The sequence below is a fragment of the Candidatus Hydrogenedentota bacterium genome, from assembly GCA_019695095.1.
In the GTDB taxonomy this organism is placed as follows: Bacteria; Hydrogenedentota; Hydrogenedentia; order Hydrogenedentales; family SLHB01; genus JAIBAQ01.
Genome location: JAIBAQ010000007.1, coordinates 1 through 57,671, shown reverse-complemented (window position 1 = coordinate 57,671; position 57,671 = coordinate 1). Strand labels below are relative to the sequence as shown.

Here is a 57,671-nt window from a genome sequence, read left to right as displayed (position 1 = left end):
TAAGCTGGGAGAGCGCGAATCCGTGCCCGATGTCGCCCGGAATCTCGACCGCTGGGTGGATGGAATCGTTGCGCGGACCTATAGACATGAAGCGGTTGAAGATCTGGCAAAATACGCTGGAGTTCCGGTCATCAACGCATTGACCGACAAGTTGCATCCGTGCCAGGTGATTGCGGATGCACAGGCTTTGCGTGAGCATAAGGGAGACCTTGGCGAGTTGAAGCTGGCGTTCGTGGGCGACGGCAATAATGTTGCGGCATCCTGGCTCAATTTTGCGGCGCACATTCCCATCAACTTCACGCTGGTTTGCCCGCCCGGATACGAGGCAGACCCGGAAATTGTGGCCTTCGCAAAGGCACACGCCAAGGGCGAGATTTGCATCACGCACAGTATTGAGGATGGCGTGCGGGGAGCGGACGCGGTGTACACCGATGTGTGGGCCAGCATGGGTCAGGAGCGGGAGAGCGAGAAGAGGGCCAAGACGTTCGCCCCGTATCAAGTGAATGCCAAGCTCATGTCGCTCGCCAAACCTGGAGCGGTGTTCATGCACTGTCTTCCCGCCAAGCGCGGTCAGGAAGTGACTGACGAGGTGATGGACGGCCCGCAGTCCATCGTCTTTGACGAGGCGGAGAACAGGCTGCACGCGCAGAAGGCGATAATGGTCACACTGATGCAGAAGGGCGAGGATGGCCTGAACCGCAAGCGGCGGGCGCGAATCGGGAAGTAATATGCGGGACTTCGGCTTGGGAGTCCCTCGAACCGGGGAACTTCTAAAGTCGATGTCTCCGAGTGGAATCATAACGGCGACGGGTTGTCACGGGCTTTAGCAGGCTTCGTGACGCGGCCAAGCGCGCTAAGTTGTGGTGGAGCCGCGAGCCGGCTTTGCCGGAGGAAGAGAGGGAATCATGGCAGCATCGGTTAAGAAGATCGTTCTCGCGTATTCGGGTGGATTGGACACTTCGGTGATTTTGAAGTGGCTCCAGGAAACCTACAAAGCCGACATCGTCGCATTTATTGCCGATATCGGCCAGGGTGAGGAAGTCGAGGAAGCACGCGCCAAAGCCCTTCGCACCGGCGCATGCGCCGCATATGCCCTGGATCTGCGCGAGGAGTTTGTACGCGATTTCGTCTTCCCGACGATGCAGGCGAATGCCTATTACGAAGGCAACTACATGCTCGGTACGAGCGTGGCGCGGCCGCTTATCGCAAAGGCGCAAATCGATGTGCTCCGCAAAGAAAAGGCCGACGCGGTTTCGCATGGAGCGACCGGCAAGGGCAACGATCAAGTCCGGTTCGAACTGACGTTCTACGCGCTCGAGCCCAACGTGACCATCATCGCCCCGTGGCGCGACTGGGATTTGAACAGCCGTACCGCGCTTATCGAGTACGCGAAGAAGCACGACATCCCGGTGCCGGTTACGGCAAAAAAGCCGTATTCATCGGACCGCAACTTGCTGCACATTTCGTTCGAAGGCGGCATTTTGGAGGATCCTTGGTCGGAGCCGCCCGATGACATGTTCATCTTGAGCGTTGACCCGGGCAAGGCTCCCGACAAGCCCACCTATGTCGAGGTAGAGTTCGAGGAAGGCCTGCCCGTTGCAGTGGACGGGAAGCGCCTGTCGCCGGCGGCACTCCTGGCGCGCCTCAATGCACTGGGCGGCGCGAACGGTGTTGGCCGCGTCGATATGGTCGAGAATCGTTTCGTGGGAATGAAGTCGCGCGGCGTGTACGAAACGCCGGGCGGTACCATTCTGTATGCGGCCCACCGCGCCGTGGAATCGATTACGATGGACCGCGAAGTGATGTTGTTGCGCGATCAGATGTCGCCGAAGTTCGCGCAGCTTGTCTACAACGGTTTCTGGTATTCGCCGGAAATGGCTGCATTGAACGCGTTCGTGAAGAAGTCGCAGGAGAATGTGACGGGAACGGCGCGCGTTAAGCTCTACAAGGGTAATTGCATCGTGGTCGGACGCAAGGCGGAAAAGACGCTCTACGATCCGAAGATTTCGACGTTTGAAGAGGACGAGGGTGCGTATCAGCAGAGCGATGCGGGCGCGTTTATTCGTTTGAACGCTTTGCGCCTTCGCGTGCGCAATCGCGCCGGTTTTGACCTGTAGGGCAGTGTCATGGCCAAACTCTGGGGCGGAAGATTCGAGGGAAAAACCGACGCATTGGTCGAGCAACTTGGCCAATCGGTGTCGTTCGATTCCCGGTTGGCGCCGTGGGACATTCGCGGCAGCATCGCTCACGCGCGCATGCTGGGCGATTGCGGCATCATCTCGAAGGCCGACGCCAAGAAGATCATCGCGGGACTGAAAGCCGTTGCCGAGGACATTGCCGAGGGCAAGTTTGTCTTCGACGCGGCTATGGAAGATGTCCACACGAATATTGAATCGGCGTTGGTGGCACGGATCGGAGATGCGGGCAAACGCCTGCACACGGCGCGCAGCCGAAACGATCAGATTGCCACGGACGTGCGGATGTGGGCACGCGATCAGGTGGATGCGATTCGAGGACAATTGCGCTGTCTACAGGCCGCTTTGGTCACGTTCGCGGAAGCGCACATCGACGTGATAGTGCCGGGGTGCACACACCTGCAGCACGCGCAGCCGGTCCTTCTGGCCCATCATTATCTCGCGTATTTCGAGATGTTCCAGCGCGACTGGGAACGCTTTGGAGAACTGCGCAAGAGGGTGAATGTCATGCCGCTGGGTTCGGCCGCTCTTGCAGGGGTTCCCTACCCCATCAACCGGCACCAGGTGGCCAAGGAACTTGGCTTCGACAACATTTCCGCGAATAGCATGGATGCAGTCTCTGACCGCGACTACTTGATCGAGTTTTGCTCGGCGTCGGCGCTGGTCATGATGCATCTGTCGCGTCTGTGCGAAGAGTTGATTCTGTGGTCTACCCCCGAATACGGTTTCATTGAAATTGGCGATGCGTTCACGACGGGGTCGAGCATCATGCCCCAGAAGAAGAACCCCGATGTCGCGGAGCTTGTGAGGGGCAAGACGGGCCGCGTGTACGGCGATTTGACGGCGCTTCTTACCCTGATGAAAGGGTTGCCGATGACGTATAATCGGGACCTGCAGGAAGACAAGGAGCCCGTGTTTGACGCTTCGGACACTGTGCAGCTTTGCCTTTCGGTCACTGCGGCTATGTTGCCGTCGATTCAGGTTAACCGTGACGCCATGTCTGAAGCCGTGCTTGAGGGCTTCATGGAGGCGACCGACCTTGCCGATTACCTTGTGGGCAAGGGAGTACCATTCCGCGAGGCCCACTCGACCATTGGGCGCATCGTTGTGTATAGTGTGCGAAATGGCAAGAGATTAGGTGATTTGACGATTGACGAGTATCGGCAATTCTCGCCTAGCTTCTCTGCCGATGTTCATCGCGCACTGAGCGCAGCGGCAATTGTTGCCAAGCGGAACCAGCCAGGTGGAACCGCACCGAAACAAGTGAAGGCGGCAATTTCGCGAGCACGCAAGGTCTTGTCTCATTAGTGTGAAAGTAATTTCGGTGTCTTTGTTCCAAAGAGGAACAGTTAGGCCAGTAATTACCTGACATCTGATCTCTATTAGCCGATTACGGGTATTTCAAGACTAGACTTCCGGGCATTCCTATGTGGTATGATGTAGGTATGCTGGGCGCGGGTTGCGTTATGGGTCATCCAAACCGAATATTAATTGTTGACGATGAAGCCGTCATTCGGGAGTTGCTATGCGACATCCTCAGTGACGACGGCTATTCTGTTGACAGCATGCCTGGCGGGCCTGCGGCCCTGGAGCTGCTTCGGGCGCAGGACGATTTCGCTCTGCTCTTCACCGACATCATGATGCCCGAGATGGACGGTATCCAACTCATCCGCGAAGCACGCAAAGTGCGGCCCTCCCTTATACCGATCGTGATGACCGGGTTTGCCACCGTGGAAACCGCGCGAGCCGCGGTGAAGGAAGGCGCGTACGACTACGTACTGAAGCCATTCAGCCTGAGTGAGGTGAAAATGGCCGTCTCCAACGCGCTGGAGCGGTACAGGCTGGCGGCCGAGAACACGCGTTTACGAGATCTGACCGATATTTTCGAAATCAGCGAAGCGATGGCGAGTATCCGTCAGGAAAAGCAGCTTCTTGAGTTCGTGCTGAACGCGGCGCTGAAGCAGGTTGGGGCAGAGCGAGGTTCATTGATGATTGCTTCTTGCGACGGCAAGAACCTCGAAATCGCCGCGAGTGTAGGACTGCCGCGTGAGGCCGTGAACGGTCTGGTGGAAATTGGCAAGGGCATATCGGGCAAGGTGGCCTCAAGCAGACAACCGATCCTGGTCGAGAATCTGGGCGATCATCCGGAATTGCTGTTGGAGAGCAGAAACCTGGGTGATCCGTCGTTTGTCTCGTTGCCGCTGGTGAGCAAATTTCCCCGCTACACCGATCTCGGGGAAGAGAAGCAGATACTCGCCGTATTGAATGTCTGCAATAAGCAGGATCAGGGCCGATTCAGCGACGCGGACCTGAAGACGCTGAGCATCGTAGCGAATCATGCCGCGGCCGCCATCGACAACGTGCGCACGTTGCGCGATTTAGAGCGCGCGCATTTGACGACCGTTGAGGAAATGGTGCGCATGATCGAAGCGCGCGACGAGTTCACAAAGGGACACGGTTCCAAGGTTCGTGACATATCGCTTATGCTGGCGCAGAATATGGGGATGAGCGAACAGGACCTGGATATCTTGCGTGTGGCGGGTCCGTTGCACGACATTGGCAAGCTTGGTGTGAGCGGGTCGGTTTTGGCGAAAAATGGCCGGCTCAACGAAGACGAGTGGGCATCTGTTCGTCAGCACACGGTTATTGGCCACGACCTGATTAAGCCCATCCAGTTCTTGAATACCGCGCATTTGCAGGTGGTTCGCAGCCACCACGAGCGTGTCGACGGATCCGGTTACCCCGACGGGTTGTCGGGCGAGGCAGTCCCCCCCTTGGCGCGGGTAGTGGCCGCGGCAGACGCCTACGTTGCGATGTCGAGTCCGCGCCCGTATCGCGAAGCCCTATCCAAGAATGAGATCGTCGGCGAGTTCCGCAAGAATGGCGGCAGCCAGTTCGACGGTCAAGTAGCCGACCTTGCCGTAAGACTGATCGAGAACGGCGAGATTCAGTAGCTCTCCCCGATCATCCAGGCGTCCGCAATTTCCTCAAAGCAAGTCTTCTCACTTGGGTCCATGCGAACATGTACGGATAAACTCCGGCCGGAGCGGACCCGTCAGTAGCTTCTGACAAGGGCCTCTGCTATCTGTCCGCGTTTCTCGGCGTTGCTATTTATTTGCCGTGATGCCATGACTTTGCCGATGTGAAAGTTCTCTCTGTAAAGACTACGTATGAAAGGCGTCATTGAATTCGAGAGGAGAACTTTCACGCCGCGTTTGTGCAGTTTGAGGGCGGTTTCCGCAAGCCGTTCCTGGTCTGCCGGTCCGAAGCCGTGCATGCTGTATCGGGTAAATGACGATGTCTTCGACACCGGATGGTAGGGTGGATCGAAATAGACAAAGTCGCCTTTTCGGGCGTAGTCGAGTACGGTTTCAAACGAACGGGCTTCGATGTGCGTATCCGTGAGGGCGCAAGACACGGCTCGCAGATTCTCTTCATCGCAGATGCAAGGATTCTTATAACGTCCATAGGGGACGTTGAATTCCCCCTTGCTGTTCTCGCGGAATAGGCCGTTGTATCCCGTCTTGTTCAGGTAGATGATTCGCGCCGCCTTCGCACACAACTCTTGCGGAGATTGGGAACGCACCTTGTAGTAATACTCTTCGCTGTGATTGCTCGCGTGCACCTTCAGAAGATCGATCACGCGCTCCACGTCTTGCCTCACGGCCAGATAGGCGTCTATAAGACGGCTATTCGTGTCGCTCAGAAATGCCTGCTTGCCTTCGAGGCGGTTCATACGCCGCAACTCAAAGAACAGAGCACCGCCTCCCACAAACGGCTCGTGATATTGCGTGAAAGGATTCGCGCGTTCTGCCTGCTTCAACAACGCATCGAGAAGCTGGCGTTTGCCGCCGGCCCATTTCAAGAATGGGCGAGGCATTGCTTGTGTACTTCTCATGAAGCTCATAGTCCGAAGTAGAGAGTCAGCCACGCGGCCAGATCGTCCATTTCCACAGCCATCCCGGTAGAGAGCAAGTAGGATTCCATGTTAATCGAGAAGCCTGCGCCGCTATATACGACGATCCCGCGAATCGGCCATGCGCGAATGTCCTCGAGCGTTGCGGGGATCTTCTCTTCGGCGCTGCCCGCTCCGCCTTGAAACTTACACTCAACACCCAGGCTTACTCGCGTGACGGGATGCTTGAGTACGACGTCGATTCGCCTGCGGGCGCCCCAGACACGCCTACCCACGGCGACTTCGGTGTCAACGATAAGACCCAACATGGCGCCTAGATCAGCGACTCTTCGCTGCAAATCCTTGCCAGAGGCAACGGCTTCCGAACGTCCTGGCATGTAAACCCCTTCCAATCGATTGACTGTGGCTGCACAGTGTCTCTGAGACGGATAGACGGAGTCAATGATCCGAATCGGCGCGTGCTGGTTGAATTTCGAGCAACACCGGATCGAGGGGGTTGAGCGTCGCGGGAAAGTCGACGGATTCATTTGTCAACAGGTCTCTCGCGGCAGCAATTTCTCCCGCGTCACGTATACAAACGGTCTTTGGCACTCGCGTGAGGTTGACGAGACTCGCCAGCAGCTTGCCTCCCGAAGCCGTTGTTCGAAGGTTCACGCCCCACACGATCTCGCCATGCGGACCCTCAAGGCGCAACGGACGGTTAACGTCCGCTTCGTCAAGGGCGACATCAATGACTTCGCGATACGCGCGCGCGGGCATGGGACGGCTATACCTGCGAAGCTGTGTGGCATCTTGCGCTTTCAGCACCTCGTTGCGAGGCCGCCCGTATTCATCGCATGCGAACGAGTCATCTGTGACGATTAACGTTCCGCCTGCATTGAGATACTCTTGAAAGGCTTCGTAGACCGGCTGCGGGACGTGCGATGCCGAAGGTACGAGCACGAGTTTGTAGTCCTTCAGTCTTCCCGCGACAGCTTGGGATTCGGTGACGAAATCGAATGTGGTATCCGTGAAGTACGCACCCTCGAAAGCGGCTTTGGCCTCTTCAACGTAGTTGCGAGAGGGCAGAAGCGACGCGTGCGAGAAGAAGATGGCGGCTTCCGCTTTTGCATGCTGGAGCGCGGCAACTTGCGGAGCCAGCCGGTTGAGGTCAAGCGCAATTTTGCCGAGTCCATGTACGCAGTCCACTCGCGTAAGGATGTTCTCGGCGAGATCGCCGGATTGCCCTCTGTCCCACACCCACGTTGTCGTTGCTCCTTGTCCGTGCAAGGCTTCGAGCCAATAGGCTGTGCGAATGTGGCACGCGGGGATGTAGTGTTTGTCACCGTCCACAATGATGTGATTCTCGGAATTAAAGATGGGATTGGCCGGCGCAACCGAATGCTGGAGCGTGTAATTCATCGCCATGATCAGCCAACGCTGCTGGTACTCACCGGTCTTTTCGGTTTCGAAGTCATTCCAGCAATCGTTCCCCGAAATAGTCCCGAGTTGCGGGAATGCTTCGTAGTCGATGCCTGCTTCAAACCGGCCGGGTTCCTCGAAGGCTTGCGACATGACTTTGGCGTGCACGGGAATGTTGGCATCGTACTTCCGGATCTCGTCCCGCAGGAACTCGTGAAATGCGACGAAACGGTCCTGGTTGAAACAACACCAATCGAAGAACAAAGCATAGTTCAATGCATCATCCGGCACGGGCACGTCGTCGAACGACGCGTAGGAAGTGCCGTACGCAGCATTCGCCGCATTCAGAGACGAATGCCGTTTCTGTAACCATTCGTGGAATGCCTGACGCGAATACGCGCAACGGCCTTTGTATTGAGGCTCATTGCTCAGACATATGCTGTGCAACGCCGGGTGACCGGAAATTATGGGCATGAGAACGCTGACGAATTGTCGCAGAATCTCGCGCGATTCGGGCGCATCGATGCAGTACTTCAGGAAGCCCATACCGCATTCGCGCAGTTCAGGATGTTCATCAAGCGCCCACTCGGGGAAATAATGCGGCGAAATCAGGACATTGACCATCACGTTGTGCGCGGCAGCATTGTCGAGGGCTTTGACGATATTCTCGCGAATGGCGTCCGCGTTTACGATGCCGCGAGCGGGAAGAACACTGTTGGGACCGATCTCGATCTGAATGATGTTCAGTCCATATTGCGTGAGGATCGGGGTGTCGCTGCGCACTTGCCCGAAATGGCCGACTCCGGTGAAGAAGATGGGCTGGTTTCCCTGATAGAAGTTTCCATCGCGAATTTCGACCGGCCCGGTTTGATAGCGAGGGAAAGGCTCAAGGATGGTCCTTTCTCGAAGGACGCGCGCAAGCGCGGCATTACTCGTTGAACACAGCGCGTCAATGTACCGGGCCGCTTTCAAGCCGCGAATCTGGTGCTCCAGGTTTTCCTCCGCGACGTCTTCCCTGACGTACTGGAGGAAGCTCTCAATGACACGAGCGTCCAATTCGAAGTAAGCAACACCCGAGTTGCCGAATTGCCTGGCTTCGTCGATCCGGAGTTTCAGTTTCTCCAGACGCTTCGCCACATGAGCGAGACGAGACTCCAATTCACGCTTATCCGAGACCAGCACCGAGCGCGCCGCGGCCAAGGATTTCTTGAAAGGTCCTGCGTTGCCCGCGCGATAGGCGTCTAGGTCAAGCGTTTGGATCGCGTGCTCTACGAGAGTCTTCCAGTGCCGTGCCTCCGGACCTGAAAGGTACGCCTGGTCAGACAGGGCACGGTCTAATTCAGACATGAATGCGGTCAGGTCGGTGGCAATGGCATCGCCGGCATTTGTCGTCAGGTACGCGCGCATGAGTTGGCCGTTGCCGGGTTCGTTGATTGCCCGCAGGGCAACCGTGATCACCTCACCAGGACGCGCCGATTCCGTAAGCAGAACGTCGCCTTTATCCCAGTCGAATGCCGGTTGAGCCACTCCGTTCACGTAGGGTTGAGCTTTGTTGTCGACACCGACGCGCAGGCGGACTGCGTGCCCCACAACAGGGATGCCGCTCACGCTTTCCGGGATGGTTACGCGCGTTCGAAACCAGGCGATGGAGTCGTGGGGCCACCATTTGAAGCCGGGCTCCACGCGTTGCCAGCTTGAATCGTCAAAGTCAGGCCGCTCCGCGCCGGGCGTGTCCCCCAACTGGAACCGCCATTTTTCGACGCGGGAATCCAGCAATGCCTGCAGCGATTCAAAGGTCGGCGAGGGCTCAACGGCAACAGCAGCCCCCACGGCAACCAGTACGATTGCCGTCAGCACAGATATGCGCATATGGAACTCCCTTGCGCTCAGTTCAGTCGAGCGCGTTGTGCGGGTAGCCACGTGTCGCGCAGATAGTCGCAGTTGACGACCTTTTCCACGAGGTCAATAGGGATGAAGAAGTACTGATTTGACGATTCGAATCCGATTCGCGAGTCTTCCGATTGCAGGGCATACAACCGCTCCGCCAATTTGCTCTCGTCCGCAATCAGCGCCTCCAATTCCGAAAGAAGCGGTTCAGCCTCTTGCTTTGTTTTTGCATTGGCGAGGGCATCGCGCGCGATGACAAACCGAGCCTGGTTGGCCGTGCTCCTGAAGTTGATGGCGGCCACTTCCGCGTACCGCATCTCTTCCCGCAACGCGCGCGACTGCGGGGATTGTCCGTTCAATGCTTCGGAAGAGACTCCCGACCGCAGAACCTTTAGCGCTTCTTCGAATCCGTCGGCCATCTTGTTGAATTGACCGATGAATACGTCGGGCGGGTACGAAGCACACCATTGACTGAGGTTATCGTAGGGAATTCCCACCATCGTGGCGGCATAGTGGGTAGGGGTTCCCCAAAGCGGGTTAGCCGGACCGTATTGCATGGGCGCGACATACAGCAGGGACGGATTGTACGGATACTCGCTGAAGGCCGTGCTGAACGAGCGCCAGGCTTGGACGACTTTCGGTGCGACCTCATCACCGAAAAGGCGGCGCGCAACGGTGTCCATCGCCTGCTCCGCGGTGGGAGGGGTCTGGCCTTCGGGGACTTTCTTTCCGAGTTCCGACACGACTTCCAGGTTCGGAGACGGATGCCCTCCGAGAGTCCATCCCAGCATGAGCCCGTCCACTTTGGCATCACGCAAGTTGGCGGCGTGACGCGCGACATTTTCGACGGCGGGAATATGGGGTATGGACGACAGTTCCCAAGTAACGTTGGCCTGGATCTTTGCTATGGCCTTCATGCCCCGGCCTCGCGCAAGGTCCCAGCTCTTTTGGGCGCGGGGTCCCGGGCCAACGGTCGAGATGCTGTATTCGCCCACGACGCCATTCACGCCACCGCGCGTGATTGGGATACTCCATTCGCTCACGCTCATCACGGACACCTTCTCGGGAAGCGCCTTGATGCCGGGTTCAATCCATTCGTCCTTCCATCCCCAGTCCCAGGCAATGAGTCGCGCGTCCGAGCCGGCGGCGTCGATTCCACGCTGAATCAGGGCGTTGACTTCGGCGAGCACTTCGCCGGGAGACCGTTGTGCGCATCGCGGACAGTTTTGTCCCGTGTGATGAGACCAGCAGTTCGTTAGGTTCTCCGAGGCAGTGATCGTGAAGAAGCCGCCCAAGCCTGGCGCGGCCTTGCAGACCGTCTCCACGGCGTCGGTGATGTACTTCTGAACGACGGGCGAGCTGGTGCAGAGGGCGGTGTATTCCCCTTCCCCCACCCCGCGTAGATCGGGATGCGTGTCGAAGAAGGGAGTCGGCATGGCGCGGGGTTCGTTGAGGTATAGGTAAATCTTGATCCCGTAGCGCCCAGCGCGATCCACGAGCCTCTTCAAGTGCTCAAGCCGGGTGGCTCGATCGGGGTCGGGCTCGGTTTCCCAGGGCGTGGGCGCAAGTGTAAAGAGCACTGCCTGCAGCCAGACGCCGTCGGCTCCCGAAGCCGCGAGCCGCGCCAGGTATCCATCGGGATAGGGGCCTTCTTCGTCGGAGGCGAGCAACGAATCGCCGTACAGGGCGAAGTACGAGAAACAGAATTTTGGAGAGAACCCACTTTCGGGTTTCGACGTGGCCAAGCCCGCTTCTACTGGCGCCGACAATTCGCGAACGAAGCTGAAGAGTGGAGTCTTGGTCTTGTCGACCCCATCGGGAAACGCGTTGCGAACAGACTTGGCAATCGTCTCTTCCCATTTCAATGCGGTCTCATTCGGTTGTTCGTACTTGAGAGGATCGCACTTGGGCTTGAGCATGCCGAGCTTCACGTACAGGAAGTCGTCTTCCCGCAGGGCGTAGGCAAGCTGCTTTTCGGACCATCCCAGCAATTGAAGCAGTTGATCATACGGGAGGAGATGCCAATTGCGCCTGATGACGGTGATGTAGGACCTCTGTTCGATGTCAGGAGTAATCTTGGGTTGGGGGCCAAGTCCCATGGCATCAGCCATTCGATTCAGGTCGGCTGGCGTAGCTCCTATGACCGTGGAGAGTCGCTCAACCGGCACCAGGGGCCAATTCTTCCATACGTAGGCGTGTACGCGGTCCGGAAAGTGTGCGTACTCCAGAGCCGCAGGATTCGAGCCTACCGGCAAATCCGGCGAAGCAAGCAGGAACATGAGCAATAGCATGGTTACTCCCCCCTCAGTTGTGTTCCTAATATAGGTGTATCACGAACTTACACATTCCGGTCCCGTATGCTGAGCATAGTCGAGACGCGCAGTGAGAAATGAACCCGTTCTCCGCAGGCAGCGTGTATTCGTGAGAAACCCTCATGGCGTACCCTTAGCGTCTAGCACGTGAGCATTTTTTCCCGTTGCTCGGTCGCGCCCTTGCGAAATACGGATTAAGCCTAGCGAAAAGAGACATCTCGATTAAAGGTCTGCATTTGCGGTTTGTATAGCCGCACAACGGGGCTCCGACCCTGGCAACTTACCGGTTGCACGAGTATCCATCGTGTGTTAGCCTTGATAAAGTCGTGTCACCACAATCCCATCGTCACGACACGGAGAGGCAAGAAATGGGATTCGCGATCGATAGGTATGGAAGCCAACCTTAACAGCGTCCATCAGCAGCCCGTTTTGCTTATAGTCGACGATATTCCAGGGAATATCGAACTGATGCGCCGTCTGCTTGCCCCAAAGGGGTACGAGGTGCGCGAGGCCACCGGGGGCAAAGTAGCACTCGAAATGGTGGGAATCGATCCACCCGATGTGATTCTCCTCGACCTCATTATGCCGGACATGAACGGGTTCGAAGTGTGCGAACGGCTCAAGCGGGATCTGGCAACGAGGCATATTCCCGTGATCATTGTTACGGGAATGGCCGAGCACGAAGCCAACATACGCGCCTTGGAAGCAGGAGCAGACGATTTCCTGACGCGGCCCATCGATCCGGTTCTGCTTGAGGCGCGCATCCGCAGTTCCGTGAAATCGAAAGCGCTCCAAGATCAAATCATGCGTTATCAGCGGCGTCTGGAAGACGACAATGTGGCGCTTGAGGAGCGTGTGCGCGAACGCACGACGCAACTTGAACGGACGCAACAGGTGACGGTGTTTTCGCTGGCGCGCCTGGCGGAATCGCGCGATCCGGAAACGGGCGAGCATCTTGATCGAATGCGGCGATACGTACGCGAGATCGCGATAGAATTGGGAAATCGCGCAAAGTACGAGAGCATTGTCGACAGTGGTTTCATTGAGACGCTCTATTATTCGAGTCCGCTTCACGATATCGGGAAAGTGGGGGTGCCAGACGCTATTTTGCTCAAACCTGGCAAGCTAACCCACGACGAGTTCGATATCATGAAGACGCATACGCTGATCGGGGGCGACACGCTCAAGGCGGCCGACACGGAAGCGGGCGGGAATTCGTTCCTGACGATGGGGCGCGATATCGCATATTTTCACCATGAGAAATGGGACGGCGGCGGATATCCGTTTGGACTCAAAGGGGAGGACATCCCACTGCCCGCACGGATTCTGGCACTGGGAGATGCGTATGACGCGCTGACGTCGCGAAGGCCCTACAAAGAACCTTTCACGCACGAGATGTCCAAAGACATCATCGTGAAGGCGTCGGGCACTCATTTCGATCCGGAGATCGTGGACGCATTTCTCGCGCGCGAGAACAAGTTCATCAACATCCATGGCGCGTTCGAGGACAGGGGACACCCCACTCACATCGAGCAGGTCATGAAGACCCTTGAGCGTCTTCATGCCATGGAAGGTCAGCGGGAAGTCTCATCGAACCACGCGAGTTAGTCCGCAATTTGCACCGGCGCGATTGAGCGCCGACGCAAATTGCTCATGTGCAAGACTTTGAAGTTATGCCATGAGGATTTCTCGCGAACGCAATCTGTTCTCGGAGAACCGCTTTGTTTTTCGTCGCAAGTCTCGCAAACGCAATGGTTACGAGAGAGGTTCAAGTGTGTTCGTGAGAAATCCGGGTTAGCCGCGCGGGGTTTGGCGCACCGCAACGCCTTGACTACATCCCAAGCAACCGCGCAATGGTCTCGTGAAGCGCCTGAATCGAATACGGTTTCTGAATGAAGGCGACGTTCTCTTGTTCATGAAACGGTTCCAGCTCTTCAAGTTCCATATATCCGCTTGAGAATGCGACGGGAAGATTGGGATTCAGTTTCGACAACGCTTCATAGGTTTCGCGCCCGCCCATATTGGGCATGGTCATATCGAGTAACACGGCTCGAATCTCACTGGCATGCTCGCGGTATACTTCGAGTGCCTCCACGCCGTCGGACGCCATAAACACCTGGAACCCTCGACGCTCCAACAGCGCCTGCGCCACTCTGCGAACCTCTTCCTCATCGTCTACCACAAGGATTCCGCCCCAAGCCTGCCACTCCGAGGAAGCTGCTTCGCGTTCTTCGGAGTGGGACACTTCCGTCGCACCCGCCGGTGGAAAATAGACTAGAAACGTCGTGCCCTTCCCGGGCGAGCTTTCAAGATGAATAGCTCCGTGGTGCCCTCTGACAATGCCAAGCACGGCGGCAAGTCCAAGACCTCGCCCGGTGAACTTTGTGCTGAAGAACGGATCGAAAACGCGCCGCTTCGTCTCTTCATCCATGCCGCAACCAGTGTCGTTGACTTCCAGGAACACGCATTCGCCGCATTGGAAGCCTTCCGCCATGACCATTTCGCTCAACATTGACTCGTCCACGTACACCATCCCCGTTGAGAGGTGGATCGTGCCCCCGGAATCGCCCACGGCATCCGATGCATTTGTCACGAGGTTCATGACCACCTGGCGCAATTGTCCGGTGTCACCCTTGATGAGGGGCGTGTCGGGGTCCAGATTCAAATCAATTCGAGCCTTCTTGGATACCGAGGTTTCCAGCAGCGATATCATCTCGGAAGCCAATTTGGACATACTCACGAGACCAATACTCAGGGCGCCTTTTCCGGCGTAGGCCAACATCTGATTCGTGAGTTCGGCCGCGTGCTGAGATGCCTTCTCAATGTGCTCGATACACTCGAGTGCCGGCGAATCGCCGGAAACGTGGAGACGCGCAAGACTCGCATTGCCAAGAATGGCCATAAGAAGATTGTTGAAATCGTGCGCGATGCCGCCTGCAAGCACACCGAGACTTTCAAGTTTCTGCGCGTGCCAAATTTGCTCTTCGAGGCTGCGCCGCTCCTCCTCGGCTCGTTTCCGCACGACGGCATTGCCTAATGCCTGACCCATCAGGCTTGCCATGGCCAGCGTGTCCTCGGTCCAAACGCGTTCGTCGTAAACCGTCTCGAACCCCAGTAGGCCAATGAGTTTTCGTCCGACCGTGATGGGTACGTTCAGAAGTGACTTGATGCTTTGCGCTTCGAACAAGGCGCGTTCGGCGGCCGCTTCCGGAGGCAATTCGGAGAGACTGGAAATAATGAGGCAGTTGTGCTGATAGAATTGCCGCTCGGCCCACACGAGGGTCGTGCGCACGTTCTTGCCGTGCAGGATGTCGTACTGCGATTGGACACCGGGCGCGCACCACTCATATCCTCCGACAACAACGTCTTCCTGATCGGAGAACATAGACATGTAACAGCGATCGGCGTTCACGAATTCACCGAGCAATCTCAATGCCTGATCGATTTCGGCGCCGATTTCGCTGGGATCAACGTTGATGAACTGCGCGGAAATCGTATTGATGATGCGTTCGAATCCAATTCGCTTGTGCAGCTCTTCTTCAGCGCGTTTGCGCTCTATCGCGCCCGAGAAAATCTCCGAGGCGAGACGTAGGAGAGCCACTTCGTCCGCCGACCACACACGCTCTTCGTCGAAGAGAACAACCACGACCAGCCCCATATAGGACTGCCCCGCAATGAGTGGCATGGCCATCAGCGAACGAATCCCCAATTCTCTCAGTACATTCTGCTCGCGTTCCGCCGCCGGAGGCAGCCCATCGGAGCCTGCGATAAACACAGCCTCTCCGCGTTCCAGGCGCTCCAGAATCCACGGGTATTCCATTGCCTGACGGCCCTGCAACACCTCCTTAATGGTGGGGAATTCACCCACATTCCATTCCAGCACATCTTGTATCGACTTCCGGTCTGGAGTCAGAAGAATCGCGCTGGCAACATCGACGGTCAGAAAAGCGCCAATATCCGCCAGCGCCCGCGCCATGGATTCCCGAAGCGAATCGGGTCGCACGTTTATGAATTCCGTGGAAATACGCGTCACCAATTCCTGAAGTTCGGTACGTCTGCGCAGTTCCACTTCGACGGATTTCAGGTCAGAGATGTCATGTGCAACAATTTGAACGCATTCAGCACCCGACGCGGGATCGGCAATGCGGCGCGCGTCCAGCCGTACGCATTTCAATTCACCTGACAGGGTGTGGAAGAAGCGCTCGGTCGCAGGAAATGCGCCCTGCTCGCGGACTGTATCCAGAATTGAGTCTTCAGTCAGCAGGGGAATTACTAGCTCAGTGATTCGTGTACCAACGAGCCGTCTCGAAGCATCAGGCCCGTCAAGTCCCAGAATAGGGGCTACGTCTCCACTGGTTTCCAGGATGACCCCATCGAAAGTGCAGAGAATAATCCCTGAATGAGATAGCGTCAGGGCTTCAGTGTACGCCTGCTCCAGATGCGCGGACAGGCGTGGGGATTCATCAGACATGTTGTCGCTACCCACTCCCGGTAGTCAGTTCAGGATTCCGCGGCACAAACTTCTACACGCAGCATCGCACGATGCTAAGGCACGGCGGTTCAGAGCAAAGGCCCGGAGAAGGGCTCCAGGCCACTTGGGAGGATTATCCTTCAGGCTGCACTACAGCTACAAGCGGATCCTTAGCGGATGGGGCTACCTAGACCTTCTCCGCTGCGGGCGCCAATCCGGGGGATCATCGGAAGCTAGACCCTGCTGAAAAGCATCAGGGGAGGGCAAGATCGAAGGGTCCACTCCCTCGGGCCTCCCCGGGAGGTTGGGCTTGTACCAGCCTGCCGAATTCACAAATTCAATTGCTCCATTCATAAACAGAACGTTGCTGCCGCCCGGAACGTGGTTGTAGCCGCTACTGTTTCCCGTGACGCCGATATCCCACATGAGCGGCGTGCGAGGGATGCCTTGTTCCGGTGGTGGCATGCAGAATGGTTTCAAGGTGTACGCACCGAGATAGTCGTAGCTTATCCGGACGCTGTTTTCTCCGTTCAAGGTTGAGTTTGTAAGCCGGGGCGGTTCACCCTCAGAGGAATCAAAATTGCCATTCGCATCGGAGGGGCACACGATAGTGTGAATATCGGTCAGATAATCGGGGCAGAGGTTCAAGAGACAATCGGCGTTGTTGCCACCGCCGGACCACGGGAATTCCCCCTTATTCTCCTGAGCGTAGATGGACAACGCCAGCCCGATCTGGGCGAGATTATTCTGACAACTCGCGCGTCGCGCATTTTCACGTGCGCGCGCCAAAGCAGGCAGGAGGATCGCGGCCATAATCCCTATGATTGCGATCACCACCAATAGTTCAATGAGCGTGAATCCCGCGCGCCTTACCATTTTGTCACCTCGTTCCAGCTCACAACGCGAACTCCGCCCGATGCCTCGCGTGAAACCGATGCCACGATTCGCGTACGAACGTCCGGTGAGTCGGTAAGGGTGGCCGTTGATACGATCTCGAAAGCCCCGTTCACTCCGCGGACGGTTGCAGTGAAATGCCCTTGCCCGAGGGTCCCTACCTGGTCCGCAGCGCCGCCTTCACGCAACGCGGCTATAGCCTGTTCCACTCCCCCCTCGGCAATGTTCACACAAACCTGGTGAGCCTGAGACGCGGTAGCACGAGAGATATTTCGATTGAGCGTGGTAAGGAAAGTCGCCGCGAGCAGCGTGACGACGGCAAGATACCCGAGCACAAAGATGAGGGCTATTCCCTCGTTGCCATGTTCGCGACGGGGAGTATGACGATTCTCTGTCATGAATGGTGTCCTCAAAGCGCAGCCGCCACACCGCGGAAGGCTGCGGCTACAGTAACGTTTCTTCCAACGCGATTGTCCCTGGCGCGGCCTGCGGCTGTTACGCGCAGGATCACCGAGCGCGATAGCTCGGGAGTCGCTTGCGAATACAAGAAACTGACGGCACTGAGGTCAATGGGATACGCAATGGCTCGTTCCAGATCCCAGGCTCCATCTTTGACGCGGATCGTTCGTTTGCACAAACGCTTTGTTCCTTCGGCCATTCCAAATACGGTGTAGCGTTCACCGTCCGCCATACGTAGAACGAGTTGGTTTTCGTTGCTCTCGAATCCGGCCACGTTTGACTGAACTCCGCTGGACTCATGCACCGATTTGCGAAAATCGTCTTCAAGCATTGCCAGGTTCTCGATGCGGTCCACGGCCCCGCCGCCAACCGCCGCCAACCGCGAGCTGTTTTGGAAAACCTGGAGGCAGAGAACCGCAAGGATCGCAAGGATGAAGGAGTAGCCCATCATTTCCAGCAGCGTGGTTCCGGCTGCCTCGAACAGCCCACCCGTCAGACGCTCTCGCAACTTCTCGTTCATGTCGTCAGATTCCCTTGTCGGCGATCAACGTCGTTACGCTCTTCGTGATTTGGCGCCCATTGTCTCCGCTCCACATCAACGACACCGTCACTTTCTTCAGAGCGAAGGCGGCATCTTCTATGCGCACTTCCGGTTTGACCTTTACAAACCGATCGATTTCCGGAGTCAGACTGCGAAAGCCCGAGGCACCGGCTACAAGCTCGGAAAACGGAGCCGCGCGCAGGGTTTCCACCTCGTTCTGAATAGCACGCATGGCGACGTTGGTATCGCTCAATGCGCGTACTTTGTCTAGACCGAAGCAAAACATTTGAATCACGCCGAACACGCCAATCGTGAGCACAAAGATGGCACACATCAACTCAAGCAGCGTAAATCCCGCGTCGCGATGGCGGGGTAATGCATCGCATTTCATCGGTCTACTCCATGGCGGGCGGAATCACCCGCCGCAGTTCTTCCAATGTTGTTTCGCCGGCCCGCACACGTGCCGCCCCGTCTTGTGCAAGCGTAACCATGCCATTGGCAATTGCCGCTTCATGCAGCACCGATGTTCGGCTGCGAGCGAGGACCAGATCGGAAATCTCACCATTCACGTGCAGCAACTCGCCAACCGCCGTACGCCCTCGATAGCCAATACCCTGGCACGCGTCACAGCCACGACCCTGCCGGTACTCGCCTTCCCGCACTAAAAGGCCGTAGGGGGCCAGTTGCGAGCCCTCGGGATTGTCTTGTGCCGCACAATGAGGGCACACAAGACGCACGAGGCGCTGCGCCAGAACGCCGGTAACGGATGAAGCGACCAAGAACGGTTCGATGCCCATGTCGAGCAGGCGCGTGAAGACGCCCGCTGCCGTGCCGCTATGGATTGTGCTGATCACCAAATGCCCGGTAAGGCCCGCTTGAATCGCTGTCCGCGCCGTTTCTGCGTCACGGATTTCACCGATCATAATCACTTCGGGGTCTTGGCGAAGCAGGGAACGGAGCGCCGCCTCGAAGGTGAATCCCGCATGCGGGTTGACTTCCGTTTGCGCCACGCGGCCAAGGCGATATTCTACAGGGTCTTCGATGGTGGCAATGTGGGGCGATGGCTCGCGCAATGCGAGCAGTTCGCGAAGTATGGCGTAGATGGTCGTCGTCTTCCCGCTCGAGCTGGGACCTGTAAGGAGAATCGTCCCTTGCGGAGATGCAAGGAGTCTGCGCAGCGTGCCCAATAACGCGGGACGAAGTCCCAGCGTGTCCAAGGTGAACGGCACGTCGCGGCTATCGAGTAGCCGCACAACCACTTTCTCGCCGTGCACAGTCGGGTACGTCGAGACTCGCATGCCTTTGCGGCAAGGCGTGGATTCCGGTTCAATGCGCCCGTCCTGCGGCATGTCACGCTGGTAGATAACAAGTTGCGCAAGGATCTTTAGTCGAGCCACGATGCGCGAGTGTTGAGCGCGCGGCACTTGAGCCACATCATGCAGAATTCCGTCAATTCGATACCGCAACGCGAGGCATTCCTGCCACGGCTCAAAATGCACATCGCTGGCGCGGTGTGCTACTGCTTGCATCAAGGCGCAATCGACTGCATCCACCGCGGCAGATTCTGATGAGGATGCGAGCACGTTGACCAATCGTTCTTCAATTGACGCAAACGGCCAAACCTCGACAGGACCAACTTTGCCGTGATTGGGTTCGTCTATTACTCGCAGCCTTACCATGGCTTTCTTCCTCAGATCGAATCCAGGACCGCATCAATTATTCCCACCAAGCTCATATGGACAGATAGCGTGACCAGCAATGTGGCGCAACCGGCGACAATGACCACGAGTGGTGCGACGATATCGGCCACGACACGCGCAGAAGTCAAAGCCTGACGTTCGTACATGCTGGATATGCGCTCGAGTGATTCCGGCAATAGTCCGGACGTCTCGCCCAACGCGACCATTGTCCGGAGTGAATCCGGCAGTCCGCGCTCGTCCTTCATTGCATCCGAAAGCGATGTTCCTTTTCTCACGCGGTCAAGCAGGCGTGACATGACACCGCGGAAACGAGGACCGATATCGAGTTCGGTGCATGCGACCAAAGCCTTGTCCATGGGCATGCCGGACGCGAGTAGTTGCCTGAGTACGGCGGCGATATGGCTTAGCGTCAGCTTGGCGTCGATGTGCCGCCAAACGGGAATCCAGCGAAAACAGCGCCGCAACCATTCGCGGCGACCCGATCTTCTTGCGCTCCAGAACGGTTGATAGCGAAGCATCAGAAACGCGACTAGCAGCGAAACGGGCAAGGACAACCTAAACACCAGAATTGGGGATATTACTTGCACATCGTTACCCAAGTTGAACAGACCTTCCAGCCCCTTGCGTCCAGAGTATGCCACGGGACCTACAAGGGCCTGATAGAAAGACCCGAGCGTTCTCACGGGTTCAGGCGCCGTGGCGCCGAAGTCTCTCAGAACTTCAACAAATTGCGGTACGATGAACGCAAATAGAAACGCGAGAATGAAGCACTGGGCGCACAGAAGAAAGGTCAGGTACGTGACCCAACCACGTATAGTCTGCGTGGCCGCGTGGGTTTGATGAACGAGGCTCGTCAGGCTATAGAAACTTTCGGAAAGCGCACCTGTGTCTTCACCCGATTTCACTATATCCACATAGTAGCGCGGGAAAAAGCGGGGCAACGACCCCATCGATTCCGATAGGCCCTGCCCCTTCGTAATGCCGGAACGCACCGCAAGCAGTATGTTCTGTACCTTGGCATTTGGAGCCGAGGCGGCTGCATAGCTGAGCCCATCCACCAGGGGAGCATTGCATCGCGCAATTGCAGAAAGCTGCGAGGTGACGACCAGGAGGTCACGTTGCCATGCAGCTTTGCGGCGGTAGAAATGTCCCTTCCACTTCTTCCCCCTGCGCTCGTAACGCTCGTGGATGGGTCGCTTCCCTCCCCACAGGAGGGATACATCTCTTTGAAGGATTTCCTTCCAGTTCATTTCAGTTACCGCTCACTACGTCGCCCAGCGAAAAAATGGGCAGATAAAGGGCGATTACGATAGATGCCACTACGGCGCCCACGCAGAAGACAATTGCAGGGCCTACCAGCTTAAGGGCCATGGAACTGGCGCTTCCGAGTCGCTCCTCGTACGTCGCCGCTAAGCTTTGGAGCGCGTCGCTTAAGTCGCCGCGATCTTCCGCGACGCCGACAATCCAGCAGAAGAAGGAATCGAATAAGCCCGACTTTCTGAACGATTCGTTCACCGACCATCCCGCGGCAATCGATTCCTGCACCTTGCGCATGGCCTCATACAGGCGCACGCTACCGGAAGCGCCCGCAGCCAGTTCGATACTGTCTGTTACGGAGACTCTGCTTGCCAGCAGCATACCAAGGGTACGGCTGAAACGCGCGGTGATCGCTAAACGGCGAATCGTACGGTAGTATGGAGTGAAGCGGCCAACGTTCTCGACGAATCGTGCAATGCGCTTCCCGCTGCGCGCCATACGCGCGAGAAGTTTCCACGCAAGCAACAGAACCAGCGCGACGAAGAGCCACATTCCGATGCGCTCCCTCGTGCTTAAGCTGAGCTCGATCCAAAACTGCGTGAGCCATGGCAGTTTCGCGCCGAAATCGCCGAATATCTCGGCGAAGAGCGGGATAATACGACCCATCAGAAAAGCTACGACACAGGTGCTTGCCGCCAACAATAGAATCGGATAGGCGAGCAGTTCTTTTGCCCGGTACTGAAACTCCACCATGCGCTTCGAGTAGGCGCTCAACAAGGTCAGAACGCCGAGCAAATTTCCTGTCTGCTCGCCCGCGCGGATTGCGGCCAGATAGAGCGGAGGAAAGCTCTTGGGATGCATGGCAAGCGCGGTTTCCAGCGTGTCTCCGCTTTCAAGACGCGCACGCACGTCGTCGAGGACCGATCGGAACTCCTTGTCTTGGACGTCTTGCGCGAGGGCCTTCAATGCCGGGGCAAGCGGCAGATTACTGCGCACGATGGCGAGCAATTGCTCGTTGAGAAGATCGATGTCGCTCCATGAAAGGGAGGCCGTTTTCCGGGGCAACGCCTTGGACGGTTCCACCTCCTCCACGGAGTTCACTTGGAGACCGCGCTCTCGGAGGATGGTCGTCACCCGGTATGCGGACGACTCCTCCATTTTGCCCTCAAGAGGCGCTCCTCCGTCATCAACGGCTCGGTACTTGTACAATGGCATGATGATGAAGTCCTTCGGTTCAGAAGACGCGCTAGGGCCGCGACGTTGCCACTCTCAATTGCGGCCCCGGCCGCACGTACGGCGGCCCAGGTCCACCTCATGATTGTAGGCGATTCACGGCTCCCGGTCAGCCCAGCGCGACGACTCGTAGTCGGCGCGCTACCGGTGCAGTCTCCTGATAGATATGGGCAAAGAGAGAAAAAGCGATCATATGCGATTTGAAGGAAGTTTCACGGCTAAGCTGACGAGAAGGTGAGAGGATCAGAGGAGAAATGAGGGAGCTTCCCAGCCGCGGGCAAAACAGATCACTACGCTCTACCGGCTAGAATTTGACTGAGAGAACACGCTAGACAATGCGATCGTCGTGGACAGTATCCTCACCGGGACCCGGTTCCCCAATAGCCTGACGATACGCTTTGTTGACGTCGGCTTTTCGGTGAACAAACGACATGGCGATGACGGGGGCTTCATCGGGGATTACATCCACCGCGGCGGTAGACTCGCGGACGCCCTCCGTGAACCGCTTGGCATGACGGACGAGCGGCATACTGGAGGCCACGCCTATCAACAAGGCCGCGGCGACCGCAAGGCGCGACAGAACCAGACGGGGCCGCTTGACGCGGACGCGTTTGGCAAGATGCACTTTGGACTCTCGTCGATGGATCATGTCCATCAGGCTTTCGAATCGGTCGGTAGGATTGGGGTGGCGCAGAGTGTCCCGGCACGCATCAACGGCCAAGCGCATGGCTGCCATTTCGCATCGACAAGCAACGCAACGTCTCAGGTGGACTTCGATGGCAACTCTCTCGCGAAAACTGACATCGTCATCCAGGTAGTCTAAGAATCTCTCGCGAAGTTCTGCGCACCACATACCATGATTGCTCCATGATGTAAACCATTATGAGAATAAATACACTCGAACAAATCTAATATACCCTACGACGCAACAGCGCGTTTTAATAATGTGCGTAACTTCTTCAGCGCGAGCAGCTTCCGGGAACGAACCGTATTCACGGGGCAGTTCATGGCGCTGGCGATGTCCTCAAGGGACATTCGCTGGAGGATTCGCATCACGAAGACCGTCCGTTGATCGTCCGGAAGCTGCTCAAGCGCTTGCCAGAGGAACTCGTCCATTTCGGAGCGCGCGGCGCACTCGTCGGGGCGCTGGGATGGATCGCTTGGAAGACCCTCTCCTGAGCCGTCAAACGGCTCCAAGGTTCCCAGCTTCCACAGCTTGGCCAGTTCGCGCCGCCGTTCCAACCAAATGAACCGGGCAAACGCAAACACGTACGAGGCAAACGAGCCGGTGGCCGCGTAGCGCCTTCGATAGTGCCAGATTCGGGCAAAGGTCTCGTGCGATAGATCTTCGGACGCATGGCAATCCCTTGTCAATGCATAGAAGAAATTCACCAGACGCCGGTTATAGCGACGGTATATTTCTGCGAAGGCAGACTCATCCCCTTCGCTCACCAGCATCATGAGCTCGGTATCGCTACGCAAGTCCACGGGTCTACCCCTTGCCCCTGTGTCTCTCATTCAGTATATGCCATAACCGACTGAAATCGATCACAGATTTTTTTGGCCGATCCACGTATGATGGTCAGGCAGGCAACGGAAAGGACGACCAATGACTGTATTGATATTCAGTGTTGCGATAGCCATGGCCGTCTCTGCCATGTGCTCCTTGCTTGAGGCGGTGTTGTTGAGTCTGACGCCCTCGCAGATTGCCGACGTGGGCCGAACCGCGCCGGCCACCGCCAAGGTATGGCAGGACCACAAGACCCATATCCAACGGCCGATAGCCGTCATCCTGATAGTCAACACGCTTTCCCACACGGTCGGAGCCACGGTTGCAGGAGCCCAATTCGAGTCACTCTTCGGGAGGGAGTGGATCGTTGCGTTCTCTCTGCTTTTCTCGTTCCTGATTCTCCAGTTCACGGAGATACTCCCGAAGACGCTCGGCGTCCGGTACAACAGGGACCTTGCCTTTTACGTTGGCGTGCCACTGTTGTGGGCGGTCCGCATCATGCGGCCGGTCGTAACGCTGGTCCACTGGCTCAACAAGCCCTTTGAAGGGAGAGCAAAGGCCTCCGATCCAAAGGGTACGCTTGATGAGCTGTCTGCGTTGGCGAGCATGGCCCGGGTTTCGAACCTGATAGGAGCACACGAGGAACGAATTATCACGCGCGCAACGGCCATGTCGGATACCCCCGTGAGCGAGATAATGATCCCACACGATCAGATCACCTTTGTGTCGACGTCGCAGTCGCTGACCGAGGCCATCCTTACGGCCCACTTCGACCCGCATACGCGTTTCCCCATCTGCGAAGGTGGCGATCACAACAAGGTTTTGGGGTACATCAATTTCAAGGAGTTGATCTATCGTGCTCGCACCAATCCCAGCGATCCGAGCCTGCGAGGCATCATCCGCCCGGTCCATTTTACGTCGTCGGAAACGACTGCCGCGGATCTCCTCCGGACCTTTGTGGAGGAGCACGTCCACATGGCGGTGGTTCGCGGGGAAGAAAATGTGTGTCTCGGCTTAGTGACGATGGAAGACCTTGTTGAGGAACTGGTCGGCGAGCTTGAAGACGAGTTCGACCGGTTGCCGCGCATGTGTCACGCGTTGACCGGCGGCACGTGGATGGTGGGCGGCGGTTTTCCCGCGGACAGGCTCTCGGAGCAACTCGGCGTCGAGCTTTCGGATCCCAAGGGAAGCACTTCGGCTTGGCTTATAGCGCGCATGGGAGGCGTGCCCAAAGCCAATGACGTTTATCGGGAAGCCGGCCTTGAGTTCCTAATCCGCCGCACGCGACGTGGCAAAGTCTTCGAGGTCGCGGTATCGGCGCCGAGACCCGTTGGGGAATACGCACCCATCATCCGGAAGGACGCATAGTCCGCAATTTGCATCGGCGCGATTGAGCGCCGCTCGACACCATGCGTCAATCGGATTGAAGCATCTGGTTCACCGCGTCGGCCAAGTCTTTCGCAACCAGATCCGCCTGAACCGGAGGGGTCTCGCCGGCCAGATACCGGTGAGCGTCCTGGCCGCTCAGCACGAGAATGGAAGGGCATCCGGCATTCTTGGCGGTCACAAGATCCGTGTATGAATCGCCGACAAAGTACGTTTCGTGCAAGTTGAATCCATACCGGCGTTGGGCCTCCTCCAGCAATCCCGGTCTGGGTTTCCGACACTCGCAATTATCGGATGCAAGGTGCGTGCAGTAGAGAAACTCGAGTATCTCACCGCCCGAAGACTCGCGGATGCGATCGCGCAACGTCTCGCTGAGAAGGTCCAAATCGTGCCGGGACATAATGCCCTTGCCGACGCCCTGTTGATTTGAGGCAACTAGAATGCCGTATCCCGCGCGGTTCAGGCTGGCCACGGCCTCGGCCGCCCCCGGCAACACGTGCAGCATGTCAACGGACGTAACGTATCCTCCCGCCACGTTTTCGTTCAGGACTCCGTCGCGGTCCAAGAGGACGTACTTTCTGTAAGGGGCAGCGGGCACGTGCGTATTCCTTTCGCAATTTCTTGTCGCGCCTGGAAACGGTACCACATCCCGGGAGCAATGGGAATGCGACCCGTCAGAGTCTGGGTACCAAAGCCGCCATACTCTGACGAGCGGCGCCCCGGCGTCGGCCGTGGTCAGCCCGCTCTGTAAAGTGTTTGGAGGATTGGAAATGAGTGGCATGAGGGTTGCATCGCATCACATCAGCGTTCCGCTGTGGAGGGTGCTGCAATGGGTCCATTGAATCGACTCCAGGAAAGACTGTGGCGACTGGGCGCACCCGGAGGCATTGCTTTGATGTTGATTGTAGCCTTTGCGTGCGGATACTTATTCTGTATGGCAACTACACGTCCGCTTGCAGCTCCGCTGTATACTGTAAGCCCCGCAAGCTGCTGCGGAATTGCTCCGTGATTCGGTAGGAAAGGAAGCCCTGCAATGGTTGTGCTCCTTCTGCTGGCAAGTTTGTCTGTCGATTCCCAGGTTGCCCCGCCCGTCTTCTATGCGCCCAATGAGGAACTGCGCGGTTATCTCTTGGAGGCGGGCGAGAAACATCCAGGACTGCGGCAAATGCACGCGGAGTGGCTGGCCGCGCTTGAGCGGGTTCCGCAGGCAACCAGTCTCGACGATCCCATGCTCGAGTTCGGGTATTGGCTGCAATCCGACGATTCCCGATACCGGGTCATGCTCTCGCAGATGTTCCCGTGGTTTGGCACGCTCAAGACCCGTGCCGCGCAAGCAACGGCAGAGGCGGAAGCGGCGCTAACCAGGCTGTATGCGGAACGCAATCGCATCTTCGCTGCGGTCAAGAAGGCCTATTTCGACTACGCTTATCTGGGCGAGAGCATCAAGACCACCGAGACGCAAGCCGACATCCTTACGTACATGGAGGGAGTTGAGCAGTCGCGCTACGGGTTAGGCCTGTCCAGCGAAGCCGATTTGCTGCGAGTCCAAACGGAACAGACCAAGTTGCAGGACCGGTATGATGGCTATCTGCAATACCGCTCCGCGTTGTCCGCGCAACTCGGTGCGGCAATCGGGCGAGAGGGAGGCGACGTTCTTCCGTGGCCGCAGCCGATGGAGCTTCCTCCCCCGCCGCCGCCTGCGCCCGTTGTGTTGGCGCGGTTAAGGGTATCGAACCCGGAACTCGGTGAGGCCGATCACATCATAGAAAGCCGTGAACACGGCATCGCGCTGGCTAAGAAGGCAGGGTTCCCCAATTTTACGTTGGGGCTAGAGTACGTGGACATGAAAGACATGACCCAGCCCAATCCCTATGGGCCGCTGGTTGACGTGGCGGGCGTAGCCGATGGAATCTCGCTGCGGCCACAACCGCTCGACCTGCCCGCGCTTCCCGGGGCAAACGCCTCTTTCCTGGAACGCATTCAAGGGGCATCGAACTTTGCGCGAAGCCTTCGCGATCAAACGACTCCCGATGTCGTCGGGAATTTGATGGGCCTCAACACGCTGGCCAAGGCCGAAAACGAATGGGACAACGAGACCGTGAAGGACGAGGTCATGGTCACTGTGGGGATGAATTTGCCCATTTGGCGCAAGCGGGTGCGAGCGGGCATTCGCGAAGCGCAATACATGAAAGAGGCCGCGGAACACGACAAACACCGCCGCGCGTTATCACTGGATGCTTCCGCGCGCTCCGCCATGTTCGGTATGGAAGACGGCATGCGGCGGGTGAGGGTGCTCAACGACTCGCTTATTCCCCAGGCTAAGCGAACGTACGAAACGCTGCAAAGCACCTATGCCACCGGCGAGATGTCCGCAAGTTTTCTGGATGTTTTGTCGAGCGTGCAGACTCTGCTGGACTTCGAACTGGAAATGGTGGGCGCAAAGCGGGACTTGCTCTCCGCGGCCGCGGAACTGGAGTTGATTCTGGGCGGTCCCTGGGCCGACAAGGGAGTCCCAGCACCGGACCCGGTGACCTTGCCAACCCTTGGCGAGGACTCCAAAAACAAATCGGACACGTCCGGCGAGACCGGCGTGTCCGACACTTCTAGTCCTGAATCGTAGACCCGGAATTGACTCTACGCGCGATACAGGCTATGGCCAATCCCCATGGCCTTCCTGCACGCTTCGACGGTTTCTAAAGCGACCGGCGTCACCTTTTTGGCATTCTCGCGCAGGAAGTCCTTCACGAACTCGTCGTTGTTGGCGGGGTCGTTGTACTTCTCAATGATGGGCGCGTTGAACGCGGAGACGTGCTCCGCGAGCGTCGTCTTCAGGGTGCCGTAGAATTTCTCGCCGCGCCGGTACTTTCCGACAAAGTCGAGATACACCTCCTTCGGGGCAAGCAGGTGCAGCAAGCGATACAACGCGCCAAGGCTTGGCGGCAACTGCGGAATGACCATCTCCGGCTCGTCGCTCTCCGTGGTCAGCGGGCCCGGGTCGGTGGTCGTCTGTACGCCCTTCAGCTTCTTGAGAACGGTCTTCGGATCGTCCAACAGATCGAGCGTATTGTGTTCGCTCTTCCCCATCTTCGAGCCGCCGTCCAAGCCGGGCAGGCGCAGGGCATTGCGTTCCGTCGCCTTGGGGATGGTCAGCGTCTCGCCAAAACGATGGTTGAACTTCTCGGCGATGTCGATGGCCATTTCCACGTGCTGGCGCTGGTCGTCACCGACGGGCACCTTCGTGGAACGCACAATGAGAATGTCCGCGGCCATAAGTACGGGGTAGCCGAGCAGTCCGTAGCTCAGCGGATTGCCCTCGATTTCCTCGCCATTGCTCGCGAGTTTGCCGAGCTTGTCCTTGTAGGTTGTGCCGCGTTCAAGATGGCCGATGTTGGTTACCATGCCCAGCAACAGGCTCAACTCCGCGGTACACGGCAAATCGCTCTGACGATAGATCACCGATTTCACCGGATCGAGCCCGCACGCCACGTAGGTCCGCAGCATGTCCAGGGTCTGCTGGTAGTAATCCGTGTGCTCGGTGATCGTCGTGAGCGCGTGGTAGTCCGCGATGAAGTAGTAGCACCGATGGCCTTCTTCCTGAAGTTTCAGAAAGTGATGCACCGCGCCGAAATAGTTGCCGTAGTGCAGCCGTCCGGTCGGCCGGATGCCAGATAGAATGATTTCCTGTTGCTTGGACATAACTCACCTGTTTCTGAGACGTTGCTTGAACGCGGAAGGCGATCAGAAGGGTCGAAGTATACGCGGAGGGCGTAGCGCAGGTCCAATCGATTGGCTTTTTGGTCGGTGAACGCTTTTGCCATACACATAATTTTGTGAAATAATGTGTATAGAAGGAGTTGACGATTAATATGGGCAGAACGAATATCGTACTCGACGACAAGCTGGTGACCGAATGCCAGAAGGCAACGGGGATCAAGACACGGCGCGCATTGATTGACCATGCGCTTCAAGAGCTGCTTCGGCGCGAAAGGCAGAAGAAGATTCTGAATCTAAAGGGCCGCATATCGTGGGAGGGGGACCTTAGCGAGTTGCGTAAAGGCCGCTTCGAAAAATGATCCTTGTTGACACAAGCGTTTGGCTGGACTTTCTTGCGGGCCGAGAAAATATCTACGTATCTACCCTGGAGAAACTCGTTGCTGACGATGACATCTGTCTTTGCGGTGTAATCCTCACAGAAATCCTCCAGGGAATCCGGAGTGAAAAGGAATACGCGACGACAAAGAAGTATTTTCAGCAACTCACCATTCTCCCTCACACCATCGAAACGTTCGTAGCGGCTGCAGACATTTACCGAAACCTGCGCAAGAAAGGGCTTACGGTGCGAAAGCCCATTGACTGCATGATCGCCGCCGTCGCGATCGAACACGCAACTCCCCTCCTGCAGAACGACCGCGACTTCATAGGAATCTCCAAGCACTGCGGATTGGAGCTTGTGCCACTCCGGGCGTAAAACGGGCTCTCTATTCCTTCCCAATCGGCACCCCCAACTCCGAAAACATCGCCGCGGCATTGAGGAAATGCGCAGTAATCCAGAAGACAGTCCAGGTTTCGACATAGCCGCCTCGCAACCCCTCGACGCTCTTCACCTGTGAACCCTGCGTGTAGTTGGTGTGCTGAGGTTGTTCGCCCTGGCTGCCTTGCGCGTCGATAAGCTGTCCGCAGGAACGGTACATGAGCAACGCAAGTTGGGTGAGTTCGTCGCGTTGGGTGAGTTGCCCGAGGCGGTATACAGCGCAGCCGCAACCAAATTGACTCAACCACAGATGAACACCGATTAACGCCGATAAGAGAAGTGAGCATACGGGGTAGTGGTCAGGGAGTACTGAAAACGGGGTCTGGAATTTGACCACGAATCGGACGAATCACACGAAGAGAATGCTCAATCAAGAGCAAATGACTTCAATCCACGGGGAACACTGGGAGCACGGGGAACAGCGGACAAGTCCGAGTCTTGAAGAGACGGAATTGAACCGAAATGGTGGCCAACTTCTGCGAAGAAAGCAAAGAAAATGACCGGTTGTAGTACGGAAGCGCCGTTGGGATTGAGGGCAATCCGGCGGTTCGAACCTAAACGCCGCGAGCACGATTCAGATCGTTCACCATCTCGCTCACGAGCCGCACGCGCTCGATGTCGCCGACGGGGGATATTTCGTCCGAGATGCCGAGAACAAGATTCGGCGCAAAGTACTCGACACACTTGCGTGTGTTTGTGATGAGACTCTCAATCGGCTCGCCGGGCAGGAAGTCCGTGCACGGAATGCCGTCGACCATGATGCGGTCACCGAGGGCGTCACGCACCTCTTCCAGCGTCACATCGCCTTGCGGGACGGGCGTGATGGCTTCAAACCCATCGAATCCGCAGTCGCGCGCATACGGCAACAGTTGCTTGCAGTCGCCATCCCAATGCGGATACGTCTTCTTGTTCGCCGCGTGCAGCCGTTCGTTACGGCGCTGGTATTCTGGCAACACCCACCGTTCGAAAACCGGCGGCGCGCACAATGCCTGATGGACGTTGTCTCCGAAATTGACGATCTCGATAGGACTCGCGCACACGACGTCCAGAACGGCGTCATCGGTTTCGTTGATGACTCGAATGAGGCGCTCCATCTCGTCGGGATATTCGTAGAGCGCGGTCACGCCGTTTTCGAATCCCATATAGTCGATGACCAACCGCATGATGTTGATACGCGGAATGTAGATGCACGGCGCGGCGCGGTCACCGATTAGGACACAGGCACTCTCGTAGTGCTGCCGATCGAACGTTACGCTGCGGTTTTGGAGCCGCCATTCCATAACCCGCATGTCGTCCGGCGTCACAACGGGAAATTTCTTCGTATGAAAGGCGTCGCTCGTGCGCTCCATCACGGTCACAAGATCGCCCACGGGGGTCCGCACGCGTTCGGTGGTTGTTGTGCCTTCTTCGCACATCTCAACGCATACCGATTCCGCGTCTGCGATTCGGATGCTGTCGTTGAACGCCCAATAGGGTCGCACGGAACACTGGAGATCGTCGAAGACGTTGAGCATGGACATTTCACGGTAGCGTTCCGGCAGTGTGCCCAGCCGCTTGTTGGTCTCGTACCAGTGCTCGATGCGAGGCTGCCACAAGATCCGGTCGACCGGCTCTCGCCGGAAGATACTCAGGTGAAGTTCTCGGTTTGTCACATTTTCCACCCCACAACGAACCAAGGCACAGGTTAGTATCTTTCTTGGCCTGCCTCAAGCGCGAGCGAGGGGAGCAATTTTCGATGTGTCAACAGATCACTACTTCCATATTGCCCGTTAAATTTCGTTGCCAAAAATGCGATCCGGTGGTACAGTGAAGGTGTCGGCAGGAGTAGCGTGGATAGAGTTTGCGCACGTCCTGTTGCGGACGAGTGTGCAGCCCCTGTGCAGTGACCAGCGTGTAGAGAGAGTGCTCTCCACGTGCTCCTGCCGGTAAGATATGCGGTACACCCTGGATTGATCGAAAAGGCCCCCACAAACTACTTGCGGGGGCCTTGCCATTTAAGCTGGTCGGTGAGGGAATTGTTATTCGCGCAGCCGGTCTCGCATCAACGCAGCCACGGCTTCGGGTGGTGTCGATCCCATTAGCCGTTGAAGGTCGGTTATCGAGGACGGCCGTTGCTTCGTGCGCAAGTCATCCTCTTCCCTGGCCTTGCTGTCGCGGATCTGTTTCTGCATTTGCATAATGGCGCGAAGCATGTTCTGGCGGCTGATACGGCCGACGGGCTTTCCATCCTCAAGTACCGGCAATACCGCAAAGTTGGTGGCAAGAAACTCGCGCGCGACGGTGAAGATGTCCATATCGGGCGTGAGCGTGTGTTTCACTTCCGACATGTAATCGGACACGGCACCTGTCGCAAGTTCGCCGTAGGTTGCGTTCGTCAGTACGCGCAGGCAGTCTTTCTCGGTGAGAACGCCTACCAATGTTCCGTCACCGTCTACGACTGGCGCCCCAGACGCCCCTTTGTTCGCCAACAGATCGATGGCGTCGTAAACGTCCATCTCCGGCCTCAGGGTCACATACCAGCCTGCCATGCATTCACGCGCAATCGGTACTCGTTTCATGCTCATCCCTCCAGGGTGGTGGAGTCACTGCAGCTTGCCCGTTCACCTTGCGGTTTTAGTATACCAGAGCATTCGCGTTTTGGGGGGACAAAAACTGACCGGGCGAGTCCACGTAACTCGTTTCGTTTCCAGGCCCCGGTTGCCTTTTGACCGCGCCGCGAATACACTTACGGCAATCGCTTCAACCGTAAACTCTTTGAACCCACAGGTGCCTAGCCATGTCTGTAGCCGAACGTTGCGAACCCTTCTTGCACGAAGTCCAGAACCACCTCCGCGATGAACTCTTACCATTTTGGCTTACCCACGGCGTGGACAAGGAGTACGGCGGTTACCTGACCTATTTGGACCGTAACGGCGTGCCGACGGGCGAAACCGTTAAAACGCACCTCTGCCAGACGCGCTGCATCTATACCTATTCGTCGGTGCACCGCTCAGGCTTTGGCCAGGGCGAGTTTCTGGATATCGCTCGCCAAGGCGTGGATTTTATCATCGACCACTTCTGGGACGAGGCGCGCGGCGGGTGGTTTTGGACTGCCGCCCAGGACGGGACGCCTATCAACCGCAGCAAACTGACCTACGGTCATTCGTTTGCCATCTACGCCCTAAGCGAATACGGCATGGCTTCCGGCGATCCTCGGGGCATCGAGTGGGCCGTGAAGACCTACGAGATACTGCAAACGCTCGCGTCGGACAATTGCCACGGAGGCTTCTACGAGTTTCTGGAAGAGGATTGGTCGAAGAAGCGGCCGGGGAAATACGGCGGCGACCGCAAGTCGTTCGACGTGCACATGCACCTCATGGAAGCTTTCACGAATCTCTATGAAGCGACAGGCGCGCGCATCTACCGCGAAAAGACCATCGAGATTATCAACCTGATCTTTAAGCGCATCCTGCATCCGGAATACGGATTGGGCATGGCCCAGTTCGCCATCGACTGGACGCCGCTGCGGCAGATCCTGTTTGCGGACGTGTGGGGGTCCGACCGCGACGTCGAGGACGAGGCGCGGCCGTTGGACAACACAAGCTACGGTCACAACATCGAGTTCGCGTGGTTGCTTCTGCATTCGATCAAGATACTCGACCTGGACATCGAGCAGTTCAAAGCGCCGTTGAAGAAGATCTTCGATCATGCGCACAAGTACGGTGTGGATTGGGAGCGCGGCGGTATCTATTGCGAAGGCCCATTCGAAGGAAAGGCCCGCGAACGCAACAAGGAATTCTGGCAGCAGTCCGAGGCACTGACCGGATTCCTGGACGCCTATTTGCTCACGAAAGACGAGAAATACATTGACGCTTACGAGAAGATCCACCGCTTCGTCATGGACAAGGTCATCAACCACCCTGTGGGCGAGTGGTTCCCGTTATTCGACGAAAACAACAACCTCTTGTGGGACTACATGGCCCACGCGTGGAAGATCAACTACCACACCGTGCGCTCAATGATCCTGACCGAGGCGCGGTTGATGAAGATCGTGGGATAGGCAACAAAGGTTACGGCGCCGAAACGTCTTTCGCCTCTATTCCGACAACCGATTCAGCGCAGTCGAGCAGTTCGTCGCGGAAGGCCCTAATTGTGCCATCGTTGTTCGAATAGTCGAGCGCGTCGCGTCCAAGTCCGACCCGCACTTCTTCGTACGCAGGGTCAATCATGGCCGGAAGCGACACGTTCAGCAGGTGTTCGATCTTTGCGCGAATAGGTTCGGGCACACGGTCTGGAGCGGCGTCGTCAATCCGGCTCCGCAACGCGAAGAGCAAGCGATAATCCTCGATCCCTTCGCGCACGGCCTCCCAGCGGCGGCTTGTGATCGGCTTCACCTTACCCGAATACACGAGCGGGTATTCCATTTGCGCACGGCCCCACAGGTCTTCGCCGATGTTGTAACTCCAGTATCCGATGCCCGTGGCGCCGTGGCGGAAGGCAAACAGCGCCGCAGTACGGAATTGGCCCACGATGTTCACGTTCTTAATGTTTGGCCCGGAAGGACGGCTGTACGCATATGCACAGTCGTAGGACCACAAGTGCTTGGCGTCTTTGCGCACGATACGCATCGCAGGCGAGTCTTCCGCAAGCATACTGATGCCGGGACACCAGATGTCGGTGTACGGGGCCATCGCCTCGAATAACGGCACTTCGCCGCCTCCGTCCATGTACACCATGATTTCGGGACGAAGCGTCTTCACGGCCTTTGCGAAGGCTACGTATCTATTGGTTGTATCCCACCCGTATATGGCAGGTTCGTCGACGGGGTACATGGCAAACGAGTCCATGCCGAGTCCTTTTTCCGCCAGATGCGGGACAAGACCGTCCAGGTAAGAGCCGAGTTGCGCCAAGTATTCAGGAGTCCCGGCTTCACCTTTCAACGACGGCATTCCACTAAGCAGCACGACGACGTCGTGCCCGGTTAGCGGCTCGAGGAATGTGTCCAACGCCGAGAAGTCGATACCTGTTAGTTTCCCTTGCGCATCGAGCTGCGGTGTCGCGTGCGGCCCAACAAAGACATTATTACCGTGCTCCAACATATCTTCTACGCAGCCGGGATTCAGTTGCGCCCATGCACAAAGGCGAACGGAGCCCGGAGGCGCGAGTTCAAACGGCAGAACTGTGAGCGCAATCTCCACCTTGGTTTCAGGGGGCGGCATCGCCTGCGGGCTGCGGGGCACGTCGACTCCCGCGCCATTCAAGGCCAGCACTCGCATCGTAATGGGGTACGCGCCGGGCTGCATATCCCGCGTATCGATATCGAGCCACACCTCGGAGGTCTCCATCGACGGCACAGTGACTATCGAAGGCTCGATGAGCTCAGGCAACGCGTCCCATGACGTCTCCCCAATGGACGTAACCGTCGGAACGGATTGGAGAACAGTCACTGCGGGGCCACCTTTCGGTACTTCCAGCGCGATACGTGCCTGAATGTCACGCCCAAGCGGGTTGAAAAGGCCCACCGAGACGGGTTCGTGTTCGCCCAATGTCGTTCTGCGTGCAATCTGGAGTGTTGCCACGGCCTTTTCGGGAAGTCGCTTGTTTAAAACGCGGTTCTCCCAAAGCGCATTCTCAAATGGCAGCAGACTCGTGGTAGCTCCGAGCGCGGCCGCGCCGTTCGCCAAATCACACAGCCTTAGCGCCCACTTCGGACGTGCAGCCAATCTCGCATAGTCGGGAATCGACGCCGACACTTCGTCGCGCAGACTCGCGCGCTCACGCCGCAGACTCTCGGCGATTAATGGGTTGGTCGAATCCAGTTTGGCGACAGTCTCATCGAGCGCCTTGGACGCTTCATCGGCCAATCGGCGTTCGTTCGCAAAGGGCTTCAGCGTCAAGTCGCTCGCTCCTTTTGCCAACGTCGAACCGTCTTCGTTCATCAATGTCCAGCTAAACCGGTAAAGACCTTCCACCGAGACTTCAACGGGAAGTCGCAGTTCCCCGTGCTTGCCAAACACTCGGGTAATAGCCCCTTGCACAAAACCATCGGGTCCGGAGCATGTCGCTACGGCGACTACCGGCGTAACACCGGGGTTGGTAATGGTCAATCGCACAGACTCTCCTGCTACAACGCCGTCTGCGGAAAGATCAGGCGGAGCAACAAGATCATTTGCCGATTGCACACTTGAAGACGGGGCGGCAGCCTCGCGGACTGCGACGGAGCCCGTCTTTTTTACATTTCCTATCCATGCCCCGCTCTTGTATTCGTCGCCCCGATACGCCCTCCACGTTGCCCGCGAATCGGAATTTGCACCGGTTCCGAAGCAATAGACTAACCCTGCCTCGCCGCCGGTAATGACCATCTCCAAACGGGGTGTTGTCGGCGAAACATCGCCGAACGCAGGGGTAACGTTGATCGTACGGTGCGGGAACTGCCTATCGAATAAAAGGGCGGCGCTGCCATCGAACACCATCAGATGCCCCGATTGCGTCGCCAGCACATACTCCAACAGTCCGTCGCCGGTCATGTCGATCAGTGCACCCGCCGCGAGACTCCGTCCTTGTGTATCCATTGACCAAAGTGCTTTGCCCATTTCATCGAATCGATGCAGCACGCCGGTCTGCGTCACAACGAAGACATCAACAATCCCATCTGCGTCCATGTCGCCTACAGAGATGCCGGAAGCAACCGCGCCCTTTGTGGGCTGCTTCCAGACAAGCTTTCCCAAAGCATCGAAGCAGAAGCATTCGCCTTCGTTCGAAGCCGCAAGCACTCGCCCTGCTCCGTCTGAAGACCGAAACATTACCGGCGCGCATGACCCCCAGGTTTGGGACGTGCCGCCGATGGAATTGGTCCATTTCGCCTTACCTGTGGCATCGAGAACCGTCAATTCACCAGCGCCGGTAACTATGGCTATTTCCGCTTTCCCGTCACCGTCTATGTCCGCTACCGCTGGACTTACCGGCATGCCCTTCACGACGACCTGCCATCGAACATTGCCGTTGAGTGCGTCGAAGACCCACACGGCGCCAGTCTCATCGGTCTGGACAATTTCGAGAGCGCCGTCCGATTCCAGATCGCACACGACTGACGCCGACCACGACGAAGGTCCCTTCAAGTCCTTCTGCCAGACAACCTGTCCCGTCCCGTCGAGACACGTCATTTGCCCGCTGGTGTCCGCGCTGAAGATCAGCGCGGGTTGCCCCGGGCGCGGCACGACCGATGGATAGGTCATGTTTCGTCCGCGCGTCTTGTAACGCCACATCTCTTTGCCCATGCCGTCCAACGCTATGATCTCGTCGCGTCCCACGATCACGATCTCGGCAGTGCCATCGCCCGTGACGTCCGCTACGCTTGCACCGCTTTCCGTGTAGGTTTGCAGGTCGGTCTGCCAGAGCACGGGCAGCGAAAGCTCTGCCTTCACTGCAAGCGCTGGCAGGAGCAAGAAGAGACTCATGACAATGAACTGAGAGCGACAACGGCGCAGTATTAGGTTATCCATGCCCCTGGAATTCCCGTGTGGTAAGCGTTTTCCTGAACGTACAATGACTTGGAGCCTATTCTACACACATCGGACCTGGCGCGCCCGAAGTACGTCTGCTACGAAAGTCGGCCCTTGTAGTCTTCGTATCCGAAGCGTCGCACGATGCGCGTCTCGCGCGTATCCGGGTTGTAGATGCCAATGCTGGGCAGCGGCACGCCATTGAACGTGGTGTTCTTGACCATGCTGTAGTGGGCCATGTCGAGGAACACAAGCCGGTCGCCTGCTTTCAACGGCGTTTCAAACGAATAGTCTCCGATAACGTCGCCCGCCAGACACGTGAGTCCTCCAAGCCGGTACGTGTGCGCTTTCTCTCCGGGCATACCTGCGCCCACGATCTGCGGCCGATACGGCATCTCCAGCACATCGGGCATGTGCGCGGTCGCGGAAGTATCGAGAATGGCGATATCGACGCCGTTATGAAACACGTCGAGCACCGACGCGACCAGCACACCCGTATTGAGCGCAATGGCCTCGCCGGGTTCAAGATAGACCTTCACGTCGTAGCGGTCGCGGAACGATGACACAAGACGTATAAGCCGTTCCTTGTCGTAGTCAGGGCGCGTGATGTGATGGCCCCCGCCGAAGTTCACCCACTCCATCGCCGCGATATACTTTCCGAACCTCTTCTCAACCGCGCCCAAGGTCCGTTCGAGCGCGTCGCTGTTGAGTTCGCACAGCGTGTGAAAGTGCAATCCGGTGATTCCGTCTAGCGATTCGCCGCGAAACTGCGCTTCGGTCATTCCGAGGCGAGAACACGGAGCGCATGGGTCGTACAACGCTACTTCCACTTCAGAATGCTCGGGATTGATCCGGATACCGCATTTCACACGGCGGTGATGCGCGGCCACGCGCGGTTTGTGCCGATTCCACTGCGAAAACGAATTAAACGTGACGTGGTCGGCGATATCGAGCAGCGGGTTCATCTCATCGTCGCCATACGCCGGCGCATAGACATGAACCTCGCCGCCAAACTCCTCGCGTCCGAGCCGAGCCTCGTTTACCGAACTTGCTGTGGTTCCGCGCAGATACTCGCGCACTAGCGGGAACGTGCTCCACATGGCAAAGCCTTTGAGGGCGAGGATTATCGTGCAGCCCGCGCGTTCCTGCACCTCTGCCAGCGTTTCTAGATTACGCCGCAACGCGCCTTCATCGACGATATAGGAAGGCGTGGGAACACTCTTGGATAACTCAAGATTCGGGTACGTCATTTATCCTCACCACCGATTCACACCGATTGACACCGGTGAATTAGCGACTTATTCGTTCGACTACATTCAGATCAAGGGCACTCAGAGACTTTTTGACAAACCCCGCGCAAGCTCATTAGCTACCGTGTGCACACAACCGATTACCCGTTCCGTAAACTCATCATCTTCACATTGGAGTCTATCGGAGTTCATCGGTGGTTGGTTCACATTCTCACCACCGATGGACACCGATGAACACCGATAAATCAGCGGCTAATGCGCTTGATCTCTACTCGCGGCGTCCCAAAATTGATGAGAAGGCACGTCCTTAAACCACTTGCCTTAAGGTAGTTGAGACACTGCGCCATATGCACATCATCAAACTGCTTGACAGCTTTCAACTCAAGGATCAGAATCCTGCTTACCAGAATATCTACAAAGAACTCTCCAACCAGAAGGTCATCGTAGTAGACATTCAAGTTGATTTGCTGCTCTGCCTGCAGCCCATGCTTTCTCAATTCGTGGATCAGGGCATTCTCGTAGACTTTCTCGACAAATCCCACGGCAAGTTCATTGGCAACCGCATATACACAGCCGATGACTTGCTCCGTCAACTCATCGTGCTCACATCGGAGTTTATCGGTGTTCATCGGTGGTTGGTTCATCTCTTTTGAGCCACTTGCCAATATCGCACGACTTGATACGGTTTTTCGCTTTCATGAAACTACGCTGCATTTCGACCATACCCTCACCGAATCTCGGCGGACCGTCGTAGTTGTCAGCCAACCAAAGAAGCGCGTCTACTTCTTCCCAGTTATACGGCTTGCCCCGCAGAGCCTCTCGGCGTAGTTTGTCGATTCGCCGGAATCCTTCTTCCCTGCGCCGCTCCAAATCGCGCAACTGTTCTCGCGGAGGAACTGTTACCTCGTCAGGCTCTTCCGATGAAGAAAGCGAATCACCTTTCACGCATCCCCCTACATCGCGATTTCCTTCCAAGGCAGGCCGTGAATGTTCAGCTTCTCCATGAATGGTGTCGGGTCAAACTCTTCGACGTTGAAGACGCCCTTGCCGCGCCAGGTATTGGTAAGCATCATCATCGCGCCGATCATGGCGGGGACGCCCGTCGTATACGAAATGGCCTGCGCCTGCACCTCACGATAGCATTCGGCGTGGTCGCACACGTTGTAGATGAACATCTTCTTGGGCTTGCCGTCCTTAACTCCTTCGAACAGGCAGCCGATGCAGGTCTTACCCTTGTACCCTTTGGCCAACGACGCGGGGTCGGGCAGTAATGCCTTCAAGAACTTGATTGGCACAATTTCGCGGCCTTCGAACATGACGGGGTCGATGCGCGTCATGCCCACGTTTTGCAGCACGCGCAGGTGCGTGATATAGCTTTCGCCAAAGGTCATCCAGAAGCGGATGCGCTTCAGGCCCTTGATGTGCTTCACGAGCGATTCGAGTTCTTCGTGGTACAGCAAATACGCCTTGCGCACGCCGACTTCTGGGAAATCGAAGTCCCAGTGCACCGACATCGGGTCGATCTCTTTCCACTCTCCGTTTTCCCAGTATTTGCCGCGCTGGGTAATCTCGCGAATATTGATCTCGGGATTGAAATTGGTCGCGAACGGATGGCCGTGATCGCCCGCGTTGCAGTCGAGTATGTCAACGCTGTGAATCTCGTCGAAGTGCAACTTCTGGGCATGTGCGCAGAAGATGTTCGTTACGCCGGGGTCGAATCCACACCCCAAGAGGGCCATGATACCCTTATTCCTGAAGCGTTCCTGATACGCCCACTGCCATTTGTATTCGAATTTCGCTTCGTCTGGCGGCTCGTAGTTCGCCGTGTCAAGGTAGTCAACGCCTGTATCGAGACATGCGTCCATGATGGGGAGATCCTGGTAGGGAAGCGCGACATTCAGCACGAGGTCCGGCTTCACGCGTTCGATCAGCGCAGCCATTTCTTTCACGTTATCCGCGTCGACCTGGGCGATCTCAATGGAGCGCGGCAGTTGCTCTTGAATGCGCTTACACCGCTCAAGTGTCCGGCTCGCCAGACAGATCTCCGAAAACACCTCGGGCACTTGCGCGCACTTATGCGTCACCACGCCGCCAACACCACCCGCGCCAACTATCAAAACCTTGCTCATAGCTCTCCTCGCGCCTTACTTCGGGCAAATCACGCCCTTCCTCCACCGAAAAAGGGATCGTAGCACAGAACGAGGATCGTGCGCACGGGCGGGTAACGCTCCCGTTATACCGTCTTGTTCAGGTCTTCCCCGGCGTAGTATTGGGTATCCACGCCCAAACGCGACTTCACGATGTATGTAATTTGCCCCGTGTGATACGAGAAGTGCTCGACAACATGCACAAGACAACTCAGGCCGGTCTCTTCGTAGGCCTGCACGGGGCGCTTGTCCAACAGAGTAAGCGGATCGACTCGGCGCAACACGGCCTTGGCGTCGCGTTCGATAGCGTCCAATTTCGCGAGCAATTCGGCTTTTAGCAAGGGCCCGGTCTCCAAGAACTCTTGTGCGCGTTTTCTGTGGTCGGGTTCACCGCCCATGCCGCTGCAGATCCATTGGCGCATATTTCCGCAGAGGTGCAACACCAGGTTCCCCGCGCTGACTGTCTCTGCATTGGGCCGATGCCAAATCTGTTCGTCGGAGAGGAGGTCAATGCATTTTCTTAATCGCGGAAACGACTGCTCAAACAACCGGAATTCGCATTCCGCGATCAACGCTTCGGCAAGGTCTTTAGCATTCATGGTCATACTCCCTCTGTCGCCACGCCGCAGTTGAGCCATCCCCTTCCTTATGCAAAGGGATGCGCATGGTGTACCATCAGCCGCAGATCGCTTGAGAACCTTCGTCAATGGAACTCTTACTATGAATATCCTGATTGCAGGCTGTGGTTACGTCGGTTCTGAACTCGCTCGACTTCTGCTCTCGGACGGACACTCCGTTTGGGGCATGCGTCGCGTTCCTCAAGGACTTCCTCCCGATGTTATGCCGATTGCCGCAGACCTCTCCAAACCGGCGTCGCTTGCCGGTCTGCCGCCGGGTCTCGATGCCGTCGTCTACGCCGCCGCTGCAGGCGGATTTGATGAGGCTCGCTATGTCGCGGCGTACGTCGAGGGTCCGGCCAATCTTCTGACCGCGTTGCGGTCCCAAGGACAACACCCCCGCCGTTTTCTCTTTGCCTCCAGCACCGGCGTCTACGCGCAACTCTCAGGCGAATGGGTGGACGAGGACTCACCCGCCGAACCGTCGCATTTCTCTGGCGTAGTCTTGCTGCGGGGCGAACAGACGGTCCTAAAGGGTCCCTTTCCGTCAACCGTGGTTCGATTCGCGGGCATTTACGGTCCAGGACGAACCCGCATGATCGAGTCGGTCCGCAACGGGACAGCCACCGTATCGTCAACGCCCACGTTCGTGAACCACATTCATCGCGACGATTGCGCGGGAGCACTACGCCACCTGCTGATGCTTCAGGAACCAGCACCACTGTACATCGGCGTCGATAACGAACCCGTCGAACGCGGGGATATGTTCCGTTGGCTGGCCCGGCGGCTGGGCGTACCCGAACCGGGTGGCTCGGGCGAGCCCGATAGCGAATCTGTGCGCGCCATGCGCAGCAACAAGCGGTGCAGTAATGCGCGGCTTCGCGCAACCGGCTACGAGTTCCGTTACCCGTCGTTTCGCGAAGGGTATGAAGCGTTGCTGTACTAAGTCTTCGATTTTGCCTCGCGCGCACCGTGTCTTCCAGCACGCATGTTGAGGCACTCCACGAAGAGCGAGAACGCCATCGCAAAGTACACGTATTTGCGGTCAAAGTGCTGATCCAGACCTTCAGCCACCAACATCACACCGATGAGCAGCAAGAACGCCAGCGCGAGCATCTTGATGGTAGGATGCCGCATGACGAAGCGGCTCACCACGCCGGAGAACAGCATCATGATGCCCACCGCCGCAATGATCGCGGCGATCATGATCGGAACATGCTGCACCATCCCCACGGCTGTAATTACCGAGTCCAGCGAAAATACAATATCCAGCAGCATGATCTGCACAATCACCGAGCCGAATGAAGCCGCGGCCTTGCCCGTTGAACCTGGACCGCCTTCTCCTTCCATACGCTCGTGAATCTCGTGCGTCGATTTACCGATTAGAAACACGCCGCCCACCAGCAAAATCAGGTCGCGCCCCGATATGTCGTGTCCGGCAACTGCAAAGAGAGGCGTCTGAAGGCCCATAATCCAGCTTATCGTCAGGAGAAGGGCGATGCGCATGATCATGGCGAGGGCTAGGCCCACTCGCCGGGCATTATCTTGCTTCGCGGCTTCGAGCTTCGAAGTCAGGATAGCGATGAATACGATGTTGTCGATGCCCAGTACGATTTCAAGACTCGTCAGCGTCAGAAACGCGACAAGACTCTCGACAGTCAGTAGTTCGCTCACACTACACTCCTTGCACTATTCGCAGAACGGTATTCGGCAAAACCCATGCGCTGCCTCATTTGCACCATACGCTAGCAGAGAAGACGCCGCCGCGACAATTGTACCTGCTGACTTGAAACAAAGGTGCAACATTAGCTGCTCCAATGATCGTAAGATGCCCGCGTAGGTTCGAAGGATTAAGGAGGTCGATATAGGTTCCATGACCAGAGTCGAATACTTACCGATCCCAAAAGGCTTCGGTAAACCGAATATCGGTGAAACGATTGGGCGAAGAGTTGGATGGGAATAACAAAACCCGCCGCCTTGTCATAGAATAAGGTGCCTAGATAAGCGTCCCAAGACCTTCTTCTGACATTCGGAGACTCTTCCATGCCGAACTGGTTCTCAAAAGTCTTCTCGGGCGGTGCTGCCAAGGTGCAACCCGCGCCTCCTGCACCCGCCCCTCGTCCCGCGCCACGGCCCATGCCGCAGCCAGATCCCAATGCGCGCCGCGTGGTCAACGCGCCGCTGTTGGCGGACACGAATCCCGACCTGACGCCCAGTGCTGATATTCGCATTAAGGCTCGTGTGGAGCAGGGTAAAGGCGCGTGTACATTTATGGCGGACCGGCCCATCCTTGCGGGTCACTCGGCATGGTTTCCTGGCAAGCGGGCCGCGGCGGAATCGCCGCTTGCGATGGCTTTGTTCGAGATTAAGGGCGTGGAGACCGTGCTTTTGCACGACTACACAATCACGGTTCAGCGCACGCCGACCATCCACGCGGATTGGACCGAGATGGCGCGCGAAATCGGGGCATGCATTCGCGAGCACCTGATCGAAGAGCGGCCTGTCGTCACGGAGGCGTTCCTTGCGAAGCTCCCCGGTGAAGACGCCATCCGGGACCGCATTCAGCGTGTTCTCGATGCGGAGATTAACCCGGGCATTGCGGCACATTCCGGCGCAATTCGCCTGGATCGTGTGGAAGGGAACACGGTGTATATCGAAATGCTGGGCGGTTGCCAGGGTTGCGCTGCGTCCGATGTTACCCTGCGGCAAGGAGTACACGAGGCGTTCCGAAGCGCGGTGCCCGAGGTAGGCGCCATCCTCGACGTAACGGATCACGCCTCGGGCCAGAACCCGTTTTACGCGCAACTCCCGGCCGGTATGGCGTAAGGGCAGCGACCTGCGCATCAGGAGAACTTCAGCAACATGCCTAAGCTCAACAATTTCGATATCACAATCAAGACAGGGGCATCCGGTGGCCCGTGTCCACCCACGTGGGTTATCAACGGATTTCCGGTGACGTTTGAGGAGTACAAGGGTGGCACCGGCCCCGGTGAAATCCTTGAAGCGAGCGCGGACCCGCAAAGTTTCCCTCACACCCTGCTGCTGCGCGGCCCCGAGAGTGGCGTCTGGGAATTGGATGAAGTTAAGGTCACGTACTACCCACAAGGCGAAAACCCGTATTCAGTGCGAATGGGCAAGATTACGCTTGACGACAAGTCGGATCTGAACATCTGGCACGAACGGCCCCAGCCGGTGTTTGACGTATAGTCCGCAATTTGCTCATGTGTAAGACGTTGAGGTTATGCCATAGGGATTTCTCGCGAGCACACTCTGTTTGGGGAATACTGCTTTGTTCTTCGCCGCAAGTTTCGCAAACACACTGGTTACGAGGGAGGTTGAAGTGTGTTCGTGAGAAATCCGGATTAGCGCAGAGGGGTGCCTAATGTCCGATGACTTGGCGAACCGTTCTTGTGTTCCTTGCAGGGGTGGTGTTCTTCCGCTCGATAGGCCTCGAGTCTCCGCCCTCTTGGAACTCCTCGAAAACGGTTGGCACAATGTGGACTGCCACCACCTGGAAAAGGAGTTTCATTTCAAGGACTTCAGGGAGGCCTTGGCGTTCACGAATCGCGTGGGTGCAGTCGCCGAGGAGCAGAATCACCATCCGGACATTCTAACCGCTTGGGGCAAGGTCACTGTCCGAATTTGGACCCACAAGGCAAATGGGTTGACGGAAAACGATTTCATTCTTGCCGCGAAGGTGGACAAGGCTTTGCAGCCGCACTAGTTTAGGATGCAGCCAGTGACTTTCCTTTTTCCGCGCAAACACGGTACAATTTCGGCGGGGGATAGTCTAACTTTCTTCGAGGCCGCCACAACTTTCCTCGGATAAGGCATAAGGTCACCGCCACTGTGTGCGGGGAAAAATCCAATCGAGAATTGTCATGCCGTGTAGCGATGTAACAGAGACCATTCAAGTAACCTTGGACGAATGCGATCGTCTAAAGGACTACTTCCTGTCAAAACGGACATGTGGACAGGGAGTTGGCGCGGGCAACCTGCTTCTCGAATGGTTGAGCGGAAGAAGCGTCGAGGAAATACTCGCGTACTCGGCGGAACAATTCCTCGAAGATCACCCCATCGAGGAGGAACTGGAAGAGTTCCTTAGCCTAAAGCATCTCTTTGCGCTACAGGGAGTGCTCGAGGTATTGACCGGAAAACAGCCTGGGCGCAGGGAAGACACCTGTGCCGCCGCCGAAATCTCCTGCGAGAACGGGGATCTAATCGTAACGGGCATTATCAAGGTCGACTTGGTCACCGAGAAGATCGAAGCATGCGGCAACTGTCGCTCGTGCGGCAATGCGCGAAGCAAGAAGAAAGTGGTCTTCCAGTAGCAGACTTTCCGGCGTATTTCCCGGATCAGACCTGTTCAGACCTGGCCCCTCCATGCGCCTTCCACGGTTCCCGTAGCGTACCGACTTAATTTGCCGGGAAGCGGTGTGATACCATGTGCTTATGGAAAAAGACCCGTTACGAAAGGCACGCGCAATTCTACGCTTGAGCGCGGATCAATTGGGTATGCTCGCGGGAGCGATTATTGCCCTCTTTGTGATGACGGTCTGTTTCTTTCTGACGCACGTGGAAATTATGCAGGCCTTTCTACGAACAGGCTTGGCTTTCGTGATAACCTATACAGCGGTGTTCTTGATGGTAAGGCGCATTCAAGCGACCGCGCAAGGCGAACTAAAACTACCGCCTCCGAAGGCTCCTGAAGGGGAGAATCGAGGCGAGACGGCTCAATCAGGGCAATCCGGAGAAACTGCATGAGAGGCATCGGTTGTAAAGCATTGCTTGTAGTCCTGACCGTAGGTTTCATTGTTACGGCTCGGGCGCAGGCCCCCAATTTGGACATGATGGACTTGGTCCTGAAGGCTGTTCCCAACGGACCGGTGGCGCTTGTTCGCGGCGAGGCGGTTCAGAGCGACGAATTCCGCGATATGTACGTGGGCGAAGTCATCCGCTTTGCTCAGTTGAACCCGGGTAAGAGTATCGACGATGGAGATCGCCTGGGTATTGCTTTGAATTGCCTTCGGTCGCTCATCGAACGCGAAGTCCTTTTCCAGGAAGCTTCCAAAAGGAAAATCGCCATTCCCGACGCCAAGCTCCAGGAAGCGTGGCAAATCGAGATTAAGAAACTGCAGGATGCGCTGGTGCGCGATGGCAAGAAAGCTGACACCGAAGCGGATGTCCTGAAGGAAGCAGGGACCACCAAAGACAAGGCCATGGCCGAACTTCGAAAAGCCTTGATGATCGAGGAACTCCGCAAGCAGCTTATGACCGAAGGTGGCGTGAACATTACCGATGCGGACGTGAAGAAGTGGTATGACGAAAATCGTTCCAGTACACGCCGCCCCGACCAATTGCACCTGAAACAGATCTTCATTCAGGCTGACTCTACTAAGCAAGGCGCAAAACCCAAGAACGGACAGACTGCGGAACAACGCGCCCAAGACGCGTACAATCGCATCGCTTCCGGACAGAGCTTTGAAGGCGTCGCCAAGGCCATGTCGGACGGCCGCATGAAAGACGAAGGCGGAGACTGGGGGCTGCGTCCGGTTAGCGAGTTCCCTGCGTTTATCGTCGAGGCCGCCAACCGTATGAAGCCCAACGAAGTCAGCCAACCCATCAAAAGCGAATACGGATACCACATTCTAAAGCTGATTGAAACCGTCCCCGGCGAAGAGGTGCCGTTCGATAAGGCGGCGCCGGACATCCGCAATTTATTGATGGCGCGCAAAGGCGGCGATGCGGTACGCAAGTTCACCAGTGAGATCACCAAAGACCCGAATCTGGTTCAGGTCTTTCTAGATATCGAAAAGCAATTGCGCTCCAGACCCGAATTGCTACAACGGTTCGCCCAGGATTTCGCCACGGAGCAGAAGCAGAATTCGGCGAACGGAAAGCCCGCGGCCGGCGCCGCGCCAAAGGCCAAGCCTGCGCCGAACGCCAAGGCTGCGCCGAAGCCTGCCACCAAACCCTGAGCTGCTCGAATCACACCGAAACGCTTCGTCGCGGGCACAGAGCCTGCAGCAGGCCGCGTAACTCGCCGCCAAGGATCGGGCGCTGGCGTACATTTTTGAACTCTACATATTGGACCCATCGAATCTATATCCCCCAGCATCTTGTGGTATCTCCAGACTGCTTTTGACGCAGTGACAGATTTTTGTCAAAATCGCCAACTACTTACAGGTAAACGATTTACGTGTTGTAAATTCTTGACTAATCCCGTCGTCCGATGGTATACTGACTCCAGAATGCCCGAATTCCTTTAGTTTGGTGAACCCATTCGGGCGCATGTGTGGTAGATATGCTCGGTTGGAAAAAAGACAGCAAACGTCCCGAAGATACGCAGACGGCGCCTGCCGCCAAGGTGTCACCGGGTTCGGCCGCGCCCCAGAGACCCGAAGATGCGGCCCCCACACAAAACACCCCTCCAACAGCAGGCCGTACGCCGGGCTCCATTGGTGGGACACCGCGCTTGGGTGAACTCCTTGTCCAAGAGGGGGTGATAAGCGCGGCTCAACTGGCTGACGCGCTTAAGCATCAGAAGGCTGTGGGTGGGTTTCTGGGCCAAATTCTGGTCGAGCAGAATATGCTCAGCCAAGCCACCTTGGTGTCGTTCCTCGTCAAGCAATGCAAGATTCCGCACATCAGCTTGATGGACTACGAGGTGGGGGACGAGTTATTTCAGTTCGTTCCAAAAGAGTTGTGCCGAAATCATCACCTTCTCCCCATCGACAAACTGGGCCGAATTCTCACGGTGGCCATGGTCGACCCGCTCGACGTGGACGCTCTGGAAAACGTTCGGAAGCACTGTCCGGATCTGAAGATTAAGCCCATTCTCTGCGATTGGCGCCACTTCGATGCGGTGTCTCGCCGTCTGTTCCATGAAGGGCCCGCTGATGCGCAAGAGGTCACGGCGGCCAGTTTTGGGTTGACCGGCGCCGCGCCCAAGAAGGCGGAGCCCAAGCCTCCTGAACCTGCAAAGACCACCCAACCGAAAACCGCTCCGACAGTCAAGGATGACGAGGCTGTTGACGCTGCGGTAGCCGCGCTAATCGAGGAAGCCGCCTCGACCACTGCTCCCAAGCCCGAAGAACCGGCTCGCAAACCAGTGGCGCCTCAGCAACCGGTCGCGGGGCCATCGCCTGCGGCTGCGCCGGTGGCGGCTCCGACTTCGGTTCCCGCTATTGATCCGAAGATGCTTGCTGCAATCATGCGCGATGCGCTACAGGATGCTGTCTCTCCCCTTGTGGAGGAACAACGACGCCTTGCCGCGGCATACGCTGCAGTACCTGTGCCTACCCCCACGAACGATGCGCCGGCGCCCGATGTAAGGGAACTCCTCGGCCATTTGCAGACGAGCCTGAGCGGAAGCGTGCAAGATGCGGTAGGGTTGCTTATCCATGAACAACAGAAAGTCATGGCGGCGCTGGCCGAAGCGGAGAGTGCGCGTTCGTCCGCACAACCCGACTTCGGTGCGTTAGCGAGTCACATCAATGAGGGACTGCGTGGAGCGCTTGCCGAAGCGCTGACACCCCTCCTTGCCGCGCAGGCGTCGGAAGCCAACCGCCTCTCGTCACAGATGCCCGACTTCAAGGAATTGACGGCCCAGTTGCAGTCAAGTCTTGGCACTACGATGCAGGACGCGGTCGGGCTGCTGATTCATGAGCAGCAGAAGTTCTTCACGACACTCAGCGAACTGGAGAACGCGCGGCAGGCGTCTCAGCCAGACATTTCCGAACTCGCGTCCCAATTGAGCGAGGGCATGAAGTCGGCACTGCGCGATGCGGTCTTGCCGCTGTTGGCGGCACATGCGGAATCCGGCAAGAAAGGTGGCGGCGACGGCGGTTCGGACGTATTGGCCCAAGCGCTTCACCAAAGCTTGAAGGAAGGACTCTCCGCGCTGACGGAGGAAATGCGTTCGATCGGCGCGCAACAGAGTAAGCAAACGCTTCCGTCACCGGAGGTGTTCGCTTCCGCAATCGGCGATAGTGTGCGGTCTGCGTATGCGGACCAGGAAACACGCATGGCGCAACTCGCGGATTCCGTTACGCAAACGCTGAAGGCCGTCGAGACCATCATGCAGAAGTCCCAGGAGGAACGCGAGTCTTCCTCGATCAATGTCGATGCCTTCCGAGTCTCGAATCTTGAGCCTTTCCCTGGCACACGCGCATCGCTGGAAATGGCGGATATGTCTTCGCCGGATGCGTTGGACACTCCAGGACTCGGCATGGAAGCCGACGAACGTGTGCGGGCCGCACTCGATTCGGACCACTTGCTGGGCGGATATACGTTTGACGAATTCCTGGCCGGAGCGGGCAATACCTTCACGGTGACCGTAGCGCGCGCCGTGGCCGAACGCGCAAGCGCGGAATTCTCCCCCCTGTTTGTTTTTGGCGATGTAGGTGTGGGCAAGACTCACTTGCTCAACGCTATCGGCAACGAGATCGTTGTTAAGAATCGTGACCTGCGCGTTGGATACGTTTCGGCAAGCCATTTCGCCGGTACCCATGCACAGGCCCTGAAGGAGGGGACACTCGACGACTTTCGCGAGAGCTTCTGCCATTGGGACGTGCTGATCATGGACGACATCCAATTCCTGGCCGGTAAAGCTGATGCGCAAGAGGAGCTGTTCCACGTGTTTACCGCGCTGTGCCATGAAGGACGGCGCGTGATTATTGCCGGTGACAAAGCCCCCGATCAGATTACTGGTTTGCAGCCGCGCCTGGTGTCCCGCTTCGCGTCGGGTATCGTGGCGCGCCTGAAAGCCCCGGAAATGGAAGTACGTCTCGCCATTCTCAAGCGCCTTGCGCAACGTCAGCGCATGGCCGTGCCTGATGAGATTCTCAGCCTGATCGCGACCCGAATAACCAGCGACGTGCGCAAAATGACAGGCGCCTTGCGAAAGGTCATTGCGTATGCGAAACTGGTGGGACAAGAAATCAGCCGCGATATGGCGAACGAGATTCTCAGCCATCTGGGCATCGGCGAGGCTGCCTAGGCCGCATTCTAAACCGGCGCGATTGGGCGGCGGCGTAAAATGCTCACGTGCAAGATTTTGAGGTTATGCCATGAGGATTTCTTACGAACACTCTCTGTCATCGGGGACCGCTCTGTTCATCGCTGCAAGTCTCGCAAACGTACTGGCCACAAGAGAGGTTGAAGTGTGTTTGTGAGAAATCCGGGCTAGTCTCTGAAATCATAAGGACCTTCCAATGCCACCGAAGATTGCTAAGCGCCGTTTGGGCGATGTCCTGCTTGAACAAGACCTGGTTACGCAAGAACAACTCCAGGAGTGCTTGGGTATCCAGCGCTCAACGGGCCAGAGTCTCGCCACCATCCTGGTTTCTCGCGGCTATTTGAGCGAGGAGGACCTTGTCGTCACGCTGAGCGAGCAGCTCGGAATACCGCACATCCGTGTTGCCAATTACAACATTCCGCAGGAAGTCCTGAACGAAGTCCCCGAGTCGCTTGCCCGCCAATACCAGATGTTGCCGGTGAGCGTGACCGGAGACGTGCTCACTCTTGCAATGGCCGACCCGCTCAACATCATGGCGCTGGACGATCTGCGCATGTTGACGAGTTACGAAATCGAACCTGTTGTCGCGGTGCAGTCCGAGTTGATGGCGACGATCAACAAGCATTACGGAGGCAAAGCGCACGCGGAACTCTACGACGAACTTGTCGGAGAGAAGCAGCAGGACGGCGTGACCGTCGTCGAAGAGAAAGACGAAGTCGAGGACATCGCGAGCGTGCAGGCCGAGGCCCAGGATGCGCCGGTTATTCGACTCGTGAACCTCATTCTCGCGAAAGGTCTGGAGAACCGGGCAAGCGATATTCACATCGAACCTTTTGAAAAGGTACTCCGCGTCCGATACCGCGTCGACGGCGTTTTGGAAGAGACAAAGAGTCCGCCGAAGAGCGTACAGTCTGCGCTCATCTCGCGCCTGAAGATCATGAGCGGACTGGATATTGCCGAACACCGTCTTCCCCAGGACGGTCGTTTCCGTATCAAGTTCAAGGGACACGAAATCGATTTTCGCGTGTCCATTCTCCCATGTTACTACGGCGAAAAGGTCGTGATGCGCGTACTCGACAAGTCGAGCCTTACGCTCGACCTGGAAAAGCTTGGATTTCCCGCGCAACCAATGCAGGCTTTCGGAGAAGCGTTGGCGCGTCCGTTTGGCATGATCTTGCTCACGGGCCCGACGGGTAGCGGTAAAACCACCACGCTGTACAGCGCCCTCCACAAACTGAATCAGCCCGACACGAACATCATCACCGTCGAGGACCCCGTCGAATACGAACTGTTCGGCGTAAACCAAGTGCAAACCCGTTCCGAAATCGGGCTCACATTTGCCGCCGGTCTCCGAAGTATTTTGCGTCAAGACCCTGACATTATCATGGTCGGAGAAATTCGTGACGAAGAGACGGCGGACATCGCGATCAAGGCGGCCTTGACTGGTCACTTGGTGCTGAGCACCTTGCACACCAATGACGCGGCCAGTGTGTTCACGCGGCTCATTGACATGAACATGGAGCCGTTCCTCGTACAGTCTTCCGTGGCATTGGCTGCGGCACAGCGCCTTGTACGCAAGGTGTGCCCGGACTGCAAGGAACCGATTCGCGTACCGGCAGATGTCTTAGAGAGAATCCAATACAAGCATCCCGACGGCGCTCCTCCGCCCACCTTTGTGCGCGGACGAGGTTGCGGCAAATGCAAGGATACTGGGTATCGCGGACGTGTCGCGGTAATCGAAGCGATGGTCAACTACCAGGAATTGCAGGAGCTGATCATGTCGCGCGCGCCGTCTATCGAAATCAAGCGCGTGGCCGTGCAATGCGGAATGCGCACTCTTCGCCAAAACGCGCTGGAAAAGGCCGCCGAGGGATTGACAACCATTGAAGAAGTGCTTCGGGTGAGCGCGGCGGACTAGTCCGCCTTCAACGCAAACGGGGGGCATATGGCCGACATTAGTATCAAAGAACTGCTCACAAAAATGATTCAGCAGGGCGCAAGCGACTTGCATATCGCGGTTGGCGTGCCTCCTGTGCTGCGCATAGACGGCGCATTAACGCAGATGAGCGAGTATCCGGTGCTTCGTCCGGAAGACACACAGGAACTCATCTACAGCGTTATGAATGAAGAGCAGATCACGACCTTCGAGAGCGAGCGAGAATGCGACATGTCGTTCGGCCTCGAAGGTCTGAGCCGGTTTCGCCTGAACGTTTACCGGGATCGCGGATCGGTTGTTGCCGCATTCCGCGCCATTCCGTTCGAGATTCGCGGATTTGAAGAACTGGGACTGCCCCGTGTCGTTGCGGAATTCGCGTACCGCCCGCTTGGTCTGGTGCTCATCTGCGGTCCGACCGGTAGCGGTAAATCAACGACCTTGGCTTCGGTAGTGGATAAGGTCAACCGCGAACGTCCCGTTCACGTGATTACGATCGAAGACCCCATCGAATACCTTCACAAACACGACATGGCCCTAATCAATCAACGCGAAGTCAATGCCGACACGAAGTCGTTCGCGGCCGCGTTGAAGCACGTGCTGCGGCAAGACCCCGACGTGATTCTCATCGGTGAAATGCGCGACCCGGAAACCATTGCGGCGGCCATTACTACGGCTGAAACCGGTCACTTGGCATTCGCAACGTTGCATACGAACGATGCATTGCAGACCATCAACCGTATCGTCGACGTCTTTCCCGCCAGCCAGCAATCCCAGATTCGCACACAGTTGTCGTTCGTATTGGAAGGCATTGTCGTGCAGCAACTCATTCCCCGCGCGAACGGCGTCGGGCGCGCTATCGCGCTTGAGGTCATGTTGCCCAACCCCGCTATCCGTTCGCTGATCCGCGAGGACAAGCTCCAACAGATTCCTTCGATGATCGAAATCGGCGCCGGCGAAGGCATGATGACCATGAATCAGTCGCTGTTCCGTCTAGCCCGCCGCAACATCATCAGCGTCGATATGGCGTTCAAGCGCAGCAACGATCCTGAAGGACTGCGCCGTCTGATGGAAAAGGCGATGTGACTACCCGCTCATCAAACAGTCACCCACGCTCAGCGTTTGATGGCTATTTGACGGGGACGTGGTGGCTTGGGGCGATTCGGGTCGCACTCCTTCTTGTAGCCGCGTCCGGTGCCCTCATCGTCGGCGATCGCAAAACTAACGATCTTGTATACCTGGGCGCCTTCTATCTCTTCGGCCTAATCAACAGCGCCTACTACCTGATCGCGCTCCGCCGCGCGAGGCCTCAAGCGCCGCTCATTATGTGGGCTCAAGTCCTGGTGGACTTTGGCGTCGTTGCCGCAACCGTGAGTTTCACCGGCGGCCCTGAGAGTCTGTTTACATTCCTCTTTGTCGTGGTCATCCTGGAAACAGGCGTACTTCTTGGTCTGGTTCAGAGCCTGATCGTAGCCTCTGTCGCGACCCTGGTAATGCTCGTGCTTGTGCTCCAAGTCGCGAACACCCCGGTCATGCACGACACGCGAGGCGAATGGATGATTGACCAGAATCTATTCGCCCTCTGGTACGGGTTCCTGGTGCAGACTCTGGCCTATTTCCTCACGGCATCGATTAGCGGTTACTGGAATCAGCGCATTCACCGCATGCAACAATTCCAGCGAGAAATCCTCGACAACATGAATAACGGTTTCCTCATCGCGGACAACAAGGGAATCGTGTTGCTCGTTAACCTTGCCGCCGAACGCATTCTCAATTTGAAGCCCGACGAGGCAATTGGGAAACCCGTGGAAGAAGTCTTGCGCGTACCTCCGGGCGACGAATGCCCTGTAGTCACTGCCTTGCGCTTAGACCGTGATTTCACGCGCTACGAGTACACGGGATTGGTCGGGCCCGACAAGACCATTCTTCTTGGACTGAGCACCAGCCGCATGTACGACTGGCGCAAGCGTAAGACCGGGATGATTGTGTCCTTCAGCGATCTAACCGAACTTGAGAAGATGAGGGAAGAGCTCAAACGCCAGGATCGCCTATCCGTGGTCGGCGAGTTGGCCGCGGGTTTGGCGCATGAGATACGGAATCCGGTAGCCGCCATTCGTGGCGCGGTGGACGAACTACCTACGTCTCTCGACAACCCGCATCTGGCTACGCGTCTGGCGGATATTGCGCGGCGCGAATCGGACCAGCTCAACGCCATTGTCACGAACTTCCTGGACTTCGCGAGGAAGCCGCGCATGCGCCGCGAGGCGTTCGATGTCATCGGCCTTGTGGACGAAATCGTCGATTCGATTCGGCGCAAATACGAGGGAAATGGCGCCCTGCGAATTGACGTGGTCAGTCCTCCGACGATGTGCCCGGTGTCAGGAGACCGAACCCAAATCCGTCAAGTATTCGTGAACCTGGCCAAGAACGCCGTCGAGGCCATGGACGAAAAGGGCGCACTCACCGTTACGGTAACACCCGGCCAGGCCTTCGTGGAGATTCGCTTCGATGACGAAGGGCCTGGAATTGAACCGGACAAGGTTGCGCGCATTTTCGAGCCTTTCTATACTACGAAGGAATCCGGTGTGGGCATGGGACTGGCCATTTGCCTGCGCATCGTCACCGCGCACGACGGAACCCTGCGCGCCTCATCGCGAGCGGGCGGGGGAACTTCCATGAGTGTGCGCCTACCCGTAGTTCGTAGCGAAGGATAATCACCGTGGCAAGCCATATACGCGTTTTGGTCGTTGACGATGAAGCCAGCATGCGCGAGATTCTTGAGATCGTTCTGATGAAGGACGGCTACGAGGTTGCTTGCGCGGCCAATGTCGAAAGAGCGCTGGAACTTCTCGAGAAGGAGTCCTTCGATCTAGTGCTTACCGATCTGCGTATGGGAAACGACCGCCAGGCCGGCATGTCGCTTCTCTCGTGGCTGAACGAATATGCGCCGATGACGCCTTCGATCATGATGACGGCCTACGGATCGGTCGAAACAGCCATTGAAGCCATGAAACGCGGCGCAACCGACTATATCCTCAAACCGTTCAAGAACGAAGAAATCCGCATGCTCGTGCAGCGCGCCATTGAGCAGCGCAACTTGCGCCGCGAAAACTTGGCCTTGCGTAAGGACCAAGCTCATCGAGGCAGGCTCGAGAACATCATCGGCAAGAGCAAGGCCATTGAAGAAGTCCGCGAAATGATCCGCCGCGTGGCGGACCTCCCTAGTATCGTTGCGATTCACGGGGAAAGCGGAACGGGCAAGGAACTGGTCGCGCGCGGGATTCACCAGCTTAGCGGACGTCAACTCAAGCCGTTCGTCGCAGTCAACTGCGGGGCGTTCCCCGAAAGCCTTCTTGAAAGCGAGTTGTTTGGCCACAAGAAGGGGTCATTCACGGGAGCGGTCGAGGACAAGGAAGGACTGTTCGTGGTCGCAGATGGCGGCACGTTATTCCTCGACGAAATCGGCGAAATGCCGCTCACACTGCAAGTCAAACTGCTGCGCGTACTCGACAACAACATCATCACTCCCGTCGGCGGCACAGCGGGCAAGAAAGTTGACGTGCGGGTATTGTCCGCAACCAACCGCGACCTGCGTCAGCGCGTGAAAGAAGGCGCGTTTCGCGAAGACTTGTTCTATCGCCTGAATGTTATTCCGATTACCGTGCCGCCACTGCGCGAACGCGGCGACGACATCCCGCTGCTTACCAAGCATTTCGTTCAGGCGCAGGCGGAAAAGATGGGGCGTGGTTCGTTTGAAGTGTCGCCCGAGGCAGCCGAAGCGCTGCAGCGCTTCCATTGGCCAGGCAATGTGCGCGAACTCGCCAACGTCGTAGAACGTGCTGTAGCGCTTTGCCGAGGCGACCGTATCGAAATCGGCGATCTCCCTCCCTACATTGCCGAGCACATGCAAGAGCCTGCCGAAGCGCTTAAGGAATTGCCAAGCGACGGCCTCGATCTCGAAGCCTACGTCGCAGAAATCGAAACGAACCTAATTCAGCAAGCCCTGCAAAACACCCGCTACTCCCAAAAACGCGCCGCCGAGCTTCTCGGTCTGACCGCCCGCTCGCTCCGCTACCGCCTTAAGAAATACGGACTAGAAAGCGACTGACGGGGTCACAATGGAGAATTTGCAGCATTCTCCAAAACCGCCACCACTACCCACGATCACCTTAGGCAATACGGCGTCTGCGCCATCGGACGTTGTGATTTCATGTGCGGGGCTTCCTTTTGCAGGTTTTCGCACGCTCGCAGCCGATGAAAGGTGTTCTCTTACGCGACATAGGCGTCAACTTCTGGCAGTAGGCTGCCTGCTCCCGCTCGCTGTACCCTCGGCCGTTGCATTGGGGATCTTCATAACCGCTTTGGTGCTGGGTCGTTATAACGAAGAGGCCGCTTGGGTAGTTGCTACCCTTCTGTTAATTGGGGGAATTGCAGGGTCAGCCCTGATGATAGTTCGTGCTTGGCAGCATCTGCTCCAAGGTCTACGCCTCAGGCAGACGTGCAAGAAGGGATTTGTCCGCCGGTTTGAAGGTCAACTCGGATGGTTCGATCCTACAGATGAATCGCTGTTAGCCCTTGACGCAGTGGGCCTGCTCAATTTGGAGCCTGGTTCCGTAAACTCCGTCGAGCTGTTGGCCAATCAAGACGTGGCGTACTGTGTGAACGGTGAGTTTCAGAAGTATCTCCTTCGCCTGAGTGTCACCTCAGCCACAAGGCGGCCCTCTAAGGCAACGTTGTGGAACGTATCGGCAAGTTGGGGTGAGGAAGGGACTCCAAACCAAGACAAGCGGCGACGTCCGTCCCCTGAAGAATTGGAGGAGCTCGCCGAGTACGGGCGCTTAAGCCGCGCATTTTGGCTGCAATCAGCACTGCGAGTCGTGCTGTTCACCCCGCCTGTCGCCTACGGGATCACTCTAGTCTACATAGGCTTAGCGCGAAAACTGGCCGAGAATGTGCACCTGACGTATGATCCCCTTCAAGTGTCATTTCGCGTTCTCATCTCTGCGGTGCTTGTAGCGCTATTGATTGTTGGCGCTCAAGTTTCTCGGCGTATTCGGTTGAGAGAACGGATCAAGCAAGAACTGGAGTTGGGGTGGATTATTGTCAATTCGACATCAATTTCACTCCATTCAGATTCCCTTGGAGTCGTTTCAGGTCCCGCGGTGGAGTACTTTCCGTTGACGAATCTCCTGTGGACAATAGATGGCAAACCCGCGGGGTGGCGCAGGCACGCAAAGCGCACGGCCACTTCTGGGCCAAGCAATTAGATCCAAATTGCGATGAAGATGACTTTCCTTTAGCCTCTGGGCATGGAATTAATCAAGGTAGCATCAATCGCCGGCCCATCGTGCTCAGGCAAGACAACCTTGGCGCGTGCTCTGGCCGCGCATTGGGGCGCGGAGGCCGCCTGCATCGTTCCGCTTGATGCGTATTATCGCGACTTGTCGGCGCTGACGCTGGAAGAACGGGTGCGCTGCAACTTTGACGAACCCGCAGCGTTCGACTGGCCGTTGCTCGAAACCCACCTCGAT

Annotated in this window: 50 protein-coding genes (1 of these 50 running past the window's edge); 24 read left to right on the top strand and 26 right to left on the bottom strand. The window is 57.1% G+C overall.

The window, feature by feature from the left end:
* The 4 genes from argF to K1Y02_02450 form a co-directional block, all read left to right on the top strand.
* Window positions 1-727, top strand: partial view of an ornithine carbamoyltransferase gene (gene argF / locus K1Y02_02465; protein ID MBX7255199.1) — the 3' portion only. 233 nt of this gene lie to the left of the window's left edge; only the last 727 of its 960 coding nucleotides appear in the window; the start codon falls outside the window, past its left edge; its stop codon occupies window positions 725-727.
* A gap of 178 nt (window positions 728-905) precedes the next feature.
* Complete coding sequence (locus tag K1Y02_02460) at window positions 906-2,117, top strand: argininosuccinate synthase (GenBank protein MBX7255198.1); 1,212 nt, start codon at window positions 906-908, stop codon at window positions 2,115-2,117.
* Between the two features lie 9 nt (window positions 2,118-2,126).
* Window positions 2,127-3,503, top strand: a complete 1,377-nt coding sequence (gene argH / locus K1Y02_02455) for an argininosuccinate lyase (protein MBX7255197.1) — start codon at window positions 2,127-2,129, stop codon at window positions 3,501-3,503.
* Between the two features lie 119 nt (window positions 3,504-3,622).
* Window positions 3,623-5,149 (top strand): response regulator, encoded by a 1,527-nt coding sequence (locus K1Y02_02450; protein MBX7255196.1) that lies wholly within the window; start codon window positions 3,623-3,625, stop codon window positions 5,147-5,149.
* A 101-nt stretch (window positions 5,150-5,250) separates the two neighbouring features.
* Here K1Y02_02450 and K1Y02_02445 read toward each other — a convergent pair whose 3' ends face one another.
* From K1Y02_02445 to K1Y02_02430, 4 genes are all read right to left on the bottom strand, one after another.
* A complete protein-coding gene (locus K1Y02_02445) occupies window positions 5,251-6,102 on the bottom strand; it encodes a DNA adenine methylase (GenBank protein MBX7255195.1) in 852 nt (283 codons plus the stop codon).
* Window positions 6,099-6,488: a hypothetical protein gene (locus tag K1Y02_02440; protein ID MBX7255194.1), complete on the bottom strand. Its 390-nt coding sequence runs from the start codon at window positions 6,486-6,488 to the stop codon at window positions 6,099-6,101. Before K1Y02_02440 ends, K1Y02_02445 begins: the two co-directional genes overlap by 4 nt.
* A 61-nt stretch (window positions 6,489-6,549) precedes the next feature.
* The gene (locus K1Y02_02435; GenBank protein ID MBX7255193.1) at window positions 6,550-9,381 is read right to left on the bottom strand and encodes a beta-galactosidase; all 2,832 of its coding nucleotides are present in this window, start codon (window positions 9,379-9,381) and stop codon (window positions 6,550-6,552) included.
* A gap of 17 nt (window positions 9,382-9,398) precedes the next feature.
* A complete protein-coding gene (locus K1Y02_02430; GenBank protein MBX7255192.1) occupies window positions 9,399-11,498 on the bottom strand; it encodes a hypothetical protein in 2,100 nt (699 codons plus the stop codon).
* 603 nt (window positions 11,499-12,101) lie between these two features.
* On the opposite strand from K1Y02_02430, the gene K1Y02_02425 reads away from it, so the two are divergent.
* Window positions 12,102-13,319, top strand: a complete 1,218-nt coding sequence (locus K1Y02_02425; GenBank protein MBX7255191.1) for a two-component system response regulator — start codon at window positions 12,102-12,104, stop codon at window positions 13,317-13,319.
* Window positions 13,320-13,542: 223 nt separating this feature from the next.
* On the opposite strand, the gene K1Y02_02420 is transcribed toward K1Y02_02425, so the two are convergent.
* From K1Y02_02420 to K1Y02_02375, 10 genes are all read right to left on the bottom strand, one after another.
* Window positions 13,543-16,182, bottom strand: coding sequence for a response regulator (locus tag K1Y02_02420; GenBank protein MBX7255190.1), 2,640 nt, complete (start codon window positions 16,180-16,182; stop codon window positions 13,543-13,545).
* 183 nt (window positions 16,183-16,365) lie between these two features.
* Entirely contained in the window at window positions 16,366-17,058 is a 693-nt protein-coding gene (locus K1Y02_02415; protein ID MBX7255189.1) for a DUF1559 domain-containing protein, read from the bottom strand.
* Window positions 17,052-17,474: a hypothetical protein gene (locus K1Y02_02410; GenBank protein ID MBX7255188.1), complete on the bottom strand. Its 423-nt coding sequence runs from the start codon at window positions 17,472-17,474 to the stop codon at window positions 17,052-17,054. The genes K1Y02_02415 and K1Y02_02410 overlap by 7 nt, the downstream gene beginning before the upstream one ends.
* Before the next feature lie 11 nt (window positions 17,475-17,485).
* A complete protein-coding gene (locus tag K1Y02_02405; GenBank protein MBX7255187.1) occupies window positions 17,486-18,055 on the bottom strand; it encodes a hypothetical protein in 570 nt (189 codons plus the stop codon).
* A 4-nt stretch (window positions 18,056-18,059) separates the two neighbouring features.
* Window positions 18,060-18,467, bottom strand: coding sequence for a prepilin-type N-terminal cleavage/methylation domain-containing protein (locus tag K1Y02_02400; GenBank protein MBX7255186.1), 408 nt, complete (start codon window positions 18,465-18,467; stop codon window positions 18,060-18,062).
* Window positions 18,468-18,471: 4 nt separating this feature from the next.
* Window positions 18,472-19,755 (bottom strand): GspE/PulE family protein, encoded by a 1,284-nt coding sequence (locus K1Y02_02395; GenBank protein MBX7255185.1) that lies wholly within the window; start codon window positions 19,753-19,755, stop codon window positions 18,472-18,474.
* Window positions 19,756-19,766: 11 nt separating this feature from the next.
* Complete coding sequence (locus tag K1Y02_02390; GenBank protein MBX7255184.1) at window positions 19,767-21,026, bottom strand: type II secretion system F family protein; 1,260 nt, start codon at window positions 21,024-21,026, stop codon at window positions 19,767-19,769.
* 1 nt (window position 21,027) lies between these two features.
* Entirely contained in the window at window positions 21,028-22,248 is a 1,221-nt protein-coding gene (locus K1Y02_02385; protein MBX7255183.1) for a type II secretion system F family protein, read from the bottom strand.
* 346 nt (window positions 22,249-22,594) lie between these two features.
* Window positions 22,595-23,119 (bottom strand): zf-HC2 domain-containing protein, encoded by a 525-nt coding sequence (locus K1Y02_02380; protein ID MBX7255182.1) that lies wholly within the window; start codon window positions 23,117-23,119, stop codon window positions 22,595-22,597.
* A gap of 65 nt (window positions 23,120-23,184) precedes the next feature.
* Complete coding sequence (locus K1Y02_02375; protein ID MBX7255181.1) at window positions 23,185-23,754, bottom strand: RNA polymerase sigma factor; 570 nt, start codon at window positions 23,752-23,754, stop codon at window positions 23,185-23,187.
* A 121-nt stretch (window positions 23,755-23,875) separates the two neighbouring features.
* Here K1Y02_02375 and K1Y02_02370 point away from each other — a divergent pair, with 121 nt between their 5' ends.
* Entirely contained in the window at window positions 23,876-25,144 is a 1,269-nt protein-coding gene (locus tag K1Y02_02370; GenBank protein MBX7255180.1) for a hemolysin family protein, read from the top strand.
* Window positions 25,145-25,190: 46 nt separating this feature from the next.
* On the opposite strand, the gene K1Y02_02365 is transcribed toward K1Y02_02370, so the two are convergent.
* Window positions 25,191-25,760 (bottom strand): HAD family hydrolase, encoded by a 570-nt coding sequence (locus tag K1Y02_02365; GenBank protein MBX7255179.1) that lies wholly within the window; start codon window positions 25,758-25,760, stop codon window positions 25,191-25,193.
* Window positions 25,761-26,195: 435 nt separating this feature from the next.
* Between K1Y02_02365 and K1Y02_02360 the strand changes: the two genes are divergently transcribed.
* Window positions 26,196-27,782, top strand: a complete 1,587-nt coding sequence (locus K1Y02_02360) for a TolC family protein (protein ID MBX7255178.1) — start codon at window positions 26,196-26,198, stop codon at window positions 27,780-27,782.
* Between the two features lie 14 nt (window positions 27,783-27,796).
* Here K1Y02_02360 and trpS read toward each other — a convergent pair whose 3' ends face one another.
* Window positions 27,797-28,858 carry a tryptophan--tRNA ligase gene (gene trpS, locus K1Y02_02355; GenBank protein ID MBX7255177.1) on the bottom strand — a complete coding sequence of 354 codons (1,062 nt, stop codon included), beginning with the start codon at window positions 28,856-28,858 and terminating at the stop codon, window positions 27,797-27,799.
* Between the two features lie 170 nt (window positions 28,859-29,028).
* On the opposite strand from trpS, the gene K1Y02_02350 reads away from it, so the two are divergent.
* Both K1Y02_02350 and K1Y02_02345 read left to right on the top strand, forming a co-directional pair.
* Entirely contained in the window at window positions 29,029-29,235 is a 207-nt protein-coding gene (locus K1Y02_02350; GenBank protein MBX7255176.1) for a type II toxin-antitoxin system VapB family antitoxin, read from the top strand.
* Window positions 29,232-29,630, top strand: a complete 399-nt coding sequence (locus K1Y02_02345) for a PIN domain nuclease (GenBank protein ID MBX7255175.1) — start codon at window positions 29,232-29,234, stop codon at window positions 29,628-29,630. Before K1Y02_02350 ends, K1Y02_02345 begins: the two co-directional genes overlap by 4 nt.
* A gap of 10 nt (window positions 29,631-29,640) precedes the next feature.
* On the opposite strand, the gene K1Y02_02340 is transcribed toward K1Y02_02345, so the two are convergent.
* The 3 genes from K1Y02_02340 to K1Y02_02330 all read right to left on the bottom strand — a co-directional run bounded on the left by K1Y02_02340 (window position 29,641) and on the right by K1Y02_02330 (window position 32,251).
* Complete coding sequence (locus K1Y02_02340; GenBank protein ID MBX7255174.1) at window positions 29,641-29,937, bottom strand: hypothetical protein; 297 nt, start codon at window positions 29,935-29,937, stop codon at window positions 29,641-29,643.
* 310 nt (window positions 29,938-30,247) lie between these two features.
* On the bottom strand, window positions 30,248-31,345 hold the full coding sequence (locus tag K1Y02_02335; GenBank protein MBX7255173.1) for a hypothetical protein: 1,098 nt from the start codon (window positions 31,343-31,345) through the stop codon (window positions 30,248-30,250).
* A gap of 366 nt (window positions 31,346-31,711) precedes the next feature.
* On the bottom strand, window positions 31,712-32,251 hold the full coding sequence (locus K1Y02_02330) for a CBS domain-containing protein (GenBank protein MBX7255172.1): 540 nt from the start codon (window positions 32,249-32,251) through the stop codon (window positions 31,712-31,714).
* A 218-nt stretch (window positions 32,252-32,469) separates the two neighbouring features.
* Between K1Y02_02330 and K1Y02_02325 the strand changes: the two genes are divergently transcribed.
* A complete protein-coding gene (locus tag K1Y02_02325; GenBank protein MBX7255171.1) occupies window positions 32,470-33,732 on the top strand; it encodes an AGE family epimerase/isomerase in 1,263 nt (420 codons plus the stop codon).
* A 10-nt stretch (window positions 33,733-33,742) separates the two neighbouring features.
* On the opposite strand, the gene K1Y02_02320 is transcribed toward K1Y02_02325, so the two are convergent.
* From K1Y02_02320 to K1Y02_02295, 6 genes are all read right to left on the bottom strand, one after another.
* A complete protein-coding gene (locus tag K1Y02_02320) occupies window positions 33,743-37,174 on the bottom strand; it encodes a PQQ-binding-like beta-propeller repeat protein (protein ID MBX7255170.1) in 3,432 nt (1,143 codons plus the stop codon).
* A 98-nt stretch (window positions 37,175-37,272) separates the two neighbouring features.
* Window positions 37,273-38,424 carry a carboxynorspermidine decarboxylase gene (nspC, locus tag K1Y02_02315; protein MBX7255169.1) on the bottom strand — a complete coding sequence of 384 codons (1,152 nt, stop codon included), beginning with the start codon at window positions 38,422-38,424 and terminating at the stop codon, window positions 37,273-37,275.
* Window positions 38,425-38,669: 245 nt separating this feature from the next.
* A complete protein-coding gene (locus K1Y02_02310) occupies window positions 38,670-39,053 on the bottom strand; it encodes a GxxExxY protein (GenBank protein MBX7255168.1) in 384 nt (127 codons plus the stop codon).
* Window positions 39,040-39,369, bottom strand: a complete 330-nt coding sequence (locus tag K1Y02_02305; GenBank protein MBX7255167.1) for a hypothetical protein — start codon at window positions 39,367-39,369, stop codon at window positions 39,040-39,042. Before K1Y02_02305 ends, K1Y02_02310 begins: the two co-directional genes overlap by 14 nt.
* Window positions 39,370-39,377: 8 nt before the next feature.
* The gene (locus K1Y02_02300) at window positions 39,378-40,553 is read right to left on the bottom strand and encodes a saccharopine dehydrogenase family protein (protein MBX7255166.1); all 1,176 of its coding nucleotides are present in this window, start codon (window positions 40,551-40,553) and stop codon (window positions 39,378-39,380) included.
* 104 nt (window positions 40,554-40,657) lie between these two features.
* A complete protein-coding gene (locus K1Y02_02295) occupies window positions 40,658-41,170 on the bottom strand; it encodes a DUF1572 domain-containing protein (GenBank protein MBX7255165.1) in 513 nt (170 codons plus the stop codon).
* Between the two features lie 121 nt (window positions 41,171-41,291).
* Here K1Y02_02295 and K1Y02_02290 point away from each other — a divergent pair, with 121 nt between their 5' ends.
* Entirely contained in the window at window positions 41,292-42,134 is an 843-nt protein-coding gene (locus K1Y02_02290; GenBank protein ID MBX7255164.1) for an SDR family oxidoreductase, read from the top strand.
* Here the strand turns inward: K1Y02_02290 and K1Y02_02285 are convergent.
* Entirely contained in the window at window positions 42,131-42,862 is a 732-nt protein-coding gene (locus K1Y02_02285; protein MBX7255163.1) for a TerC family protein, read from the bottom strand. The genes K1Y02_02290 and K1Y02_02285 overlap by 4 nt on opposite strands.
* 369 nt (window positions 42,863-43,231) lie before the next feature.
* On the opposite strand from K1Y02_02285, the gene K1Y02_02280 reads away from it, so the two are divergent.
* The 13 genes from K1Y02_02280 to K1Y02_02220 all read left to right on the top strand — a co-directional run.
* Complete coding sequence (locus K1Y02_02280) at window positions 43,232-44,014, top strand: NifU family protein (GenBank protein ID MBX7255162.1); 783 nt, start codon at window positions 43,232-43,234, stop codon at window positions 44,012-44,014.
* Window positions 44,015-44,050: 36 nt separating this feature from the next.
* On the top strand, window positions 44,051-44,395 hold the full coding sequence (locus tag K1Y02_02275; protein ID MBX7255161.1) for a helicase: 345 nt from the start codon (window positions 44,051-44,053) through the stop codon (window positions 44,393-44,395).
* Between the two features lie 175 nt (window positions 44,396-44,570).
* Window positions 44,571-44,912, top strand: a complete 342-nt coding sequence (locus K1Y02_02270; protein MBX7255160.1) for a 4a-hydroxytetrahydrobiopterin dehydratase — start codon at window positions 44,571-44,573, stop codon at window positions 44,910-44,912.
* Window positions 44,913-45,069: 157 nt separating this feature from the next.
* The gene (locus K1Y02_02265; GenBank protein ID MBX7255159.1) at window positions 45,070-45,519 is read left to right on the top strand and encodes a hypothetical protein; all 450 of its coding nucleotides are present in this window, start codon (window positions 45,070-45,072) and stop codon (window positions 45,517-45,519) included.
* 115 nt (window positions 45,520-45,634) lie between these two features.
* Entirely contained in the window at window positions 45,635-45,952 is a 318-nt protein-coding gene (locus tag K1Y02_02260) for a hypothetical protein (protein ID MBX7255158.1), read from the top strand.
* On the top strand, window positions 45,949-47,166 hold the full coding sequence (locus K1Y02_02255) for a peptidylprolyl isomerase (GenBank protein ID MBX7255157.1): 1,218 nt from the start codon (window positions 45,949-45,951) through the stop codon (window positions 47,164-47,166). The genes K1Y02_02260 and K1Y02_02255 overlap by 4 nt, the downstream gene beginning before the upstream one ends.
* Before the next feature lie 326 nt (window positions 47,167-47,492).
* The gene (locus K1Y02_02250; GenBank protein ID MBX7255156.1) at window positions 47,493-50,189 is read left to right on the top strand and encodes an ATP-binding protein; all 2,697 of its coding nucleotides are present in this window, start codon (window positions 47,493-47,495) and stop codon (window positions 50,187-50,189) included.
* A 226-nt stretch (window positions 50,190-50,415) separates the two neighbouring features.
* Window positions 50,416-52,125, top strand: coding sequence for a type IV-A pilus assembly ATPase PilB (pilB, locus tag K1Y02_02245; GenBank protein MBX7255155.1), 1,710 nt, complete (start codon window positions 50,416-50,418; stop codon window positions 52,123-52,125).
* Between the two features lie 27 nt (window positions 52,126-52,152).
* Window positions 52,153-53,226, top strand: coding sequence for a PilT/PilU family type 4a pilus ATPase (locus K1Y02_02240; GenBank protein ID MBX7255154.1), 1,074 nt, complete (start codon window positions 52,153-52,155; stop codon window positions 53,224-53,226).
* A complete protein-coding gene (locus tag K1Y02_02235; GenBank protein ID MBX7255153.1) occupies window positions 53,223-54,854 on the top strand; it encodes a PAS domain S-box protein in 1,632 nt (543 codons plus the stop codon). The genes K1Y02_02240 and K1Y02_02235 overlap by 4 nt, the downstream gene beginning before the upstream one ends.
* A gap of 50 nt (window positions 54,855-54,904) precedes the next feature.
* Window positions 54,905-56,248: a sigma-54 dependent transcriptional regulator gene (locus K1Y02_02230; protein ID MBX7255152.1), complete on the top strand. Its 1,344-nt coding sequence runs from the start codon at window positions 54,905-54,907 to the stop codon at window positions 56,246-56,248.
* A gap of 337 nt (window positions 56,249-56,585) precedes the next feature.
* Window positions 56,586-57,407 carry a hypothetical protein gene (locus tag K1Y02_02225; GenBank protein MBX7255151.1) on the top strand — a complete coding sequence of 274 codons (822 nt, stop codon included), beginning with the start codon at window positions 56,586-56,588 and terminating at the stop codon, window positions 57,405-57,407.
* 42 nt (window positions 57,408-57,449) lie between these two features.
* On the top strand, window positions 57,450-57,671 hold a 222-nt coding region (locus K1Y02_02220; protein MBX7255150.1), incomplete at its 3' end, for a uridine kinase.

Bases quoted from the DNA above. Each gene is read 5' to 3' on its own strand.
- K1Y02_02385 (MBX7255183.1), bottom strand. From the start codon at position 22,248: ATGCCATTGTACAAGTACCGAGCCGTTGATGACGGAGGAGCGCCTCTT.
- K1Y02_02290 (MBX7255164.1), top strand. From the start codon at position 41,292: ATGAATATCCTGATTGCAGGCTGTGGTTACGTCGGTTCTGAACTCGCT.
- K1Y02_02295 (MBX7255165.1), bottom strand. From the start codon at position 41,170: ATGAATGCTAAAGACCTTGCCGAAGCGTTGATCGCGGAATGCGAATTC.
- K1Y02_02420 (MBX7255190.1), bottom strand. From the start codon at position 16,182: ATGTCTGATGAATCCCCACGCCTGTCCGCGCATCTGGAGCAGGCGTAC.
- K1Y02_02255 (MBX7255157.1), top strand. From the start codon at position 45,949: ATGAGAGGCATCGGTTGTAAAGCATTGCTTGTAGTCCTGACCGTAGGT.
- K1Y02_02320 (MBX7255170.1), bottom strand. From the start codon at position 37,174: ATGGATAACCTAATACTGCGCCGTTGTCGCTCTCAGTTCATTGTCATG.
- K1Y02_02265 (MBX7255159.1), top strand. From the start codon at position 45,070: ATGCCGTGTAGCGATGTAACAGAGACCATTCAAGTAACCTTGGACGAA.
- K1Y02_02440 (MBX7255194.1), bottom strand. From the start codon at position 6,488: ATGCCAGGACGTTCGGAAGCCGTTGCCTCTGGCAAGGATTTGCAGCGA.
- K1Y02_02275 (MBX7255161.1), top strand. From the start codon at position 44,051: ATGCCTAAGCTCAACAATTTCGATATCACAATCAAGACAGGGGCATCC.
- K1Y02_02300 (MBX7255166.1), bottom strand. From the start codon at position 40,553: ATGAGCAAGGTTTTGATAGTTGGCGCGGGTGGTGTTGGCGGCGTGGTG.
- K1Y02_02430 (MBX7255192.1), bottom strand. From the start codon at position 11,498: ATGGGACTTGGCCCCCAACCCAAGATTACTCCTGACATCGAACAGAGG.
- trpS (MBX7255177.1), bottom strand. From the start codon at position 28,858: ATGTCCAAGCAACAGGAAATCATTCTATCTGGCATCCGGCCGACCGGA.
- K1Y02_02345 (MBX7255175.1), top strand. From the start codon at position 29,232: ATGATCCTTGTTGACACAAGCGTTTGGCTGGACTTTCTTGCGGGCCGA.
- K1Y02_02325 (MBX7255171.1), top strand. From the start codon at position 32,470: ATGTCTGTAGCCGAACGTTGCGAACCCTTCTTGCACGAAGTCCAGAAC.
- K1Y02_02445 (MBX7255195.1), bottom strand. From the start codon at position 6,102: ATGAGCTTCATGAGAAGTACACAAGCAATGCCTCGCCCATTCTTGAAA.
- K1Y02_02405 (MBX7255187.1), bottom strand. From the start codon at position 18,055: ATGAACGAGAAGTTGCGAGAGCGTCTGACGGGTGGGCTGTTCGAGGCA.
- K1Y02_02370 (MBX7255180.1), top strand. From the start codon at position 23,876: ATGACTGTATTGATATTCAGTGTTGCGATAGCCATGGCCGTCTCTGCC.
- K1Y02_02225 (MBX7255151.1), top strand. From the start codon at position 56,586: ATGATAGTTCGTGCTTGGCAGCATCTGCTCCAAGGTCTACGCCTCAGG.
- K1Y02_02415 (MBX7255189.1), bottom strand. From the start codon at position 17,058: ATGGTAAGGCGCGCGGGATTCACGCTCATTGAACTATTGGTGGTGATC.
- K1Y02_02410 (MBX7255188.1), bottom strand. From the start codon at position 17,474: ATGACAGAGAATCGTCATACTCCCCGTCGCGAACATGGCAACGAGGGA.
- K1Y02_02330 (MBX7255172.1), bottom strand. From the start codon at position 32,251: ATGAAACGAGTACCGATTGCGCGTGAATGCATGGCAGGCTGGTATGTG.
- K1Y02_02460 (MBX7255198.1), top strand. From the start codon at position 906: ATGGCAGCATCGGTTAAGAAGATCGTTCTCGCGTATTCGGGTGGATTG.
- K1Y02_02395 (MBX7255185.1), bottom strand. From the start codon at position 19,755: ATGGTAAGGCTGCGAGTAATAGACGAACCCAATCACGGCAAAGTTGGT.
- K1Y02_02250 (MBX7255156.1), top strand. From the start codon at position 47,493: ATGCTCGGTTGGAAAAAAGACAGCAAACGTCCCGAAGATACGCAGACG.
- K1Y02_02310 (MBX7255168.1), bottom strand. From the start codon at position 39,053: ATGAACACCGATAAACTCCGATGTGAGCACGATGAGTTGACGGAGCAA.
- K1Y02_02425 (MBX7255191.1), top strand. From the start codon at position 12,102: ATGGAAGCCAACCTTAACAGCGTCCATCAGCAGCCCGTTTTGCTTATA.
- K1Y02_02390 (MBX7255184.1), bottom strand. From the start codon at position 21,026: ATGAACTGGAAGGAAATCCTTCAAAGAGATGTATCCCTCCTGTGGGGA.
- K1Y02_02400 (MBX7255186.1), bottom strand. From the start codon at position 18,467: ATGAAATGCGATGCATTACCCCGCCATCGCGACGCGGGATTTACGCTG.
- K1Y02_02360 (MBX7255178.1), top strand. From the start codon at position 26,196: ATGGTTGTGCTCCTTCTGCTGGCAAGTTTGTCTGTCGATTCCCAGGTT.
- K1Y02_02435 (MBX7255193.1), bottom strand. From the start codon at position 9,381: ATGCGCATATCTGTGCTGACGGCAATCGTACTGGTTGCCGTGGGGGCT.
- K1Y02_02240 (MBX7255154.1), top strand. From the start codon at position 52,153: ATGGCCGACATTAGTATCAAAGAACTGCTCACAAAAATGATTCAGCAG.
- K1Y02_02380 (MBX7255182.1), bottom strand. From the start codon at position 23,119: ATGTGGTGCGCAGAACTTCGCGAGAGATTCTTAGACTACCTGGATGAC.
- K1Y02_02270 (MBX7255160.1), top strand. From the start codon at position 44,571: ATGTCCGATGACTTGGCGAACCGTTCTTGTGTTCCTTGCAGGGGTGGT.
- K1Y02_02230 (MBX7255152.1), top strand. From the start codon at position 54,905: ATGCGCGAGATTCTTGAGATCGTTCTGATGAAGGACGGCTACGAGGTT.
- nspC (MBX7255169.1), bottom strand. From the start codon at position 38,424: ATGACGTACCCGAATCTTGAGTTATCCAAGAGTGTTCCCACGCCTTCC.
- K1Y02_02450 (MBX7255196.1), top strand. From the start codon at position 3,623: ATGTGGTATGATGTAGGTATGCTGGGCGCGGGTTGCGTTATGGGTCAT.
- K1Y02_02280 (MBX7255162.1), top strand. From the start codon at position 43,232: ATGCCGAACTGGTTCTCAAAAGTCTTCTCGGGCGGTGCTGCCAAGGTG.
- argH (MBX7255197.1), top strand. From the start codon at position 2,127: ATGGCCAAACTCTGGGGCGGAAGATTCGAGGGAAAAACCGACGCATTG.
- K1Y02_02350 (MBX7255176.1), top strand. From the start codon at position 29,029: ATGGGCAGAACGAATATCGTACTCGACGACAAGCTGGTGACCGAATGC.